Origin of the sequence: Streptomyces sp. YGL11-2, from assembly GCF_050054615.1 — a bacterium.
Taxonomy (GTDB): Bacteria; Actinomycetota; Actinomycetes; order Streptomycetales; family Streptomycetaceae; genus Streptomyces.
Map to the genome: position 1 here is coordinate 78,659 of NZ_JBNHIN010000025.1, position 42,800 is coordinate 121,458.

Consider the following 42,800-nt stretch of genomic DNA (forward strand, 5'->3'; position numbering starts at 1 on the left):
CGCTGTCCTGTGCGCATCCCGCGGAGCGGGTCAGTCGTGCCAGGCGCCGAGGTCGTCCAGCAGCGGCTGGAGCTCGGCGAAGAGGGCCGGTGAGGCGGCGAGCGTCAGCTCGTGGGAGGCGGCCTTGCCGGGGCGGCCCCCGGTCAGCGCGCCGGCCTCGGTGGCGATCAGCACCCCGGCCGCCAGGTCCCAGGGGTTCAGCCCGCGCTCGTAGTAGGCGTCGAGCCGGCCGCAGGCCACGTCGCACAGGTCGATCGCGGCCGAGCCGCCGCGCCGGATGTCGCGGACCTGCGGGATCAGGGTGCGGGCGACCTCGGCCTGGGCGGCGCGGCGCTCGGTGAGATAGCCGAAGCCCGTACCGACGAGGGCCTGGGAGAGCGGCGGGGCGGGCCGGTGGCGGATCGGCTCGCCGTTGCGGAGGGCTCCGCGGCCCCGGACGGCCTGGTAGGTCTCCTGGCGCATCGGGGCGGCGACGACCCCGACAATCGCCTCGCCGTCCTGCTCCGCCGCGATCGACACGGCCCAAGAGGGCAGCCCGTAAAGGTAGTTGACGGTGCCGTCCACGGGGTCGATGACCCAGCGGACACCGCTGGTGCCCTCGACGCCGGCGCCCTCCTCCCCCAGGAAGCCGTCATCGGGGCGCCGCTCCCCGATGAAGTCGGTGATCAGCTTCTCGGAGGCGAGGTCCATCTCCGTGACGACGTCGATGGGGCTGGTCTTGGTGGCGGCCACGCCGAGGTCGGCGGGGCGGCTGTCGCGCAGCAGGGTGCCGGCGCGGCGGGCGGCTTCCAGGGCCAGTTCGAGGAGTTCGTCGTGGAGGGGGTCGGGGTGCTGCGCGTCGGGCACGATGCTCCTTGCTCGGGTGAGCGGGGTCGGGGGCGTACGGGGCCTGGGCGGCGGGGTTACACGGGGGCCTGGGCGACGGGACCGTCCCAGTCGGCGCCGGCGGCGGCCGGGCGAGGGGTGCGCGCGGGGCAGCAGCCGATGGGGCACAGGTCGTGTCCGGCGCCGAGCGCGCCCAGGGCGCAGCGCTCCGGGGTGCCGCCCCGTTCGGTGGCCGCGCGCTCCAGGAGGAGGTCGCGGACGGCCGCGGCGAATCGCGTGTCGGCGCCGACGGTGGCCGAGCGGGCGACCGGCAGTCCCAGTTCGGCGGCCTTGGCGGTGGCCTCGGTGTCGAGGTCGTACCTGACCTCCATGTGGTCCGAGACGAAGCCGATGGGCGCCATGACGACGGCCGGGACGCCGGCGCCGTGCAGCTCCTCCAGGTGGTCGCAGATGTCGGGTTCCAGCCACGGGATGTGCGGGGCGCCGCTGCGCGACTGGTAGACGAGCCGCCAGGGATGGGCGACGCCGGTCTCGTCCCGTACGGCGTCGGCGATCACCTGCGCGACGTCCAGGTGCTGGGCTACGTAGGCGCCGCCCTCGCCGCCCTCGGTGTGCTCGGCGGGCGTACCGGAGGTGTCTGCGGCTGCGGTGGGGATGGAGTGCGTGGTGAACGCGATGTGGGCGCCGGCCCGGGCGTCCTCGGGGAGTTCGGCCAGGGAGGCCAGCACCCCGTCGACCATCGGGCGGATGAAGCCGGGGTGGTTGAAGTAGTGCCGCAGCTTGTCGACCCGGGGTACCGGCAGGCCCTCGGCCTGGAGGGCGGCGAGCGCGTCGGCCAGGTTCTCGCGGTACTGCCGGCAGCCGGAGTACGAGGCGTAGGCGCTGGTGGCCAGGACGGCGATGCGGCGGTGGCCGTCGGTGACCATGGTGCGCAGGGTGTCGGTCAGGTAGGGCGCCCAGTTGCGGTTGCCCCAGTAGACGGGCAGGTCGAGGCCGTGTTCGGCGAAGTCCTTGCGCAGCGCGTCGAGGAGTTCCCGGTTCTGGGCGTTGATGGGGCTGACGCCGCCGAACAGGAAGTAGTGCCGGCCCACCTCCTTGAGGCGCTCGCGGGGGATGCCGCGGCCGCGGGTGACGTTCTCCAGGAAGGGCACGACGTCGTCGGGGCCTTCGGGTCCTCCGAAGGACAACAGCAGGAGGGCGTCATAGGGGCGGGGATCGCGCTGTTCGGGCATGCCTCCGATCCTCCCACCCCGGCCCCGGATACGCGGGGCCAGGCCCCCGGTGCGGCCGGCCGGAACGCGGCGTAAAACGGGAGGCGCCGGGCGCCTCTTCGCCCGTAAGCTGTATCGGCCACAGACATTCCTTACCGAGTTTCGGTCCTCACCCGGCGGAGCACCCCCATTGCCCAGTCCCTACCGCGCCATCTTCGGCCGCCCCGGCACCAGGTCCTTCTCGGCCGCCGGGCTGCTGGGCCGCATGACGCTGTCGATGACGGGCATCGGCGTCGTCACGATGGTGTCCCAGCTGACCGGCCGCTACGGCCTGGCGGGGGCGCTGTCCGCGACGATCGCGCTGTCGGCGGCCCTGATCGGCCCGCAGATCTCCCGGCTGGTCGACCGGCACGGCCAGCGGCGGGTACTGCGTCCGGCCACCCTGGTGTCGCTCGCCGCGATCGCCGGACTCCTACTGAGCGCTCAGCAGCGCTGGGCGGACTGGACGCTGTTCTGCTTCGCTGCCTGCGCGGGCTGTGTGCCGAGCGTCGGGTCGATGGTCCGGGCCCGCTGGGCGGAGCTGTACCGGGGCTCCCCGCGCGAGCTGCACACCGCGTATTCGTGGGAGTCGATCGTCGACGAGATGTGCTTCATCCTCGGCCCGATCCTGTCCATCGGCCTGTCCACGGCCTGGTTCCCGGAGGCCGGGCCGTTGCTGGCCGCGGTGTTCCTGGCCGCGGGGGTCTTCTGGCTGACCGCGCAGCGTACGACGGAGCCGGTGCCGCATCCGCGCGAGCAGCAGGCCAAGGGGTCGGCACTGCGCTCTCGGGGACTGCGGGTGCTGGTGGGGACGTTCGTCGCGACCGGCGCGATCTTCGGGGCGATCGATGTGGTGACCGTCGCGTTCGCCCAGGAGCAGGGCCACAAGGCCGCGGCGAGCCTGGTGCTCGCGGTGTACGCCCTCGGGTCGTGCGTGGCCGGTGCGGTGTTCGGGCTGCTGCACCTCTCCGGACATCCTGCCCGCCGGTGGCTGGTGGGCGTCGCGGCGATGGCGGTGAGCATGGCGCCGCTCCAGGCGGTGGCGTCGCTGACGGGATCGCTGACGCTGCTGGCCGCCGCGCTGTTCCTGGCGGGGCTGTCGATCGCGCCGACGATGGTGACCACCATGGCGCTGGTCGAGGAGCATGTGCCGCGGGCGCAGCTGACCGAGGGCATGACGTGGACGAGCACCGGCCTGGCGGTGGGGGTCGCGCTCGGCTCCTCGGCAGCCGGCTGGGTGGTGGACGCCGCCGGCGCCGACCACGCCTATCTGGTGCCGCTGACCGCGGGCGTACTCGCCGCCCTGGTCGCGCTCGCCGGCTACCGCTGGCTCCGCCCGCGGTCCGCGCCGGCTCACTCCACCCCGGCGGCCAGGGGCATCCCGTCCCCGGCGAAGGCTCCGGCCGACGAGCGGCACGACCCGTCGAGGACGAACTGAAGCATCGAGGAAGCCGCCCCCGGTCGAACCGGCCCCCGAGCGCAAGCCGCGTCGGTGCTCCTCTCTGCACCATCGGAAAACCCGACGCTCCTCTCTGCACCATCGGCGAAACCGACGCTCCCCTCTGCACCATCGGCGAAGCCGACGTACCCCTCTGCTCCACAAGCCCCCGTGTCACCCCCGCGGCTCGCCTTCAGGTGGTGGGCGCTCCTGCACCCGTTCGGTCACCGGGCGGGCGGTCCCGCCAACGTCCCGGCCAACACCCCTAGTTACCGGCGGTACGACATGTCCGAAAGCCGGGCGATTAGGGCCGATTCCTTGGCGATGTGATTCCCGTCACCCGGCCTGGATGTCGTGTCGGTGACTGACATCATGCGCTCACACCAACGGCGGTCGTACGCGGCCGGCCCGCGCGGAGGGGAGGGGACGTCACCATGGCGGTCACCGATGTCATCAGCGGCTCGGGAGGACGCGGCCCGGGAGGGCCCTGGCGCAACTGGGCGGGCAACGTCACCGCCCGCCCCGCCCGAATCGCGGCCCCGGCGAGCACCGAGGAGCTGGTCGCTGCGGTGCGCGCCGCCGCCGCGGAGGGGCTGACGGTCAAGGCGGTCGGCGCCGGGCACTCCTTCACCCCGGCCGCGGCCACCGACGGGCTGCTGATCCGCCCGGAGCGGCTCACCGGCATCCGCAGGATCGACCGCGAGGCCGGGACGGTGACCGTCGCCGCCGGCACCCCGCTCAAACACCTCAACCGGGCACTGGCCGCGCACGGACTGTCGCTGACCAACATGGGCGACATCATGGAGCAGACCGTCTCCGGGGCCACCAGCACCGGCACCCATGGCACCGGCCGCGACTCCGCCTCGATCGCGGCCCAGATCACCGCTCTGGAACTGGTCACCGCGGACGGCTCGGTCCTCGGCTGCTCCGCCGACGAGAACGCGGACGTCTTCGCCGCGGCGCGGCTGGGCCTGGGCGCGCTGGGCGTCGTCAGCGAGCTGACCTTCGCCGTGGAGCCGGAGTTCCTGCTGACCGCCCGCGAGGAGCCGATGCCGTTCGACGAGGTGACCGGCCGCTTCGCCGAACTGGTCGCCGAGAACGAGCACTTCGAGTTCTACTGGTTCCCGCACACCGGCAACTGCAACACCAAGCGCAACAACCGCAGCCAGGGCCCGGCGGCGCCACCCGGGAGGGTGAGCGGCTGGATCGAGGACGAGTTGCTGTCCAACGGGGTGTTCCAGGTCGCCTGCGCCGTAGGGAGGGCGGTGCCGGCCGCCATACCGGGGATCGCCAAGGTCTCCAGCCGTGCGCTGTCGGCGCGTACGTACACCGACATCCCGTACAAGGTGTTCACCTCGCCACGGCGGGTGCGCTTCGTGGAGATGGAGTACGCGCTGCCCAGGGAGGCCGCGGTCGAGGCGCTGGGACAGCTCAAGGCGATGGTGGAGCGGTCGGACCTCAGGATCAGCTTCCCCGTGGAGGTCCGGACCGCGCCGGCCGACGACATCGCCCTGTCCACCGCCGCGGGCCGGGACACCGTGTACATCGCGGTGCACATGTATCGCGGGACGCCGCACCAGGCGTACTTCGCCGCCGCCGAGCGGATCATGACGGCGCACGACGGGCGCCCGCACTGGGGCAAGCTGCACACCCGCGACGCCGGGTACCTCGCCGAGGTCTATCCGCGGTTCGGGGAGTTCACCGCGCTCCGCGACCGGCTGGACCCCGAGCGCCGCTTCACCAACGGGTATCTGCGCCAGGTCCTGGGCGACTGAGCGGTGCGGCGCCCGGCGCCCCGTGACGGCCTCGGCCCGGCGCCCCTGGATGGGGCACCGGGCCGGGCCGGAGGGCGATCCACCGGGTGAGGCGGTCCACCCCTCAGGAGGGGCGATCCTTTGTCCGTCAGGGGGTCGTCGGATCGGGCGACTGCTGGGTGTCGGGGTTCTTCTGGCTCTGCTGGTGCCCCGGGGTCGCGCCGCCGTTGGAGCCGTCGCCGCTGCCGCCGTCGGTGCCGGTGGAGTGACTCGGGGACGGGTTCGGGGACGAGGACGTGCCCGGGCTCGGAGAGCCGGAGCCGCCGTCGGAGGGCGTCGGCGACGGGGACTGCGTACCGCGGTCCGTCCCGCTGCCGGAGCCGGTGTCGCCGGACCGGCTGGGGCCCGGTGACGGCGTCCCGCCGCTGCCGTCCCTGCCGCTCCCGGAGGAGTGGCGTGGGGTCGGCGCCGGAGTGCTGGGCCGCTGCGGGACGAACCCGGTGATGTTGCTGATTGTGGTGCCCTGCTTGCCGCTCGCCGTCTCACCGGTGAACAGTTCGGTGGCGGTGACGGCGCCCATCGCCAGCACGAACACGACGAGCGCGCCGAGCGCGGGCCGCTTCCAGCCGCGCAGCCGGGTGCCGTACGTCGCGGTGTTCTCCTCGTCGACAGCCACCGGGGAGCCGGGCTCGCCGGCCTGAGGAAGTACGGCCGTCGCCGCGGCCTCCTGGGAAGCGGCCTGACGCAGGGCCATGGTCCGCTCGTCGAGACGCGCGACGAGCTGCGTCCTGTCGGTGCCGTCGGCGGCCTGCGCTTGGCCGGCGCCCTTCCCCGGGCGCAGCGCGCACGTGGCGTCGCGGTCGACGGTGCGCAGCAGGCGCGTGGGGTCGTCAGCCGGGTGGGCGCCGGCGGGATCGCGGCGGCGCGCCTGCTCGGCGCGCGGGATGAGTTGCGTACGGGCCGCGGCGGGGTCGGGCTTCCGGGCCGCTACGGAAGTGACGGTGTCCTCCGCGCCCTGCTTGTCGAAGGTGGGCAGCACTCGTGTGGGGCCGGCGGGTTCCGCCTGCCCGGTGGTGGATCGGGGTCGAGTGGTGGAGAAGCGGCGTGGCTTCGGCCGTGTGGTGACGGCCGCTTCCTTGATCTGCTCGCCGGTGCGCCGGAACAGGTGCTGGAATATGGAGCCGCCGGTCGTGGCGACGACACTGACGACACCTGCGCCGATGATGGTTCCGTAAACACCGAGCTGACCCGCGAGGTACGCGGCGGCGGCCGCGGCGAGAGCGCTACCGGAGACCTGGGCGAGGCTCAGGTCTATCCGCTTCTCTTTCTTCTTCGTGTCGGTTTCGGTTTTTTCGTCCATCTCCTACCTTTGATCGCCCCTTCGATCCATCTTGCATGGAGAAGTGACCGAGTGGCGGAGTCAATAGTTCCGAATCTGGGGAATCTGTGAAACTCGACACCTTCACTGCAGGTAGAGAGGTCGACAAGGCGACTCAACTCCGTTGCCTCGCGAGAACTTCGGCGGCGCGGCGGTCCACCTCGGTGGCCCGAATGGAGTACTGTGGCGAGCCCTGGCCCCGGTTCCCGTCCGGCTGCCCGGACCCGCGGGAGGGGCCCTGAAGGTGGCACCCCTCCTTGGGGCGCCGCCGCTCGGCACGGGTGATCGATGACAGGGCAAGCGGCATGGTCACTGAGCGTTGCGAACTGGTAACCGTGTCATAACGGCGTTTCTGGGCCAAGCCTCGACACGCCGGGCAACTCGGCAATGTTGTGGCAGGCTGCACCCGGGCAGGCCACACTCGACTAGCGGAAGCAGCGACGCACGTGACGTCGGCAGGCACCACCCGGGAGGTCCCCATGCCCGAACTGCGTGTCGTGGCCGTCTCCAACGACGGCACACGGCTGGTGCTCAAAGCTGCGGACAGCACCGAGTACACGCTTCCGATCGATGAGCGGCTGCGCGCCGCCGTCCGCAACGACCGCGCACGCCTGGGCCAGATCGAGATCGAGGTCGAGAGCCACCTGCGCCCGCGGGACATCCAGGCGCGGATACGAGCAGGTGCCTCCGCGGAGGAGGTCGCCCAACTCGCCGGCATTCCCGTCGACCGGGTGCGCCGCTTCGAGGGGCCGGTGCTCGCTGAGCGGGCATTCATGGCCGAGCGGGCACGCAAGACCCCGGTCCGGCGGCCAGGCGAGAACACCGGCCCGCAGCTCGGCGAGGCGGTCGCGGAGCGACTGCTGCTGCGCGGCGCCGACAAGGACAGCGCCCAGTGGGACTCCTGGCGCCGCGACGACGGCACCTGGGAGGTGCTGCTGGTCTACCGGGTCGCCGCCGAACCGCGCTCGGCGACGTGGACGTACGACCCGCCGCGACGGCTCGTCCAGGCTGTGGACGACGAGGCGCGGGCGCTGATCGGCGAGAGCGACGACACCCCCGAGCCGAGCTTCCCGTTCGTGCCCCGGATCGCGCGGCTGCCGCGCGACCGCCCGCTGGACCGCGCCCTGGACCGCCAGATGCCCGATCGCGGCGACCGCACCGCGCCGTCCGGCGGCGAGGAGCGGGACGAGTCGCGGGGTGGCGAGGAGGCCAACGGCGAGCGGGAGCGGGATTCGCTGACCAGCCTGCTGGAGGCGGTGCCGAGCTTCCGCGGCGACATGGTCGTTCCGGAGACCGCCAAGGCGCCGCAGCACGAGGAGCCTTCGGAGGCGGAGGTCGAGGAGCCGCCCGCCCCGGCGGCGAGCGCGGGCGCGGGTTCCGCGTACGCCGATGTGCTCATGCCGCGGGCGGTGGCCGGCCACCGCGACCGGCTCACCGGGACGACGGACCGGCAGGCCGAGGCGGACGGCGTGCGCCCCGGGCGCCGGGCCGCGGTGCCCAGTTGGGACGAGATCGTCTTCGGTACCCGGCGCAAGAAACCCGAGTAGCGCAGGGGCGTGCCGGCCGCGCCGCACTCCTGACGAGACACCCGTCCGCCCGCTCCCTGCTTCCAGGGGGCGGGCGGACGCCGTCGTGCGGGGCCCGTCGCGGGCCTCGATGGGGGCTCAGCCGGGCTGCGGGCCGGTGGCGATGGGCCGGGACGGGTCGGCGGACCATTCACTCCAGGAACCGACGTACAGCGCGGCGGGGATGCCGGCGACCGCGAGGGCGAGCACCTGGTGGGCCGCGGAGACTCCGGAGCCGCAGTAGACGCCGACCTCGGCGTCCGCGGTGGCGCCCAATGCGGCGAACCGCTCGGCCAGTTCGGCGGCGCCACGGAAGACCGTGCTGCCGTCGGCGACGTTCTCGGTCGTCGGGGCCGACACCGCACCCGGGATGTGGCCGGCGACCCGATCGATGGGCTCGACCTCGCCCCGGTAGCGCTCGCCGGCCCGTGCGTCCAGGAGCACGCCGCGGTGGGCCAGTGCGGCCGCGTCGTCCGCCGTCAGCAGCGGCATCGCCCCTGGAGCGGGGGTGAAGTCACCGACCGGCGGAGTCACTTTGTCGACACTCATGGCGCCACCGGACGCCTGCCAGGCGGCAAGCCCGCCGTCGAGAACTCGCACGTCCGGGTGACCCGCCCAGCGCAGCAGCCACCACGCACGGGCGGCGGCCCACCCCTGGCCGCCGTCGTAGACGACCACCGGACGGCCGGCGGTGACGCCCGCGGCCCGCATGGCGGCGGCGAAGACGGCGAGGTCGGGGAGCGGGTGCCGGCCTGCCGCACCAGGCGGCCCGGCCAGTTCGCCTTCGAGGTCGACATAGACCGCGTCGGGCAGGTGACCGGCCTCGTACGTGGGGCGTCCGGGCGGGCCGCCCATCTGGTAGCGCACGTCGAGAAGCAGCGGAGCCGCGGGACCCGCCAACTCGCTCGCGAGTTCGGTAGCGGCGATGATGGCATTCATGGGACTCATCCTTGCGTAGCGACGGCTACGTACAGAAGGCGGGTGCCCACCCTCCGTATGGCGGAGTTATGCGGCGGCGTAACGCCGCCGAAACGGACGAGAAACATCAAAACGGGCATTCTCCCTCGCGAACGCGCCGTGGACGGCGCGGCCGGGGCGCACAGCAGGTCACAGGGTGCGAGCATCTGCTCGGGACCCGCGCCCGTACCGCAATGGCCAGCACCTGATGCTCCGAGGAGAGAGTGACGATGACGACCGAGGCAGCAGCCCGGCGGATGCCCGGCGCGCCCTGCTGGGTGAGCCTCCTGGCACACAGCCTGTCCGCGACGCAGGAGTTCTACGGCGCGCTCTTCGGCTGGGAGTTCCGCCCGGGACCGCAGCATTTCGGTCCGTACGCCCGCGCCTTCCTCGACGGCCTGGAAGTGGCCGGCGTCGGCGAGCTGGCGGCCGACCGGAACCTCCCGGTCGCCTGGACCACCTATCTGGCCAGCGACGACGCGGACGCCACCGCCGAGCAGATCCGCTGCTGCGGCGGCACGGTCGGCGTCGGGCCGCTGGACGCGGACGACGCGGGGCGGATGGCGATCGGCTCCGACCCGCAGGGGGCGATCTTCGGTATCTGGCAGGGCAGGTCGATGCCGGGCACCGCGGTCAGCGGGGAGCCGGGCACCCCGGTATGGAACGAACTGGTCACCCAGGAGACGGACTCCGTCGGGCCCTTCTACGAGCATGTCTTCGGCTTCGAGGCGGAAGCCGTGGTCTCGGCCGACTTCGACTACCTGACGCTGCACATCAAGGGGAAGCCGGTGGCGGGCATCCACGGTGTCGGCAACGCCCTGCCGCGTGACCGGGGGCCGCACTGGATGACCTACTTCGCGGTGTCGGACACCGATGCCGCGGCCCGCAGGGTCACCGAGTTGGGTGGGCGTGTACTGCGTCCGGCACGGGACTCGGCGCACGGCCGGCTGGCTACGGTGGCGGACAGCGAGGGCGCGGTCTTCACGATCATCCAGCAGCACTGAGCGGGGCCGGCGGCGGCGCCGCGTCGCCACCCCGCAACGGCCTGCCCTACGGGGCGGTGCCTAGGTGTATTGGCTCGCGACGTCGACCGGCAGGACGTCCGGCGAGAGCGCCGCCGCACGGGCGGTCGCCGAGGTCTGCCGGCGGCGGTGGTGGCGCCGGCACAACACCTCGTAGCCGACCTCCGGCTGCGGCCGCTCCGCACCGTCGTCGGCGGCGTCCCCAACCACGTCACCGACCACGACCTGCGCGCCTTCCACGACCATCCGGCCGTCGACGGTACGGGCGTTGTGTGTGGCGCGGGCGCCGCACCAGCACAGCGCCTCGACCTGCAGGACCTCTATCCGGTCGGCGAGTTCGACCAGCCGCTGGGAGCCGGGGAAGAGCTTGCTGCGGAAGTCGGTGGTGATGCCGAAGGCGAAGACGTCCAGTGCCAGGTCGTCGACGACGCGGGCGAGTTGGTCGACCTGTTCGGAGGTGAGGAACTGCGCCTCGTCGGCGATGACGTAGTCGACCCGGCCGCCGGAGCTGAGGTGGCCGACGACATGGGCGTAGAAGTCTATGTCCGGCGCCGCCTCGACGGCCTCGGTGGCGAGGCCGAGACGGGAAGAAAGCTTTCCGCGACCCGCCCGGTAGTTGCGGCTGTAGATCATGCCCTGCAGACCGCGGGCCGAGCGGTTGTGCTCGATCTGCAGCGCCAGTGTCTTCTTACTCGGGTATCCGCCATGTCTGGGTGGGCTCTCCGTGGAAACCGACAACTCCACCGCGATCCCTACGGTGCTGATGTGTGCGGCGCAAGAACGGCCTGCGGATCATCTCGGCCGAGCTCGGCACCTCCGCCGGACTCGTGGTGACGGCGCGGGAGTTGTTGGGGGCAGCGTCACCGCTCCGTGAGGTCGAACCGCAGCCTCAGCCGGGTACCAGGGCGGCGTCGTTCAGCGGATCTGTCCGGTTTGATCGCAAGATGCCGAGGGTTGCCAGCGGTCAGGTGGCGTCGCGTGCATGGCGACGGAGTCTGACAGCGATGCCGGTGTATCCGGTGAGCCGGAGGGAAGCCGTCGATGTACTCGAAGAGCGCCACGTTCACGTCGGTCCCGGTGGCGAAGACGCGGCCGCGGATGCACTCGGTCTTGATCAGCATCCACAGGTTCTCCGCAAGGGCGTTGTCGCATGAGTCGCCCACCGATCCCATCGGTGCTGCAATTCCGGCTCTCACCAACCGAGTTGTGTGCTTGATCGACGTGGGTTGGGTTGACATCCGTGGTCCGTGTGATGGATGAGCTGTCCGGGCTCGACCTCCCGGCTGGCCAGGGCATTACTCCAGCGAGGACAGGACCAGGTCGGCATCCGCGTGTGGCCGCGGTCTCCCAGGCCACCACCCGGCGGGAGAAGGCGTCGCGGATCGCCGACAGCCACAGCGGCCCCTCACCGGTGGGGATCATAGTGAGGTCGGTGCCCCACAGCCGGTTCGGCGCCGGTGCGGTGAAGTCCCTGCCCACCAGGTCCGGGGCCAGGGTGGCTTTCGGATCCCGGCGTGTGAAGCCCTTGCGCCGCGGGCTGATCCCAGCGAGACGTCCTGGCGCATCCGGCGCTCGACCCGCTTACGGCCGACGTGGACACCCTCGCGTTTGAGCACGGCGTGGACGCGCGGTGAGCCGTAGATCCCGCCGGAGTCGGCATGGATCTGCCGGATCTGCTCGGTCAGCTCCACGTCCTGGCGACGGCGAGCGCACGGCTCCCGCTCAGCGCGGCGCCAGCGGTAGCAGGTGGACGAGGCGATGTGCAGTTCCCGGAGTACGGGCTCGACCCTCAGATACGGGTGCTCGTCGAGGAGCTCGGTCACCTGGGCCGGATCGGGTCGAGCTGAGCGGCGAAAAAGTACCTGTGCCTCCGCTGTGCGGCGCCACCGTGGCGGGATGAGAATCCCGGGGCGTGCGGGCGGCTGTGGGGCGTGAGGTTCACCCTTCGAGGGGGTTGTTCGATGTGCCGTCGGTTCTGGACGCTGGTGGTGTGGCGTCCGGGCAGACGTCGGTTCGGCTTGGTCGCGGGGGAGCCCGGAAAAGTATGACGGTGAGGCTTGAGGGATCGTTGCCTGCTGCTTCGAGCGCGAATCTCAGACTCTTTGTCAGGTAGGCCCCTTCCGGACGGCACGCCGGTGCTTTGCCGGTCGGAGGAGGCCAACGATGCAGGTGATCTATGAGCGGTGCGCCGGGCTTGATGTGCAGCGGGACACGGTGGTGGCCACCGTGCGCACCGGGACGGCGGCGAGGTTCGCGAAGTACGGAGACCCGGGCGTACAAGATCCACGCGCTCTCTACAAGTCGTGGGGACGAGGACATCGGCCCAGAGCCAGCCGTCACCGGCCTCGCCGGTCCTCACCGTGATGATCTGTGCCACCGCCGCACCCTCATCTCCATTTGACGCGAGACGGTTCACACACTCGGACCGGGCACGTGAGTGCTTGGGCTACTCAGCAAGTGGCGTCGGGTGCCAATGGCGGGTAGTCCCGCGTCATGACCCATGTGGTCGGCGGGGAGCGCGTAACCGGCGTCAAGGACCAGCCGGGCCCCATCCGGCGTATCTGACAACCCGGCAACCAGCGTGGCCATCAGGCGCCTTCAAGCGGATGTCAAGACGTTCCGACGGCCGGTCGCGCCGTCACCCCGCGGGCGGCTCTGCATTGTTGACGGAGACGATCAGATACGGGTCGATCCGTAGCCAGAACGCACCACGGTCCCGTTGGACCGCTCCGTCGAATCCCATCCCGCTCAGCCGCTCCCATGCCGCCCGGACGTCGCTGACCGCGACGCGGAGTTGGGCTCCCGGAACGTCCGCGGCTCGTTCCTTACGGTACGACTGCCTGATGACCAGGTTCTCGTAAGAGGCCCAGTCATTGCCGCAGCGGAACGTGGTCAGCCCCAGGGCTGTGAGGGCTTCGTTCACGCGGACGATGTCGCTGACGGGCAAGTACGCGCCCTGCAGCCGGGCTTGCACAGTTTGCCGGTTCTCGACGTCCGCAGGAGCTTCTGCGCGAGGCACAGCGTGGACATCTCCCGTTTCCACGCGCCGCACCCCACGGACAAGGAAAAGGTCCTGGCCGTCCGCAGTGGTCAGACGAATGCGCTGTGCCGACCAGTTGCCGGCCATCAGCGTGCCTCGACTCACGACGCGTGCCTCTCGGCGCTCCGGGAGCAGAAGGCCGGCTCCGATGTCGGCGCCGTCGAGTCCTTCGAGGAACCGCGACCGTGCCTGAGCGGCCTCGTCCGGGGAGGGCGGAGTCAGCGGCTCGGGGACCGGCCGGAGCAGGTTCTCGGCCAGCGCGTTTAGCAGAGGCGCGTCCTGGACGGACCGGCCGTACGAACCGAGCCATTCCTGCCCCAGACCCGCGCCGAGCAAAGCGGCGGTCATCGATGCCAACGTGTCTGTGTCCGCGCCCTCTTGGCGTGCTGGAACGCCGACGCCGCGCTCGGGGCTGGATGCGGACCGCGCCGCAAGGTACATGGCGGCAACCGCGCACAGGGTCCCCGAGCCGCGAGTCTTCGTCCGCGTCAGACCATGCGACTCCAGAAAAGCGGAGGGAGCGCTGAGCGCGCCGCTCTCCAGCGAGGCGCGTGCGCTGTTGAGGAGTTCCTCCACTTCCTGCACAGTGTCGTCCCAAGCGCGTTCGTAGCCATCCGGGAACGCCTGGGACGCGGCGTCCAGCCAGCGCCGATCCAAGCCCTGCCACACCGGTTCCTGCCAGTCCTTCAGCCCGTCCAGCGCCGCTTCGACGAGCCAGCCGTAGGTGAGCGGCGCGGGCTGTCGCAGGCTGACCCACAGGGCGTAGGCGTGCACCAATGCTCCCAGGAGGGCGCGAGGATGCCCGTGCGTCGTCGCCGCGTCGTGAACCACGTCGTGTGCCAGGTCACCGAAGGTGCCCTCGTGATGGGCGATGACATGCGGCGCGATGCGCATGGCCGCACCATTGGCTCCGGCGCCGAAGTACTTATCCTGATCGCCGACCCGATTGCCCCAGGCCGCGCCCTGCTTCTCCCAGGCTCGGCAGGCGCGCTTGACACCGGCCCCGGCTCCACGTTCGTAGTCGAGAAGGAAGGGCCACTCCACTCGTTGCAGCCAGGGGAGCCACTGGTCTCCCGCGGTAAGACGAGCACGGGCCACGGCAATCAGCATCTGGGTGTCGTCACTGTACTCGCCGGGCCCGATGTCCTCGACGATCGGACGGAAACGGCTTCCAGCCATACGCCGCCAGGCGAAGAACCGTCCGGAGACCTGGCTCAGGGGCGGCAGTGAGTGCGTCCGGTCCCGCCGCTCGTAGGGCCAGCCCATGGCATCCCCGACGGCAGCCCCGACGAGCATGCCGCGGGCCCTGTCGGTCCATGGGTGAAGCTCAGCGTTCACGTGTTCACTCTGCCAGAGTCGCTCGTGGGATGTACGGGGTCTCCAGTGGCCGTATGCCGGAGCGTACGGAGTTGCTCAGGGCGTACTTGTCGAAGAGCACAGGCGCGACGACCAGGGGCGGCAGCAGGGCCGCCATGTCGAACTGCGTGAGCCTGAAGTGCTCCAGGTCCGCCTGCTGCTCATCCCGGACAATGACCGAGCGTACGGCGGTCAGCGGGATGGTGCCGGGTATCTGTATCTCGGCCTGGTCGTCCGTAGGCCACCACGTCGGATGCGCGCGTTCCCGCTTCCGTGTGGCATTGCCGGTCACGGTCGGCGCGAACAGGGCGTCGAAGGCATCGGCGCCGGGCAGGGCACCGGCGCTCTCGTCCCGTGCCGAGTTGTACGGACAGAACCGCGTGCCCGGCGTGGTAAGCAGTTCGACGTCCAGCGTGAACACCACCCAGTCCCGGAAGTGCGGGTCCCGGCCCGCAGCCTGGGACTGGTACCACGCGTTCGGGTACTCGACGCTCAGAAAGCTTCGGTCCGGTGCCCCGTCCAGGCGCTGGGTGTCAGCCGGCCGATAGGCGTCCGCCGCCTCCCGCAGGCTGGCCACCGACCGTATCTCACGGCTGTCGAGGATGTGCGACAGGTTGGCCGACTTGGTGCAGTGGCACAGTCGTGTGACACCGCGGGCCCTGGCGCGGGCGATGATGTCGCTCACGAGGCCACCCGGACGTACAGGTCCGACATTTCATTCGGCAGCAGATCGGTGAGTTTGCCGGAGTGCAGAATGACGAGTTCCGTACGGGCCCGTGTGACCGCCACGTACAGCTGCCGCCCTTCGCGTGCCTTCGCCTCGTCTGGGCCGTGGGCCGCCACCTCGCTCGGTTTCGGCAGTTCATCGGCGTCGCAGAACGGGAGGATCACCGAGTCGAACTCAAAGCCCTTCGCCGCGGAGTACGTCCCGTAGAACACCCCGGGCTGGTCCGTCCAGCGTGGGAGATCACGGTGCAGCCGTTCGACGGGGACATGGCCGCCAGCGAGGAGGGGCTTGAGCTCGGCTTCGTGTTCCCGTGTGCGCATCAGGATGGCGACCTGGCGATCGGCTCCCAGTGCCAGGGCCGTACGCGCGGCCTCGGCAAGTTGCCGCTCCTTGCTCGGGCTCTCCAGGATAGTGGGCTTCGGGCCGTCAGCCGCCGGGCGGGTCGGCGGGATGAGGTCAACCTCGTCCTTGAAGTACGGCATCTCGGAGATGACCTGGGCGAGTTGGGCAATCTGGCGGCTGTTGCGGTAGTTGTGGGCGAACTCCGCGATGCCTCTCGGCACATGAAGCCCCAGGGAGCGCCAGGACATCCGGCTTCCGTAGATCTGCTGCGCGTAGTCCCCGAAGAACGTCAGTGAACCATCCCCGGGGATGGCTGCCGCGAGGCTGCGGATCATCTCGGGTGTGAAGTCCTGGCCCTCGTCGACGACCACATGCCGGTAGTGCCGCTCGGTCGGGTCGTCCTTGAGGAGTGCCAGGGTGGACGACGCCATATTGTCGAAGTCGTAATCGTACCCGGACTCGGCGCGCAGCTGCTCGTAGCGCTGGTAGATCGTGAAGACGACTTCACGGTCGGACTGCTGGAGCGGCTTCCCCCGGCCGACTCGTCGAGTGCGGCCTTCCACATACGTCTGCCGATCGACGCCGTGCCCGACCAACCAGTGCAGCTCGTCCAGGAAGAACTCAAGCGGGCGCTTGACCAGCGCCCGGGCGGGAAGTCGCTCGCGGGCCTCCTCCAGTGCCTGGTCGACCAGTTTCTCCTTGAGCTTGTATATGCGCACCGACACCTTGGTGCGGTGCGCGAGGTAGCCGCGGGCGAAGGTGTGGTAAGTCTCGATCTGCAGGTTCGGAGGTGCCGTCCCCATGCCCTTGAGGTAGGTAACGAGCGCCTTGTTGAAGGTAACCAGCAGGGTGCGGCCTCCGATGCCCGGAGCCGTGGCCAGATAGTGAGCCCGGTGGACCGCCATCGTCGTCTTGCCGCTGCCCGCCGTGCCGAGAACGACGCAGTGACCGCGTTCATTCAGGGAGACGACGTCCCTCTGGTGACCCTTCGGTTCAGGTAACGAAAGCCCCATCGCGCCAGTATGACGCGTCCATGGTCACTCGGCATAGGGAGTCAGCAACTTGGCCGCCAGGGGCGTGCACGCCGTTGCCACAGCACTTCCACCACCCGCCGAGGATCGTGAACCGCATCCAGAACAAAAGCACCTGGGAAGCGGCGTCGACCAGCGAGGACTAACGAGATCCGTTTTTTCCGCGGGCCAGCGCACGTGCGTCCATGAAATCCCAAGTCACGACTCCGTCACCTCGGATGGCTGCACGACTAGCAGAACACGGCTTTCCGCCACCGGCGTAAGAGGAGCCTGAGCAATCCCTGGAGCGCGCCAGCCCATTCCGCAGGCAGCGGGGGCTGCCCAGTTGTTCTCAGGGCCCCGCACCGGAGTTCGACAGGATGACCGAGAGGCAGTTCGTCCAGCGAGAGGAGCTGGGAGCCCATGCTTCAGTGCGAGCGAACAGGCTGTTTCCACCCCACGGCCGGAGGAGTGACGCCTGCCAATCCGTCCGCCAAGCCGACCTGCTGGACACCGCCTGCCTCCAGCAGGAACACCCACCCAGTATCGCCCGCGACAACACACTGTTCCTCGCCGCACGGCACATGGGAATGGAGAAGGGCTCGCGTCGGGTCCTCGGCACCCTGGTCGCCGAATCTCTCCTCGACGCCTACCACGACCGCAGGGGCGCGGGAGCGACCGCCCCTGCCCCCGGGACGACGCGCACGGGGCCACAGGTGCCCGGCGCCCTGGTGTCCCGGGAAGAACTGCGGCGTAGCGACTACTCACTCAACCCTCTTGACCATGTCGAACTCCGGAGCGACGGCGGGGACGACTTCGAGCACGAGCTCGTGTCCGCCTGGGAGCAGCTGAGCGACGCCAAGGAGCACCCACGGAACGTACAGGACGCCACGCCCGGCTGCCGTCCGTCGGGGACCACGGACCACTGCTCCGGAGGAACCAGCCGGCCTGCACAGCCAGCCTCAACTCGCTATGCGAGATCCAGGCCGGACCGTCCTATTCCAAGTTCGGCACGAAGCAGCGCAGCACCAACAGCCCGGTTCCCGTGGTCTTCCCACGGCATCTGAAGAGCCGGCGCATCAGCGACGAGGCAGACGAGCGGATGACGGAGGAAACGGCCCGTCGGCTGAGGAACTTCGAGCTGCGGGACAAGGACATCGTGTGTGTCCGCTCCGGCGCGATGGTTCCGCCAGCGCTAGTGCAGCAGCATCAGGTCGGCGGGCTGACGAGCCCCAATGTCATCCGGCTCCGATGCTCGCGGGGCAGGAGGAGCGGGTGCTGCCGGAATACCTGTTCCACTACCTGTGCTTGGACGAGTCCGCTGAACGGCCTTGACGAGCTGGACCGCGCGCATCTGGCCGTCGCCGCCTCAGTGCGGCACACCCACATCGCCCTGACCGGTGCGCTACAGGGCCCGTCTGCCGAATTCGCCCCTGGCACCTTCCCCCGCCACCGATTCGAGAAGGAACCACGGCGGCCAAGGTGACGAGTACGTCGGCTATGGCGGCGGCCATGGGGGCGGCGGTGACGACTGCGTCGAAGTCGTCGTCATCTGCCTATGCCAGATATCCCGCATAGGCTCTGGCGAGGCGGCGGAGGAGGAGGGCGATGTGACCGTCAGTCCCTCCCTCCCCTCCGCCTCGCCCATGGCCTGAAGCCTGTTGCCGAATTCGATTCCTGAAGGGCGCGTCGCATCGAGCCTATGCGCGGCGACGGGTCAGGGATTTCCCTTCCGTACGGCGGAGATACTCACGAGTAGGCCGACCGACTCCGGTTATCCGGCGGGCTGAGAGGCGATTCCCCGCTCGCCTCGCCGCGTAAGAAATCACCGTATTTTTCCATGAATTGATCGTCCAGGCCTCGCGTCCGCTGGCGTCTCGCCGTCGGGGCCGAACATCAGGTCTGGACCTTTACCCCCGCGCATGCCGCCGGGCCGCTTCTGCCCGATCGGGGGGGCATTTCGACATCCCCCCTCGCAGCGGCGGTGGCCTTCTCGCGAGTCCGTGCGAATTCGTTGCGGAATAGTCAAATCCCCTTGATGCGGGCTGAATCGCCACGTGGCCGAAACCCGAGTTTTCGCCAAGCTCACCGCCCGGGTCTCACTGCCGTCGTCGATGCGCCCGGTTGCCCCCGGGGGTGGTTCCCCACCTCGGGGACGTCGGGGGATGCGGGGGCCGCGACGGGCGGTCGGGAAGTAGGGGCAACCGTACAGAAGGCGAGCGCGTGTCGGATCTGAGGGAGGTCCAGCCAATCTGCCTGGTGGTTCGTCAATTACTGGGCAGTACAAGTGGCATGGCGCGATTCAGTCCATCCGAAGCCTCGCCCGAAGCGTCACTCTGCGACCATCGGCGCCAACGAAATTCAGGCCATACGGATTGCCGTGGGGGGCGTGGCCATGGGGCTGCTCGGCGACGAGCTGGCGTTTGCGCGGGCTCTGACAGCCCAGGAAAACGAGGGCGTGATGGCCCTCGGACGCCGGAAGCGCTACGCGGCCGATGCCCAACTCCTGGCGGAGGGTGATCGGTCCAGTCACGTCGTGATCGTCCTTCAGGGGTGGGTCACCGTCTCCGTGGCCACGGACCGTGGTGCCACCCGGCTGATCCTCGGCCTGCGCGGCCCCGGTGAACTGCTCGGTGAGATGGCCGCGCTGGACAGCCACCCCCGCAGCGCCACCGTGCGCGCCCTGGGGCCGATCGAGGCGCAGGTCATTTCAGGAGACGCGTTCCGCCGATTCCTCGCGCTGCACCCACGGGTCAGCAGCCTGGTGATCCGCCAGCTCACCTTCCGGCTCCGCAGCGCCGACCAGGAACGGTCCGCACTCGCCTCGCTCACCGTATTGCAACGCCTGGCCGCCCGGCTCACGGAGCTGTCCCGCGCCGAGCCCGCTGGGCCCTACACCCCTTCCGTACCGGGCCGTTCGCATGCGGGCACCGTTGTCCACCTGGCCCAGGACGAGCTGGCCGCCACGGTCGGAGCCACCCGCGAAGCCGTCGCCAAGGCCCTGCGGCTGCTGCGTGCCCAGAAGTTCGTGCGCACGGGCAACCGGATGGTGGAGATCCTCGATCCTGCACTGCTCGCCCTCCTGGCGGACGGTCATCACGAGTAATTCCACGCCCGGTCGTGTGTAAACGGCTACAGACGGCCTTGGCCCCGGGCCCGAAGCTTGGGGGAACGGCAACCGAACAGGACAAGGGGCACGGGGTGGACGACGACGCCATGGATGTCGGCGAAGCACGCTACGAGTTGGTGATCAGCGTCGACGCCCGTAGTTCCGGAACGTACGACGACGTGGACAAGCCGCGGATGCGAGCCCGGATCTACCGGGTCCTGGAAGCGGCGTTCACCCATGCCAAGGTAGCGCGGGACGCGGTCCACATGGAGGACCGCGGCGACGGTGTGCTGCTATCGGTGGCCGGGCGGATCGCGGTGACCCGGCTGCTCGGCCTGTGGCTGGTCGAGGTGCACGAGAACCTGCGGGACGAAAACCGCGCGCTGCGCGTACCTCTGGGTCTGCGCGTGGGCATGCATGTCGGCCCGGTCCGGCACGACGACCGGGGGATCAGCGGACGCGCGGTCGACCTCGCCTGCCGGCTGGCGGACTCTCCCGTCGCCCGGCGGCTGCTGGACGCCGAGCGGGCCGACCTCGTGCTGGTGGCCTCGGAGTCGCTGTACGAGGACGTGGTCAGCAGCGGCGGCAAGTTCGTCGAGCCCGCGCGCTACTCCGCGGCCCGCCTGTCGCTCAAGGAGGGCGAGGTCACCGCCTGGTTCCACCTCCCCGGCCGGCCCGCTCCGGCGATTCCCGACGACGCGGGCTCCGGCACGGGCACGGGCGATCCGCCGCCGGCCGCTCATGCGCGGATGCCCGAGAAGCCCGAGCAGGGCGACGTCCGGGCCGCCGACGCAGACGACGCGGACGACGCCGCGGACGCCGGAGCGGACGACGATGACCGGTTCGGTGCCTCCGGCGCCCGGTACACCGTTCACGGCGACCTGTCCCAGCACAGCGACAACGTCTACCAGCAGTCCGTGCACATCGGGCGGATCACCGGCGCCGAGCGACGGAAGGGCTGAGCGACATGCCCGACGAATATCAGGCGGACGGTTTCCCCGAACCCGCACCCGGGAGCGCGGCCGTCGGCCGGTCTCCCGAGGCCGGCAACGCCGACAACCAGGCCAGGGGCGGGGAGAGGGACGACAGGGCGCCCGGGGAAGTCGGCGCGGCAGACGGCGACGGGGACGCCGCCCGCGACGAGGCCGCGGAGAAGGAGCGGGAGCGTGCCGCGGAGCGGTTCAGGGAGCACATCCGCGATCCGCTCGCCGAGGAGCAGAGCGAGGACGGGCCCACCGATCTCGCCGCCGCGTCGCGGGCCCGCCGCTCCACCCGGATGCTGTTCGACACCGGCCGGGACCTGAACAGCTTCGACCGTTCGTACATCCGGAGCGCCCATATCGGCGACATCCATCTGCGGATGGATGCCCGCCAGTCCGCCGCGGGGATGCGCAGCGGGCCGGTGCCCGACGAGGAGCTGCGCAGGCTCCGCCGGGTCCATGTGGAGCCGGAGGGGTACCTGGCGCTGCGCAACGCGCTCCGTGCCCGCCGACTGCTGGTCCTCGGTGCCGCGCCCGGCACCGGACGCACCAGCACCGCGCTCGCACTCCTCGACGAGGTCACCGCCCTCGCGGCGGGCTGCGCAGACGCGGAGCCGCCGGCTCGGCCACGGGTGCTGCGCGTCGATCCGGACGGCGGCGTACGGGGGTTGACCGCATCGCTTGGCGGCGCACCGGGCGGCGAGGACACCGAAGGGCGGCCCGCCACCGGGTATCTGCTCGAACTCGCCCTCACCCAGCCCGGTTCGCCGCCGCCGGACGTGATGGACCTGGACGCGCTGGCCTCGGCTCTCGACGGGTGCCAGGCGTTCGCGGTGATCGTCGTCCCGGTCGGATCGGCGGCGAACCCGCTGCTGGCCGGGCGGTACGGAATGCTGTGCCGGCCCGTGCCCACACAGGAGTTGCTCACCACCCGGCTGCGGGAGCGGCTGGAGGACCATGTCGCCGAGGCCGACGCGCCGGACGACGGACACCGGGCAGCGGACCTGCTGAGCCAGGCGGAGGAGCTGGCCGGCCGGGAGGACGTCAGGGACGCGGTCGGCCTGAAGGACCTGCGCCCCGCCGAGGCCGAGCTGCTCGCGTCGCTGCTGGCCGGGCATCTGCTGGAGGACGTCTCCTACGAGGAGTTGCTGGCCGGCTGCCGCAGCCTCGCCGCGGCTCAGGCCCAGGAGTGGTTCGCCGGCGTGGACAGGATGCCGGCCGTGCCCCCGGCCGAGGGGAGCGCGGTGGCGCGGCCGGGCACGGCGGCCCTGTTCCACCCGGTGGCGTTCCGTATCGCGCTCGCCGTACTGGGCGGGGCCTCGCACAGTGCCGTGGCCGCTGCCGCCCATCTGCTGACCTGGGAACTGTCCGTACAGAGCGATCCGGACAGCACCCCCGCCCGCCCGCTGTTCTGCGACGATCCGGAATCCGACGTGGCGCTCTCGCGCGGCGAACTCGTCGACGGCCGGGTCGAGGTGGCCGGCACCGAGGTGGACGCCCAGCTGATCTGGTACCGGGGGTCCGCTCTGCCCGCCGCGGTGCTGTCCGAGATCTGGGACCGGCACTTCCCGGTACGGGCACCGGTCGTCCGCTGGCTGCGGCTGCTGGCGGACGATCCCCGCCCCCAGGTGTGGATGCGGGCCGCGGTGGCCGCCGGTGAACTGTGCGTACGGGACTTCGACCACGGTTACGCGGAGCTGATCCGGCCCCTCGCCGAGGCGGCCACCGCACGCCGGAGGATCTTCGCGGCCACCACGATCGACCAGGCGGCCGGCCATGCCTCGCACCGGAAGGCGGTTCAGCACCTGGTCGACGAGTGGAGCCGGCGCGGGACCAAGTCCCTCCGCTGGACCGCGGCGATGGCGCTGGGCTACGGGAACGCAGCGGCCACGACGGACGACAGTCTGGACGCCCTGGCCCGGATCGGAGTGCGCGACGACGAGGAGCAGCTGGCGGTCGCCTCGCTCAACGTCGTACGGCTGCTGGCGCTCCGGGACAGCGCTACGGTACTGCGGCGGCTGGCCGGCTGGACCCACCACCCGCGCGAGGCGTACCAGGACATCGGTCTGGTGACCACCGTCCGGTTCGCCGTTTCCCGCGTGGCCGAGGTGGTGGACGACGAGCCCGGCTCCCCGCTGGGGGACCGCGGGGATTGGCCGCTGGCGCTCGCGCTGGCCGCCACCCGTCCCGAACTCGTCGGCCCGATGGCCGATTTGCTGTGGACCGCGCTCAACACCCCGCGGTCGCAGGAGGTGGCCATGGACGCGCTGGAGACCTTGCTGCGCTCCGCCGAACGCGGGGATGGCACGGAGTGGACTCGGCCGGGCCTGGCGGCGCTGCTGCCCGCGCTGACGGCCGAGGAGCACGACCGGCGGCGACTGGACTGGCTGCTGCGCCGCTTGATGAACGATCCGGAGAATCCGCTCCCCGACGCGCAGGCGCGCTCCTTGTGGTGGCTCGCCGTCCCGCTGCGGGACCGGACGGGCAAGGAGGAGAGGCATGGCTGAGGACATGGCGAACGGGGGCGCTGACGCGGGTCCGGGGCCCGCGGGTCCGTTCCTGCGGGAGTACACGCCCACGGGTGTTTTCAGGCAGGCGAGCGCCCGAACGGCCTCGGTGCTCTTCTACCGGAACGGCGGCCACAGCGTGGTCACCGTCTCCGGTGCCGAGCACCATGACAAGCGGGCGCTGGCCCGGCCGTACACCGTCTGCGAGATCGCGCTCGGCACCTTCGAGACGACGCTCCAGATGGAGCTGCCGGCCGCGGGCGGCACCGCGTTCTTCAGGGCCGAGGTGGACATCCACTGGACCGTGGGCGATCCGTATCTGGCCGCGACCCAGGTCGTGACCGATGTCGCCCAGCGGCTCACCGCCCCGGTGCTGGAGCGGCTGCGCGAGGTCTCCTCGGAGTATCGGGTGGCCGAGGCCGAGCAGGCCGACCGCGCCATCACCCGCAACTGCGCCAGCGGGCGCTGGGACGACCTCGGGTCCGAACTCGGCCTGCGGATAAGGCTGTACGTCCGGCTGCGGGTGGACGATCGGACTATCCAGCACATGGACGGCATCCGGGACGCACATGCCTCAGCCGAGCTGACCCGGGTGCACCAGGACAAGTTCCGGGCCATGCTCCAGGGCGGGGAGCTGGACCAGCTCAGCTACATGCTGGCGGCCGAGCCCGAGGCGGCCAAGGACTTCCTGGAGAAGATCCGCCAGGAGGGCAGGCAGGACGAGAAGGAACGCGTCGAGCGGCTCTTCGGCCTGGTCGGCAGTGGCCAGGTCCACTCCAATGACGTGGAGACCCAGGCACTGGAACTCCTCAATCGCGGCCGCCACCGCATCCGGGGGCCCATCGGCTCGCTGCCGGCCCGCCGGGACACCCCGGAACTGGAACCGCCCGCGGCCGAGCCGTTCACCCCGGACTGGGTGGCGGACGAACCGCCCTCCGGGGCGGGGCGCCGGCCCTCGCTGCAGAAGGACGAGGACACCGAGCCGGAGCCGCCGCGCCGCCGGAGCCGCAACCGGGACGACGGATGGTCCTGGGTGGAGGAGGACCGGTGACCGCCGACGGCGAGGTACGGACCTCCCCGGACCCGGTCGTGCCGGTGCCGGACGGGGGTCGGCACCGCCACGACCGGGCCGGGGAACGCATCGCCGAACACCTGCTGAACTCGGTCCGGGAGGACCTCGGCCGGGCCGACTCTAAGGCGGCCGTGCTGCTCTCCGCGGCGCTGGCGTTGCCCGCGTTCCTGATCGGGGGGAACGGCGTTCCCGACTGGCACGGGCCCGCCGACCTCACGCTGGTCGCCGCGGGCGTCCTCTGGGCGGTCGCGGTGGCCGCGCTGGTCCGGGCGCTCATGCCGCGTACCGGCACGCTCCGCGCCCAGCACGGCGTGACGTACTTCAGCGACCTGCTGACCCGGGACGTCGGGCGGCTCTCCGCCGAGATCACTGAGGCGGGGCGAGACCCGGCCGGGTGGCTGCTCGTACAGGCCGTGGACGTCAGCGCGATCCTGGCCGCCAAATACCGGGCCATCCGCTGGGGAGTGGGCGCGCTGAGCCCCGCCGCGGCACTGGCACTGACCTGGAGTCTGACCGCACGCTGACCGCGACCGCCCCGCGCCGCCGCCGGGCGGCGCGGAGCCATCACGCACACGAAGCAGAGACGAAGCAAGGGGACGGCCGTGGGAACAGGCAGGGCAAGTCGGCGGACGAGAAGGGGTCAGGCGCGACGCGGTGCGGTCCGTGTGCTGTGCGGCGCCGCGGTACTGGTGTCCCTGCTGGCGCCCCCCGGCCGTGATCCGGTGCCGGCGGCGGACGCCCAGCCGGCCTTCGGGTCGGTCGACTACGCGGTCGCCGTGGACGAGTCCGCGAGCCTCGCGCCCGAGGACATGGCGGCCGAGAAGGACGCCGCCGCACGGATCGCGCTGGGCGACGTCTCCCCGTCCTCCCATGTCACGGTCTTCGGATTCGCCGACGCCGAGTCCGGCGACCAGCGCGCGGTGGACCCGGTGTGCCCGCGGACCGCGCTGGACGCGGCGGGGCGCGAGGCGATCGGCGGATGCGTCGGCAAGCTGCGCAGCCGCAAGAAGAGCGAGGGCGCCGGCACCGACTTCCCGAGCGCGATACGCCAGGGAGTGCACGAGCTCACCACCGGCTCCGAACCGTCGGTGCCCCGGGTGCTGTTCCTTCTCACCGACGGGATGCTGGACGTCACCGACAGTCCCCAGTACGGCGACCCCGCGCATCGCCAGGCCGAGGGCGAACGGCAGTTGGAGCTGGCGCTCAAGGAGGCCGCCGACCAGCACGTCCAGATTTGGCCGCTGGGCTTCGGCCCCGAACCGGACAAGGCGCAGCTCGACCGGATGGCCGCCGGCGGATACCAGAAGGGCTGCGTCGAACTACCCTCCGCCCTCCCGAAGGCCGACAAGGTCTCCGGGGCGAAGGACGTCGGCCCGATGCTGGAGCGGATCTTCGCCGCCGCGCACTGCCTGCGGTACGCGCAGGGCACCAGCGAACGGCCGCCCGCCACCCTGGAGATCGGTATCTCGCCGCTGGCGACCGTGGGCAGCATCGTGGTCGACAAGAGCGACCCCGAGGTGACGGTCACCTACCTCGACCCGAGCGGCCATCAGGTCCCCACCTCGGGGACGTACCGGAAGTCACGGTTCGAGCTGGCGGGCGCCGGACACGCCGTCGAGGCACTGAAGATCACCGACCCGGTGCCCGGCGTCTGGAAGGTGAAGGTCGAAGCCCCCGAAGGGCACCGCTCCCTGCCGGTCGGCGTCAGCGTGCTGTGGCACGGCGAGCTGCGCGGCGCCATCACCATGGACCCGCCGTCGCCGCAGGCCGGGCAGAAGGCCACGGTGACCATGCGGTTGCAGACCCGCGAGGGCTACGAGATCAAGGACCCGCGCGACTACGCCGGGTTGCAGGTCCGCGGCGAGCTGACGGGCGACGGTTTCGCCCCGCTGCCGGTGCACCTCGCCGACGACGGAAAGGGGCCCGACCGCGAGGCGGGCGACGGCTCCTTCACCGGAACCGTGCAGATCCCCAGGAGCGCCAACGGGGCGCTGAAGGTGAGCGGCACACTGACGGCCTCGGGGCTGACCGCCGACACCCGCAGCGAGAGCGGCCAGATCGCACCCGGTGAACTGCCCATCACCACCGCGCTCACCCTGCCCGCCGCGGACACCCACCCCGGCTCCACGGTCACCGGCACCCTGGCCGTCCACAACACCAGCGGCACCCCGCACACCCTGCGGCTGTCCGTCACCGACCTCCAGCCCGGGCTGCTCTCGGTCGCCCCGGCCGAGATCGAGGTGAAGCCCGGCGAGTCCGGGACCCGGAAGGTGACCGTCGAGATCGGTCCCGAAGGCGCCTTCGGGGGCCGCCTCCACTCTGACGGGCTGCGCCTCGGCGGCACCGTCACGGTCGTCGACGCCACCGACGGCAACCGGGCGCTGGTGCGGTCCCCGCTCTCGGTGCGGCTGACGCCGGAACCCGGTATCTGGGACAAGTACTGGTGGGCGTTCGTCTCCACCGCCGTACTGCTCGCGCTGGCCGTCGCGGCCGCCGTCGCCCTGCTGCGGCAACGCCGCATGCGCAGGGACCCGTTCGGCCTGGTGCTGCAACTGGTCTCCGAGGAAGGCGACATCCTCAACGACCACCCGGCCGGGCACGGGCACAAGCAGTGGTACGAGTTCGCTGTCGTCGAACCCCACCGCAGCCCGCGCATTGAACGGCGCAGCCACGGCCCGTACGCCGTCCAGCGCAGCCCCGAGGGCGGCGCGGTGCTGCGCACGCGCGGCGGCGGACGGACCCGGCTGCCCGCGCACGGCAGCGTCCCGCTGACCGACACGCTGAGCCTCTCCCTCGGCGAGGAGACCCACACCGCGAAGGCCCGCAGAACACGGCCTTCCCGGACCCGGACCGCCACGGCCACCACCCCCGCGACCGCTGAGGGCGGGAGCGCGAGCGCCTATGACTCGTACCGGTGAGGCGCAGGGCGGACCCGTGCGCCGCCGGCTCGCCGCCGCACATCGCACCGCGGCCGCCGTGCCGCGGGCAGTCCACAGACGTATCGAGGACGAACCGGCCGCCGATACGGCCGCAACGGGAGGAAACCCATGAAGATCTTCCAGCCGATGCTCTTCGTCGGTCTGGGCGGCACCGGCGGCCTGGTCGGTGCCGAACTGGAACGCAGGCTGCGCGCCGAGCTGTGCGGCCCGGACGGCGTCGCGCTCACCGGCCGCCTCGGCGGCCACGCCCCCTACCAGCTTCCCGACTGCCTCCAGTTCGTGTACGCGGACTACAGCGAGTCCGACCTCCAGCGGCTGCCGCAGTTCAACGTGGACCCGTCGCTGCGGGCCGCGTACGCCCGTACCTCCCGGGCCACCCACAACCTCCTGCCGAACTTCGACAGTTCACCGGAAGTGACCAAGATGCTCCGGGCGAGCCTGCGCGAAGAGGTCGCCGACTGGCTGCCGCCGCGCATCGACGAGCCGAAGGTCACCCCGCTCCACAACGGCGCCGGCCAGCTGCCCACCGTCGGGCGCGCCGCCCTCTTCGCCACTCTCCGGCACAGCCTCGCCCCGGTCCTGGAGCCGCTGCTCCAGGCGATCGACGCGATCGCCAAGGCAGCAGGTGAACTCAGCGAGTTGGGCGGCGGCAAGGTCAACGGTTGCGATGTGTTCGTCGCCTTCTCGGTGGCTGGAGGCACCGGCGCCGGGATCTTCCTGGACTATCTGCACCTGATCAACCACGCCTTCCGGATGCGCCGCTTCGACGGGGTCAAGATCTACCCGCTGGTCGTGATGCCCTCCTCGTTCCCGTCTGCCAGCGGCGGAGGGCGGGAGGCGGATCTCAACGCGGCTCGCGCCCTGGTCGACCTGTTCCGGTTGGTGGACGGGCAAAACGCGCCGACGGAGGGCGCGGAGATCGGCGACCTGGACCACGACTCCGGGGTCGGCATCCGCTACCCGGGCACGACACCGATCCGGCTGCGGACCGGCATTCTGCCCACGGCGTTCCTGTTCAGCCCGACCGCGGGCATCCGCCAGGACGACCTGCGCCGCTCCATCGTCTCCCTGGTGATGTCGCTGATCGGCACCGAACTGGGCGACGGCCGCTCCCGGGGCCGGATGACGGCGGCCGACGACGACTACCAGACGTTCGCCGCGAGCTTCATCAACCGGGGCCTGCACCGCAGCGCCCTGTCCCCCACCGGCATCGGCCGGCAGGGCGTCTCCACCAGCCTGGTGGCCTCCATGACCGCCCCGATGGACCAGCTGGCCGACCTGGTCGCCGGCCGGCTGCTGCGGGAGGCCGTCACGGATCTCGTAGAGCGGCCGCGTACCACGCTGCGGGACACCGCGGTGCCGATGATCCGGCAGTTGTTCGCCGACTCCCAGCTCGAAGAGCTGTGGGAACGCAAGCAGTTGCCCGTACCAGAGCCCGAACCGCTGCCGCGCGGCAGCAGGGCCATCGAGCTGGCGTTGGGCGAACGGATCGCGGACATGCAGCGATTGCTGTCCGACCTCCAGTCCATCGCGGACCGCCAGGCCGCCTCGATGGCCGACCGATTCGCCCCGCGCCCGGCCATCGACAAGCTCCTCCAGACCGTCGACCCCTTCCTCGCCGAACGCGTCGTGCGAGGCGTCCCGGACAGCGACGAACCGATCGCCCGGCTCGGCTTCCTGGGCATGCTCAACAGCCGCGCCATCGCCCCCCAGCGCCCTCCGGGCGTGACCGAGCAGCCGCCCAAGATCCCGCGGGTCAGGGGACGGTTGGCCGGCATGTCGCCGGCCCGCTGGGGCGACGACGACGTACAAGCAGCACTCCAGGCGCAGAACACCTGGTACCAGTGGCGCTGCCGGATCGTGTGGCACGAGGCGTGGCGCGAGCAGCAGCAGCGCTGGCAGTCCCCGGCGGACGCGGCCGGGACCGACCTCGGACGCCTGGTGAACGCCTTCCTCACGCACTCCGAGCGGGAACGCAAGGTCTCCGCGCAGAAGGGCCTCGACCTGTACGAGGACCGCACCGGGATCTCGTATCTGCTGCCGCCGCAGCGCACCCTCAACCACTTCTACGAGGACCTGGTGACCCGGCTGATCCGCGGTGAGGGGCTGCGCGAGCACGACGACGAGGCCGCACTCCTGCTCAAGATGACCAACGGGGACACCTGGCGCAAAGCCCACTCGCTCAGCCGCCGCAACCCCGACAGCGCGGTGGCGGCTGTCAAGGCCCAGCTGGAGGGCCGCATCACGCGGCTGTTCGCGGAGAGCGGCGAACATCTGGAGGAGCGCCCGCTGCTGCCGCCCATGAGCACCCTTCTGGCCGCCGCGGCGGGCGACACGGACGCCGCCGACCAGGTCAGCAAGGAGGCACTCGACCTGTTCGGCCGCAAACTGGCCGGCCTGCTGCCGGTGGGCTTCACCCCGGAGGGCACCGGACCACTGCGGGTGCTCGTCACGCACCCGCGCGTACAGGCCGTGGAGGAGGTGCAGGAGTTCCTCGGCAAGGCGCTGCGGCTGCCCTCCGACGCCAAGAACTCCGTGGAGTACCGGGGAGTGGAGAGCGACTCGATCACCGTGGTCCTCTTCCGCAGCGAGATGAGCCTCACCCAGGTGCCCGAGGCCCGCAAGGTGCTGCGACAGTGGGCCAGGGCCAAGGACTCCGAGCAGGCCCAGGACGTGCTGAGGTGGCGTCAGCGGCTCGGATTCCGGGACAGCTGGATGGTCAGCAGCGCGGAGGACCGCCGCGCCATCCTGCACCGACTGCTGTGCTGTATGTGGAACGGCCAGGTGGACGTGCTGGACGGCGACCCCGCCTCGCCGGGCCGGGTCCGGCTGCGGCTGTTCCCCGAGACGGGCGACCATGTGCCCGGCGTCCGGCTGCGGTTGGGGGACTTCCCCGGCGGGGTGTCAAGCTGGGCGGAGCTGCTGCGCTCGTACGAACGCTGGATCGTCCTCGACGACGAGCGGACCGTCGAGGACTACTGCGAAAACCTGATGGCGGCCCAGCCGCTGGGGCTCGCCAGGAATGGCAGCGAACCGCATCCGCTCTTCGTCGAGCTGGTCGAGAAGACCGCCCCGCGCCAACTGGAGCTGCTGAGGGAGCGCCGGGAGCGCGGCGGCGAGCAGGTCGAGGGATGGGTGCGGCCGCTGTGGGAGTTCTGGGCGGAGACACTGCCGGCCGCACTGGACGTCGAGTTCGGGGACCAGCGCGCCGTCCAGCCGACGCTGCGCACGCTGCTGGAGCACGTCCGCGGCGGCACACCGAAGCCGCGTCCCCGCAAGGAGATTCCGGAACCCCGGCGTTCCGTGGCCGATGACGACGACTGGGGCACCGCCCCGCGCGCCTCCGCCGACGCCTACCCGGGCGGCGGCACCGACGAGCGCGCGCGGTCCGCCCCGGCGGACGACTACGCCGGCGCGTACGACGACCGGATCGGTGACCGCAACACCGAAGGCAGTAGGGAGAGTTGGGGGGAGAGGGGCGGTGCGGACGGCCGGTGGGAAGGGCAGCCGCGTACCTCCGGCGGCTACGACTACGACGCCGCGTACGACGACCAGCCCCCGCGTTCCTCCGGGGACCGCGTCAACGGGCACTCCGGCGGGGCCGACCGGCCTTCGGTGCCGTGGGACGAACCCGACGATCCCCGTCCGTACGGGGCCGCCGACGAAAGCGGCCGGGACCACGCGCGCCGCAACCCCTGGGACGGAGACGCGGAGTGATCACACCCGAGGACATCGGCGCGGTCGTCCACCTCGACCTGCGCACCGGGGCGGCGGAACTCGGCACCGCCCCCGCTTTGCGGTCCGCGGTCGCCCGCCAGCTCGGCCGGGCCGGACTGCCGGAACCCGATCACCCGCTCTTCCTGGTCGTCGACACCCCGGCCGGGCTGACCGGCCATCAGCGGCAGTACGAACTGCTCACCGCCTACCGAGCCGTGGGCGAGATCAGGGTCCTGGTCCTGCTGGTCGGCGGCGCGCCCGCTTCGTCCGCCGATGAGGACGAGGTGTTCCCGCCGGACCGGCGGCTGGTGCGGCCCGCGGTGCTGCGCGCCCCCGGCACCAGCCTGCTGTGGGCGGGCGATCTGCGCTCCGCCCGCACGGCGCTGGAGCAGCCCGCGCCCGACGACCCGGAGGCACTGGCGGTCCTGGTGGATGTGCTGTCGGTCCCGGACGTCTTCCTGAGGGTGCTCGACGACATCGGATCGCTGCCCGACGCGATCGCCGCGCCCGGGATGCGGCTGCTGGAGCAGGACCTGCCGCCGGAGGTCCGCGACCGGGCCTGGCGCGACGCGCTCACCCGGTTCGCGGGCGAGGACGCCGAACTCGCCCCGGATCTGCCGGTGGCCGCCTGGTCCGCGGCCGATCTGCCGGAGACGCTGCGGGGGTTGGTGGCGGGCCGGGGCGGCCGCGACCAGCGGCACCGGGAGCCGGGCGGGATGGCTGACGGTGCGTACCGCGCGTGCGCGGATGTCCTGGACGGCGCCGAGGACGCGCTGGCCAGGCTGCGGGCCCTCCCCGGGCTGCTGAGAGGCTCGTGCAGGGAGGCGTTCGAGGCCGACCTGGACCAGGCGCGCCAGGCGCTCGGCGACTACCGGGACCTCGTCGGCACGGCTCTGCACAGCGGCGGCGCCGGTACGGCACCGTCCGCCGCCGAGGCGGCGGCCCGGCTCGCGGCCCTCGGCCTACGGGTGCCCTCGGCCGAGGGCGTGGGCGAGCGGATCGGCGAGGGCCTGCGGGAGTTCGCCGGGAAGCTGCTGGGGCGGGGGCTGGCCCTGCGCGCGGTGGCTCAGCGCTTCACCGGGCTAGCCGGGCGGGTGGAGCCAGTGCCCGGTTCCGCACTGCTGCCGAAGCTCGCCGACCTCTCCGACACTCGAACCGGCTCGCGCGGGGGCACCCCCATTGCCGAAGCGGTGGCCCGGCGTTCCGGGTCGCGGGGTGACCCGCTGCCGAGCCCCGTGGCGGGTCTCCCGGCGTTGGCCGCAGCGGGGCTGCTCGGTGCGCTGTGGCAGGGCCCCTTCGTGGCGCTGGCGCTCGTTGTCCCACTGGTGTTCCTCGGCATGACGCTGCTCGGCGCATCCCGTCTGCGGGGTGCCGAGCGCCCGGTCCGCTGCGCTATGGGACCCCGGATCGCGGCCGCCGGCGGCGCGGTAGCCGGGGTGGTGGTGGCGTACGCGGCCGAGCCCCCGCTCTGGCTGAGCGCCGCCGGTCTGCTGGCGGGCCTCGGCGCCGCGGTGGAGACGGCCCGCCGGCTCTGGCGTGCGGCGGCCGACTCCTGGGCCGCGAGCCACGGGACCGCCGCGCTGCGCCGGGCCCTGGAGGGGCTGGATGCGCTGCTGGCCGAGGCGGTCCGCGAGCACTGGGCCGCCGAGGAGCGCATGTACTGCGCCGACGCGGCTCGGTCCGTCGCCGGCATGCTGCGGGCGACGGCGGCCGCCGCGGACGCCGAGGCGCTGCCCGAGCCTGAGCGGCCCGCGGCCGCCGGTGCGTCCGGCACCGAGCCGCCCGCCGCGGACGACTGGCTGTCCAGCGCCTCGGCCCTGGAGGCGGACGCCTCCGCCGCGGACGACGACACGGACAGCGACTGGGCGAGCGTGTACGCCTGGGACGACACGCCTTCCGCGGACGAGCCCGTCGAGCCCGTCGGGGAGAAACCCTCCGCCCCACCCGCAGACCCGTGGGAGGACCGCACAGCCGGGGCGCCGCGCTGGCTGGACCGCGAGAGCGGCGAGGGCGGACCGGAGCTGGTCGCCACCCTGGTCGGCGATCTGACGGACGCCGCCCTGGTCGCCATGGAGTTTTACTGGGGAGCCGTCGAACGCGGCCAGGCCGGTGCCCTCGCCATCCGGCGCACCGAGAAGCGGGTCGGCGACCTGCTGTCGACGGCCCGCCGCCACCTCCGGCACAACGGGGTGCTGGCCCCGCCTCCGTTCGCCGCCGGACACCGCACCCGCGCCACCTCGGCGAACCTGCTGGGGACCGACCCGCACCGGGTGGCCGAACTGGTCGGCGCAAACGCCGACCGGCGCGCCGTGGTGCAGCTGACCTCACCGGAGCAGAGCATGCTGCTCAGCCGCGACCCGGCGGCGGCGCTATGGATCAGGTTCGCCCCGGACGCGGTGCGCGGCGAGGTCGAGAAGACCTGGCGGACGAGCGGTTCGGCCCAGCCGCACGAGGCGCTGTGGACCTCGTCGGGACGGCACGCGGGTCTGATCCGGCTCACCCCGCTGCGGATGGGCGTCGTGGACACCGTCCGGCCCCGTCAGAGCCCCGGGGCCGACCCGGGGGACCCGGACGAACGAAGGGACGGCGACCACTGGTGACCGGCACCTCGCACTCCAACCTGGTGGAGCCGGGTAGTTCGCAGCGGACCACCCTCGCCTTCACCGTCCCCTCAGGGCGACGCCGCACCGCCCCGGTCCGCTTCGGACGCACCTCCCGCCGCGATCCGCAGCTGCCCCAGCGGATCCGCAACGGCCTCCTCGACGACGAGGGACAGCAGTGCGTCCAGGTGCGGCTGACCGCCGCCGACGCGGCGAACCCGGCGGCGCGCGCACTGCTGGACGCGGAGGCGGGCACCGCCCTGCGTCTGCACCAGGTGCTCGACGACACGGAGTACGCGGCGCTCTTCCCGCGGATCATCGGCTACGAACTGGACGCCGCCGAGCCGTTCCTGCTGTACGCCGCGCCACGCGGCACCGCCGCCGCGCGCACCCATGTGATGTCCGCGACCGACCAGCGGGTCCTCGCCCGTGATCTGCTGCTGGCGCTGTGCCTGCTCGACGGTCAGGGCCTGGTGCTGCGCGGGATCTCGCCGACCACCGTGCTCTGGGACGGCACCTCGGTCCAGCTCTGGGGGCTGGAGGGGGCGGCCCGCGCCGGACGTCCGAGGACCCGGTGGGGCAGGGCGCCCTACTGCTCGCCCGAACAGCGCCGGGGCGAGGGACGCATCGACCCCCGGGACGCGGTGTGGAGCGCGGCCCAGGTGCTCTACCAGCTGGTGACCGGCCGGCCCGGTCCCACCGACCGGGCGCCCGCCGATCTCGCCGAGCACCGGGTGCTCGCCGAGACGCTGCGCGGCGCCTTCGCCCCGCTGGCAGCCGACCGGCCTGCTCCCGAGCGACTGCTCGACCTCCTGGCCCCGGGCGCCGCCCGTCGCATCGCGCCGAGCGTGCCTGCCGACAAGACGCGCCCGCACCACGCGGCGTTCGACCACGCGCTCCACCTCAAGCGGCTGGCACCCGCCCCCGAACCTCACGACGGGTCCTGGGCGGCGCCCCGGCGGAGCAACGGAGAAGTCCTGTGCCCTTACTGCCTGGAGACCATCCAGCTCGACCTCGGGTCGCTGTTCGTCACCGACAGCAGGATGCAGTACCAGCCGCTGGACGTCTCCGGCGTCGGCAACCCTCTGCGGCGCGAGGACATCATGCGCGGCGCCGTCCAGAAGTGCACGGCGGACCCGGACTTCCCCGAGCACTTCATCCCGGTGCCCTACCTCACCCACGGCCGGCCGCTGACCGTCGCGATGGTCGGCCAGTCCTCCACCGGCAAGAGCCATCTACTGACCCAGATGATCGCCGAGATCACCGACGGCGCCCTGGAGCCGTTCGGACTGAAGTGGCAGTCCGTCAACCCGGAGCAGCACGCGCGGTTCGTACGGGAACGGGTGCAGCCGCTGCGCAACGGCAAGGTCCTCGGCCACACCGGCGCCCTCGGCCTGGACGGCTTCGCCCGATTCGTGGAGTCCCTCCTGATCACCGACGCCCGCGGGCGGGTGCGTCCGGTCGCCTTCTTCGACCTGGGCGGCGAGGACCTCGTACGGACCGACGCCGCGCTCCGCTTCCTGCTCGGAGTCGACGCCATGGTCTTCGTCGTGGACCCGGCATTGGCTCTCCCGCTGCCGCATCTGGACCACGCCAGGGAACGCTGGGGTCTTGAGGTGAACCGGGACGGCGATCTCGCCTTCGGCACCGTCCTGGACCGGCTGCCCAAGAACGGCCCGTATCTGGACGTGGCGGCTGCGATGGTGCTCGGCAAGGCCGATCTCCTGCGGTTCCAGCCGCCCGTCGACCGGTGGCTGGGCGAGGCGGCGCCCACCTCGCTCGACCCGGCGCTGATGCGCGAGGAGAGCCGGGACGTCTACGGGCTCCTGCGCCACCATGCCGGCCAGGCGTGGCTGCGCCCGTTCGACGCGATCCGCCGGTGCACCCTGCACGTCGCGTCGGCCACCGGCGGTCAGGAGGACAACGGCCGCTATCCGGCCGGGGCGGGGCCCCGGCGGGTGCTGGAGCCGCTCCTGTCGCTGCTGGCGATGCACGGGCTGATCGAAGTGCCGGGCGGTGCGGAGGCGTTCGCCGTGGGAGGGCCGCCCGCGAGGGAAGAGGTGCCGTCGCCGGAGGCCAGGGGAACTGTGGGAGAGGAAGAACGGTGAACGACTTCCAGGACCGGAGACCGGCTCACCGGGCACCGTCCGGCACGGCCGGGCAGGGTAGCGGCAATACCGCGGGCTCGGTGCACCAGGTGGTCTTCCGGTGGGACGGCAACCAGGGCCGCCAGGGCACAGGCATGAAGGCCGTCGCCCACTCCTGCTCGGCCGAGCGCGCCGAGGAACTGGGCAGGGAACTGGGACCGTTGCTGTGGGTGTCCGGCGCGCGGGCCCCGCGGCACAGCGTCGTACGCACCCTGTCCCGCGACGGTGAGGTCATGCTCGTCCAGCGCTGGCCCACCACCGACCGGGGCGGCCGGCCCAGCACAGTCAGCCATGTCCTGGTCGGCGAGCCGCAGACCCTGAAGACCCGTCAGTGCCTCGGGCTCGCGCACGGCGGGTGGGGTAAACGGGAGTCCGCCGAGCAGGCCACCGGGCGGCAGCGCGTGGTGAAGTGCGCCGAACTCGACGCGCTGGCGTGCGAACGACTCCCGGGAATGCGGGAGTTGCTGCCGACAGTCCAGCACGCGCTGATCCTGGTCACCGCGGAGTGGCTGCGCGATCCGACGCAGCGGGTGTCCTTGCTCACGGGCGAGGAGGAGCTGCCTGGCTGGCCCGACCAGGACGCCGCACCGCTGGTGTATCTCGGACTGTTCATGCTCTTCGGCCCCTGGCTGGGCGAGGAGTGGACGTTCGCCACGTACGACACGGTCGACACCCACCCTCTGCGGCTGATGAGCGTCCCGCGCTGGGAGCCCGACACCGGCGGTTCCGGTCCACTGGCCCGGGTAATGGGCCGCTCACCAGCCCAACCCCGGTTCGAGCACCGGGCGGCGGCCCGGCTCGTGGAATACCTCCTGGAACACCCGTCGAACCGCCCCGGGGTGCCGCAACTGGTCGACGGGCTCAGCGGCGGCGCGGCGCTGGACTGGCCGCGGCGGCACGCCCTGCTCAAGGACATCCTGGACGCCGACCGCCTGACCGCCCCGCCCCGCCTCCCGGACCGCGCTCCGGCCGCCCCGCCCTCGGACCCCCAGCCGGATCCCACCCCTCTCACCCCGACGCCCGCACCAGCCCCCCCGTCCGTATCCATACCCTCACCCTCACCCTCACCCTCGACAGCACCTCCGCACCCCGGCCGCCCGCCCGCCCCCCGTCCCACGGCACCCTCCACCGACTATCCGGCAGCCGACACCGAACTTCCCACACTCCACGAGGACTTGGAGGACTTGCATCTGCCCCGCGGCAGGAACGCCGTGCAGCGCGGCAGACTGGCGGACCGCCTGCGCACCCTGCCTGACGATCTGCTCCTGCACGAGCTGCGCTCCGGCGGGCGGCCGCCGGAGTCCGTGGAACTGCTGCTGAACGAGCTCGGGGACGGCGACCGCGTCCGGCAGCGCGGGACGGCGATGCGGCACGCGCTGTGCGCGGAGGTGCTCCGCAACGACCTGTACCTCACGCCGAATGGGCAGGGCGCGGAACCCGCATCGCGGACGGCCCTGGTCAGCCGGGCGGCCGACCTCTTCACCTGGGCCGTCGCCCCCCTCGCCCGCGACGAACGCTATCTGCGCGATCTACAGGAACTCCTGCATCGCATGTGCCGGGACCGCCACCCTGCCGCGGGCAACTGGCTCCGGGAGACCATCATCGCGCCCAGGAACGGGCGGGCCCCCGACCTGCCGCCGATCCTGTGGCAGCAGATCCTGCGGGACATGATCGGCCAGAGCCCCGCGCAGTCCGCCGCTCTCCACGCACCCCCCGCTGCCCCCGCGTACACCACATTCCCCGCCCCCTCCGCTCTCGACCCGGAACCACGCGCCTCCACATCCCGGCTCTCCGAGCTGGCGAACAGCCCGGGCTGCGTGGTGGGGACCGGCGTCGGCGTGATCGTCCTGCTCCTCCTCGCGCTCGTGCTGATCTTCATGTGAACCTGCCCGCAGATCACGGGACTTCCCGATCCCAGAGCCGGTCCCGGACCGTCGTACGGCCCGGGACCGGCGGGGCGTAGCGGGCGGGGGTTGGGGAGCCGAGGACCAATGCTGGACCCTGGCCGGAATCGCTGAGGGCCAACCCACTGAGGAGCAGCACCATGCGCTGCGCCATCGGGCAAGAAACGGCCCACGAGAGGCCGGCCCGTTCATACCTTCCGTCAGGTCCGACGCCCCCTCCAACTGGATGTGGCAGATGAGCCCAACCCCTTTCTTGGAATGCGTACGCAAGACCACGACAGCCGCCAACAGCCACGTCCTGGTCACGACTCACTGAGCCAACCGAGAGCGCCGGCCGTCCACGGGCACTGGCAGATCACCTGCTACGCCGCGCCGGTCGGCCCCGTTCTTCCACCTCGGTTTTCGCATTGTGGCTCGTTGGGGGGGCACACCGAGCACTGCGCGAAATCGCCAACCGTACGTCGGGGTGTCACGCGGGTTCCGGGAGCCAGACGACCGATGTCCTTCGCCGCCCCCGTCGCCGCGGCCACCGCCCGCGCGTTGGGCATGGCCCTGCTGCGCCGGGTGATCCCCACAGCAGGCGAGAGCCCTGGTGGACGCCGGGTGGCTGACAACCCGGTCCGGCAGAAGTGGCAGCAGTGAGGCTGCGCTGGCACTCTTCCGCCGCGCGGCCGACTCCCACGGCGAGTACCGTCTCGACGCCCAAGTGGGCATCGTCGACCAACTCCACGCACTGGGCCGAGCACAGGAAGCCGAACAGACTCCAGACAGAACTCCGCGCCCGCCTCGATACCGAGTCCACCGGGCCGTCGCGACTGCGGTCATCGACGACATGGTCGAGGTCCTCACCGAAGCCGGGCAGTACGAGCGGGCCCTTGAGCGGTGCCAGGCGAGCCTGGACGCCCTCGCCTCGGACGACGACAGTCCGCGGGCAACCGAGTACCGGCACGGCCTCCTCATCCACCGCAGCTTCCTGCGGGGCGAGTTGGGGATCGAGCTGAACGAGGACGACCTCGCCGCCGAGGCGGAGGCGGACGCATCCTTCGCACAGTTCCGGGACGGACTGCTTGAGGCACTGTCGCAGAACCCAGCAGTGGACGTCCCCCAGGGCTGGGAGGCGTTGGACGGGATCGTGCTGCGATGGGTCCGCGAGGACTTCGCCGCTGTCCGGGCCTGCTGGCCGGAGTCGACCACCTCGTACGGAGACGACTACGACACCTACGCCGCGCGCCTACAGCGCGACGCCCGCGCCTACAGCGTAGCCGGCGCCGCCCACGTACGGATCGTCAGCGCCACGCCCGCCGAGTTCGAGGAATACGCCAGCCAGCAGAGGCGGGAGCCGGGCGCCGTGGAGACCCGGCGTGCCTACGGCGAGTGGTACGCCAAGACGGCGCGCCCCGAGCGTGCCCTGCTGTGGCCACCCGCGCGCAACGGCCCCTGCTGGTGCGAGTCGGAACGCAAGTACAAGAAATGTTGCGGCACGCCCGCGAAGAACTGAAGGGCCCAGCCGCACCCGCAGCCGGGCTTGATCACCGTATGCCCAGATCCGGCCTTCCGCCTGGGACACGTCCGACCGCGTGCCTGCAAGAGGTCGTACGTGGCCTCTACAGCGACCAGAGCGCCAGAGAACCGCCGTCGCCCGTTCCCCGCCGAGACTCGAACCTGCGGCCAAGGCCACCCTCCCGAGCCCACGGCCCAGAACCACCCGCTCCCCCATGGCCAGTACGGCCGACAAGCAAGTCGACGTGCTTCTCGCCGGCCGGAGGTCAAGTGGCGGTGACCGGCAGCACGTCCGGCGACAGCGCCGCTCCCCGCGCCGCGGCGCTCGTCATCCGCCTGCAGTGATGACGTCGGCAGAGCACCTCGTACCCGACCTCCGCCGCCGACTGAGCCACGTCGCCCACGACAACCTGCTCCCCCTCGACGACCATCTCTCCACCCACGGTGCGCGCATTGTGCGTGGCCCGAGCACCACACCAGCACATCGCCTCGACCTGCAAAGTCTCCAAGCGATCGGCAAGCTCGATCAGACGCTGGGAACCAGGAAAGAGCCTCGTCCGGAAGTCGGTGGTAATGCCGAACGCGAAGACATCCAGCTCCAAGTCATCCACGATCCGAGCCAGTTGGTCAATCTGCCCGGACAGCAGGAACTGGGCCTCGTCCACAATCACGTAGTCGACCCGGCCACCCCGAGACAACTGCTCCACCACATATCCGTACAGATCCAACCCCGGCCCGGCCTCCACCGCGTCGGTCACCAGCCCCAGACGCGACGACAGCTTGCCCTCACCCGCACGGTCATCACGCGTAAAGATCAACCCCTGCAAACCACGCGACGCTCGATTATGTTCGATTTGTAGCGCCAAAGTCCTTTTACTAAACCATTCGCCATCTATCCCGCAGGCCCAGACAATCACGGATCCCACGTACATCCCACAAGGCACCTGCCGACGCGCCCACCCTCACACCGTGCCGTTCTGCCCCAGCTCCGTCGACGCCGACGCCGGTCGATCAGAGGCTGGTCAGCAGCGTCCCGGGGCCGACGGACGCAGCGCGATGCGGAGTCGGCCGTCCTGGCGCTGGACCGTCGCGGCCCGCCGATGCCGGGTTCGTTCTCACCGTCGACGGTGCCTGGAGCGCCGTGTGACCGGCGCCAGGAGGCCGACCACGGCCTCACGCCGCACCCCGGCCCAAAAACACCAGCGCCCCCTCCCGCGGACTGGGCACCAGCAAGGACGCCTCCCGCGGCGCCGGCGGCAAGGCCAGCGAGGCCCGCAAGGCGGCCCTGGTGCGTCGCGGCGGCTGAGAGCCGCTGCCCTGACAATCTAATACTTCCGACCACGGAATGGAGAACCTCCAGCCCGGCCCGAAACCCTCCTGTGCGTACCCCTACGCGATGAACGCCCTCGTGGTGTGCCCTGGCCGAGAGGTGATACCCGCCGAAGCCGGAGCCAAGATGATCTTGCTTGCGCCCCGCACTGCGCTCGGCATGACAAGCTGTGCTTCCCATTGCCCGAACCCAGGAGGTCGCCGTGACCGCAGAGTCTGCATCCAAAGAAGGTTCGGAGCCGTCCGACCCCGAGACGTCCGCTCTGGTGCCCGACAGCGACGGCCACTACGACCTCAAACGCAAATTCCGGGAAGCGCTGGAGCGCAAGCGCGGTGTGCAGGCGGACGCCGCTGACCTTGCTGCGAACGTCGATGCGTCGAAGGTCCGTGGAGCGCACGGCCCGGCTGCGAGCCAGCGGTCGTTCCGGCGCAAGAGCGGCGGCTGAGTCAATCACTTCCGCGATCTGTCCGCCCTACAACACGCCTTGGGCGCCACGGACTCCCGCCCTGTGTCGAGGCACGGGAGGTGCGCATACCCGGTTGCCGGTTGTCGGTTGCCGGTGAGGTCGTAGCCGGCGGTCTCCGCCTATGGAAACGGGCCCAGCTGCGGTTGGCGCGGGTCGATAACGTCGCCGCGGTGGACTTGGTCTTGTCCGTGCCGCTCAGTTTGCGACCCAGGATCAGGCCGTCGTAAGCGAGTTCGGTTCCGTCGGTGAGAGTCGCCGTGCGCGCGGCCGGGGGCGCGGCGGCTGCGGGCACGCCGAGCCGCAGGTCCAGGTCAGGTTTGTCCAGGTCGGCGGGCTGCCGTAGCGTGACGCGCTCGGCCAGCCAGGCACCGGTCCCATGCCACGCGCAGGTCGCTTCTAGGGTGGCGGGCGTCGGACCGGCAGCTGTCAACGGCCTGTAGTCACCATGGCCGCCGTCAACGGCGCGGCAGGCAGGTTCGAGGCTCAAGAGGGGGCAAACGGCAGGACGTCCGGCGAGAGCGCGACGGCACGCGCAGCAGCGCTCGTCATGCGGCGGCGGTGATGACGTCGACACAACACCTCGTAGCCGACTTCCGCGGTGGGGCGATTCACGTCACCGACGAGGCCGGAAGGTGGTGGCGCCGTCGTATGGCCGCTCCCGGGGTCGACGTTGGACCGGGGCGTTGTACCGGAATCAGTGGCTTCTGTCCGGTCAGCTCCAGGTCTGCGCGCCGGTGCGTGACGCGCTTGCCGACTGGCCAATAACCTCTATCGCTCAGCCAGTTGACGAGGTCTCGCGCCGTGGGGATCTCGAAGCCGAGCAGGCTCTCGCCGTCCCGTTCTTGGAGGATCTCCGTGGCACCAGGAAGCGGCACGCCTCCTCGCCCGTATACCGCGCCCATTCCTCCACGAGGGCACGCAGTCTCGGCATCCGTGTGTGGACAGCGCCAATAGCTCCCTCGCGGACTTGGGCGAGCGGGCGCAGGGGGGGGCGGCTGGGCGGGGTCGGCAGATGCGCGGCTGCCCATCGGTCGGTGTGGGAAGCGAGAATCTCGGGGGCGAGATCCCAGTGCTCCGTGTGCCATTCGGGGTCGGGTACGAGGCCCGGCAGCTCGCGCAGACGTACGTAGCCGGCGAGTGCGCCGCCGGAGCGGAACACATGGGGGGCGTACGCGTCCCTGACCCGCGCTTGGAGCGCCGGTCGTTCCTTCTCCAGCCATGCGTCGAACTGGCGGTGTGCCTGGCTCGGTTGTCGATCACGGGGAGGCCGAGGGTGCGCCATGCCCGGTTTGCGGTGGCCAATGGGACGTCAAGCCGCGAGCTGGCGCATGTGGTCATCGTCGTCGAGCAGTCCCAGGAGCGTGTCGGCGCGGTCGGGGTCGGAGGGAGATGCCGGCCTCGATCCACCGCAGCACGGGCGTGACGGCGAGCCAGCCCTCGGAAGCGGCCCGGTGATGGCGGTAGAGGGTGACCGTACTGCGCCGAAGGCCAGCCAAGTGCTCACCTGCCGGGGGACTGCGCAGCCGGCCCGACACGTCGTCGAGATCGAAGGCGTCCCGAACGGTGACACCGCAAGCGTCGATCCTCGGGTGAACGGCGCCCGCGGCCTGGTAGTCCTCCCAAGGGGGCCCCGGAGTGATCCGTCCGTCAGCGGGCTCGCTCATTGCGGCGTTGAGTTCCTGCTCCAGGAGAGTCTGCGTGCCCCTGTCCTTGACCGGCGTGATGTGCTCGACGAATTCCAGTGCAGGGTCAGGGAACTCATCGCGGCACAGGCGAACGGGCCCGGAACGCAGAAAGGCCCCGCACCATACGGTGCGGGGCCTCCCCACAAAGATTGTTCGGCGGCGTCCTACTCTCCCACAGGG

General features: G+C 71.4%; 30 protein-coding genes and 1 pseudogene. 18 read left to right on the forward strand and 13 right to left on the reverse strand.

Translation table 11 applies throughout. The features are described 5' to 3' along the window. Window positions 1-30 precede the first annotated feature (30 nt). Together ACO1BR_RS26195 and ACO1BR_RS26200 are read right to left on the reverse strand one after the other, a co-directional pair. On the reverse strand, window positions 31-846 hold the full coding sequence (locus ACO1BR_RS26195; protein WP_426797554.1) for an inositol monophosphatase family protein: 816 nt from the start codon (window positions 844-846) through the stop codon (window positions 31-33). A gap of 56 nt (window positions 847-902) precedes the next feature. Continuing rightward, entirely contained in the window at window positions 903-2,057 is a 1,155-nt protein-coding gene (locus tag ACO1BR_RS26200; RefSeq protein WP_426797555.1) for a ferrochelatase, read from the reverse strand. Window positions 2,058-2,226: 169 nt separating this feature from the next. Between ACO1BR_RS26200 and ACO1BR_RS26205 the strand changes: the two genes are divergently transcribed. Further along, complete coding sequence (locus ACO1BR_RS26205; protein WP_426797556.1) at window positions 2,227-3,513, forward strand: MFS transporter; 1,287 nt, start codon at window positions 2,227-2,229, stop codon at window positions 3,511-3,513. A 434-nt stretch (window positions 3,514-3,947) separates the two neighbouring features. After that, window positions 3,948-5,288 carry a D-arabinono-1,4-lactone oxidase gene (locus ACO1BR_RS26210; RefSeq protein WP_426797557.1) on the forward strand — a complete coding sequence of 447 codons (1,341 nt, stop codon included), beginning with the start codon at window positions 3,948-3,950 and terminating at the stop codon, window positions 5,286-5,288. Between the two features lie 127 nt (window positions 5,289-5,415). Here the strand turns inward: ACO1BR_RS26210 and ACO1BR_RS26215 are convergent, their stop codons facing one another. Further along, window positions 5,416-6,627, reverse strand: coding sequence for a hypothetical protein (locus tag ACO1BR_RS26215; protein ID WP_426797558.1), 1,212 nt, complete (start codon window positions 6,625-6,627; stop codon window positions 5,416-5,418). A 497-nt stretch (window positions 6,628-7,124) separates the two neighbouring features. On the opposite strand from ACO1BR_RS26215, the gene sepH reads away from it, so the two are divergent. Continuing rightward, on the forward strand, window positions 7,125-8,192 hold the full coding sequence (sepH, locus tag ACO1BR_RS26220) for a septation protein SepH (RefSeq protein WP_426797559.1): 1,068 nt from the start codon (window positions 7,125-7,127) through the stop codon (window positions 8,190-8,192). A 117-nt stretch (window positions 8,193-8,309) separates the two neighbouring features. On the opposite strand, the gene ACO1BR_RS26225 is transcribed toward sepH, so the two are convergent. Beyond that, on the reverse strand, window positions 8,310-9,149 hold the full coding sequence (locus ACO1BR_RS26225; protein WP_426797560.1) for a sulfurtransferase: 840 nt from the start codon (window positions 9,147-9,149) through the stop codon (window positions 8,310-8,312). Window positions 9,150-9,397: 248 nt separating this feature from the next. Here ACO1BR_RS26225 and ACO1BR_RS26230 point away from each other — a divergent pair, with 248 nt between their 5' ends. After that, entirely contained in the window at window positions 9,398-10,171 is a 774-nt protein-coding gene (locus ACO1BR_RS26230) for a VOC family protein (protein ID WP_159507657.1), read from the forward strand. Window positions 10,172-10,231: 60 nt separating this feature from the next. Here ACO1BR_RS26230 and ACO1BR_RS26235 read toward each other — a convergent pair whose 3' ends face one another. The 3 genes from ACO1BR_RS26235 to ACO1BR_RS26245 all read right to left on the reverse strand — a co-directional run bounded on the left by ACO1BR_RS26235 (window position 10,232) and on the right by ACO1BR_RS26245 (window position 11,880). Beyond that, window positions 10,232-10,927 carry a thymidine kinase gene (locus ACO1BR_RS26235; RefSeq protein WP_426797561.1) on the reverse strand — a complete coding sequence of 232 codons (696 nt, stop codon included), beginning with the start codon at window positions 10,925-10,927 and terminating at the stop codon, window positions 10,232-10,234. A 122-nt stretch (window positions 10,928-11,049) separates the two neighbouring features. Beyond that, the gene (locus ACO1BR_RS26240; protein ID WP_426797562.1) at window positions 11,050-11,427 is read right to left on the reverse strand and encodes an IS3 family transposase; all 378 of its coding nucleotides are present in this window, start codon (window positions 11,425-11,427) and stop codon (window positions 11,050-11,052) included. 180 nt (window positions 11,428-11,607) lie between these two features. Further along, a complete protein-coding gene (locus ACO1BR_RS26245; RefSeq protein WP_426797580.1) occupies window positions 11,608-11,880 on the reverse strand; it encodes an IS3 family transposase in 273 nt (90 codons plus the stop codon). Between ACO1BR_RS26245 and ACO1BR_RS26250 the strand changes: the two genes are divergently transcribed. Further along, the gene (locus tag ACO1BR_RS26250) at window positions 11,848-12,036 is read left to right on the forward strand and encodes a hypothetical protein (RefSeq protein WP_426797583.1); all 189 of its coding nucleotides are present in this window, start codon (window positions 11,848-11,850) and stop codon (window positions 12,034-12,036) included. The two genes, ACO1BR_RS26245 and ACO1BR_RS26250, sit on opposite strands and share 33 nt — an antisense overlap. Before the next feature lie 791 nt (window positions 12,037-12,827). Here ACO1BR_RS26250 and ACO1BR_RS26255 read toward each other — a convergent pair. From ACO1BR_RS26255 to ACO1BR_RS26265, 3 genes are read right to left on the reverse strand one after another with little or no spacing between them, the layout of a single operon-like run. Further along, window positions 12,828-14,525 carry an ADP-ribosylglycohydrolase family protein gene (locus ACO1BR_RS26255; RefSeq protein ID WP_426797563.1) on the reverse strand — a complete coding sequence of 566 codons (1,698 nt, stop codon included), beginning with the start codon at window positions 14,523-14,525 and terminating at the stop codon, window positions 12,828-12,830. A 46-nt stretch (window positions 14,526-14,571) separates the two neighbouring features. Then, window positions 14,572-15,270 carry a DarT ssDNA thymidine ADP-ribosyltransferase family protein gene (locus ACO1BR_RS26260; RefSeq protein WP_426797564.1) on the reverse strand — a complete coding sequence of 233 codons (699 nt, stop codon included), beginning with the start codon at window positions 15,268-15,270 and terminating at the stop codon, window positions 14,572-14,574. Then, window positions 15,267-16,667, reverse strand: coding sequence for a UvrD-helicase domain-containing protein (locus tag ACO1BR_RS26265; RefSeq protein WP_426797565.1), 1,401 nt, complete (start codon window positions 16,665-16,667; stop codon window positions 15,267-15,269). The genes ACO1BR_RS26260 and ACO1BR_RS26265 overlap by 4 nt, the downstream gene beginning before the upstream one ends. A gap of 2,392 nt (window positions 16,668-19,059) precedes the next feature. Between ACO1BR_RS26265 and ACO1BR_RS26270 the strand changes: the two genes are divergently transcribed. The 12 genes from ACO1BR_RS26270 to ACO1BR_RS26325 all read left to right on the forward strand — a co-directional run bounded on the left by ACO1BR_RS26270 (window position 19,060) and on the right by ACO1BR_RS26325 (window position 39,137). Then, complete coding sequence (locus ACO1BR_RS26270; protein ID WP_426797581.1) at window positions 19,060-19,770, forward strand: Crp/Fnr family transcriptional regulator; 711 nt, start codon at window positions 19,060-19,062, stop codon at window positions 19,768-19,770. Between the two features lie 95 nt (window positions 19,771-19,865). Beyond that, a complete protein-coding gene (locus tag ACO1BR_RS26275; RefSeq protein ID WP_426797566.1) occupies window positions 19,866-20,735 on the forward strand; it encodes a hypothetical protein in 870 nt (289 codons plus the stop codon). A 5-nt stretch (window positions 20,736-20,740) separates the two neighbouring features. Continuing rightward, a complete protein-coding gene (locus ACO1BR_RS26280) occupies window positions 20,741-23,260 on the forward strand; it encodes a hypothetical protein (protein ID WP_426797567.1) in 2,520 nt (839 codons plus the stop codon). Beyond that, entirely contained in the window at window positions 23,253-24,311 is a 1,059-nt protein-coding gene (locus ACO1BR_RS26285) for a hypothetical protein (protein ID WP_426797568.1), read from the forward strand. Before ACO1BR_RS26280 ends, ACO1BR_RS26285 begins: the two co-directional genes overlap by 8 nt. Then, window positions 24,308-24,856, forward strand: a complete 549-nt coding sequence (locus tag ACO1BR_RS26290; protein ID WP_426797569.1) for a Pycsar system effector family protein — start codon at window positions 24,308-24,310, stop codon at window positions 24,854-24,856. The genes ACO1BR_RS26285 and ACO1BR_RS26290 overlap by 4 nt, the downstream gene beginning before the upstream one ends. Window positions 24,857-24,997: 141 nt before the next feature. After that, window positions 24,998-27,250, forward strand: a complete 2,253-nt coding sequence (locus ACO1BR_RS26295; protein WP_426797570.1) for a choice-of-anchor X domain-containing protein — start codon at window positions 24,998-25,000, stop codon at window positions 27,248-27,250. Between the two features lie 129 nt (window positions 27,251-27,379). Continuing rightward, complete coding sequence (locus ACO1BR_RS26300) at window positions 27,380-30,988, forward strand: tubulin-like doman-containing protein (RefSeq protein WP_426797571.1); 3,609 nt, start codon at window positions 27,380-27,382, stop codon at window positions 30,986-30,988. After that, window positions 30,985-33,588 (forward strand): hypothetical protein, encoded by a 2,604-nt coding sequence (locus tag ACO1BR_RS26305; RefSeq protein WP_426797572.1) that lies wholly within the window; start codon window positions 30,985-30,987, stop codon window positions 33,586-33,588. Before ACO1BR_RS26300 ends, ACO1BR_RS26305 begins: the two co-directional genes overlap by 4 nt. Continuing rightward, the gene (locus ACO1BR_RS26310) at window positions 33,585-35,696 is read left to right on the forward strand and encodes a hypothetical protein (RefSeq protein ID WP_426797573.1); all 2,112 of its coding nucleotides are present in this window, start codon (window positions 33,585-33,587) and stop codon (window positions 35,694-35,696) included. Before ACO1BR_RS26305 ends, ACO1BR_RS26310 begins: the two co-directional genes overlap by 4 nt. Continuing rightward, on the forward strand, window positions 35,693-37,618 hold the full coding sequence (locus ACO1BR_RS26315; protein WP_426797574.1) for a hypothetical protein: 1,926 nt from the start codon (window positions 35,693-35,695) through the stop codon (window positions 37,616-37,618). The genes ACO1BR_RS26310 and ACO1BR_RS26315 overlap by 4 nt, the downstream gene beginning before the upstream one ends. Before the next feature lie 519 nt (window positions 37,619-38,137). Continuing rightward, complete coding sequence (locus tag ACO1BR_RS26320; protein WP_426797575.1) at window positions 38,138-38,281, forward strand: hypothetical protein; 144 nt, start codon at window positions 38,138-38,140, stop codon at window positions 38,279-38,281. 190 nt (window positions 38,282-38,471) lie between these two features. Then, complete coding sequence (locus tag ACO1BR_RS26325) at window positions 38,472-39,137, forward strand: SEC-C domain-containing protein (RefSeq protein ID WP_426797576.1); 666 nt, start codon at window positions 38,472-38,474, stop codon at window positions 39,135-39,137. Window positions 39,138-39,405: 268 nt separating this feature from the next. On the opposite strand, the gene ACO1BR_RS26330 is transcribed toward ACO1BR_RS26325, so the two are convergent. Next, entirely contained in the window at window positions 39,406-40,071 is a 666-nt protein-coding gene (locus ACO1BR_RS26330; RefSeq protein ID WP_426797577.1) for a thymidine kinase, read from the reverse strand. Window positions 40,072-40,671: 600 nt separating this feature from the next. Here ACO1BR_RS26330 and ACO1BR_RS26335 point away from each other — a divergent pair. Next, window positions 40,672-40,914, forward strand: a complete 243-nt coding sequence (locus ACO1BR_RS26335; protein WP_426797578.1) for a DUF5302 domain-containing protein — start codon at window positions 40,672-40,674, stop codon at window positions 40,912-40,914. A 504-nt stretch (window positions 40,915-41,418) separates the two neighbouring features. Here ACO1BR_RS26335 and ACO1BR_RS26340 read toward each other — a convergent pair. Then, window positions 41,419-41,559 (reverse strand): annotated as a pseudogene (locus ACO1BR_RS26340) (thymidine kinase); the annotation flags it as partial. Window positions 41,560-42,269: 710 nt separating this feature from the next. After that, entirely contained in the window at window positions 42,270-42,764 is a 495-nt protein-coding gene (locus ACO1BR_RS26345; protein WP_426797582.1) for a TIGR04141 family sporadically distributed protein, read from the reverse strand. Window positions 42,765-42,800 lie beyond the last annotated feature (36 nt).

Excerpts from the sequence above, each read along its gene's own strand:
- ACO1BR_RS26200 (WP_426797555.1), bottom strand. The coding sequence starts at position 2,057 with ATGCCCGAACAGCGCGATCCCCGCCCCTATGACGCCCTCCTGCTGTTG.
- ACO1BR_RS26210 (WP_426797557.1), top strand. The coding sequence starts at position 3,948 with ATGGCGGTCACCGATGTCATCAGCGGCTCGGGAGGACGCGGCCCGGGA.
- ACO1BR_RS26215 (WP_426797558.1), bottom strand. The coding sequence starts at position 6,627 with ATGGACGAAAAAACCGAAACCGACACGAAGAAGAAAGAGAAGCGGATA.
- sepH (WP_426797559.1), top strand. The coding sequence starts at position 7,125 with ATGCCCGAACTGCGTGTCGTGGCCGTCTCCAACGACGGCACACGGCTG.
- ACO1BR_RS26225 (WP_426797560.1), bottom strand. The coding sequence starts at position 9,149 with ATGAATGCCATCATCGCCGCTACCGAACTCGCGAGCGAGTTGGCGGGT.
- ACO1BR_RS26230 (WP_159507657.1), top strand. The coding sequence starts at position 9,398 with ATGACGACCGAGGCAGCAGCCCGGCGGATGCCCGGCGCGCCCTGCTGG.
- ACO1BR_RS26240 (WP_426797562.1), bottom strand. The coding sequence starts at position 11,427 with ATGTCAACCCAACCCACGTCGATCAAGCACACAACTCGGTTGGTGAGA.
- ACO1BR_RS26250 (WP_426797583.1), top strand. The coding sequence starts at position 11,848 with ATGGATCTGCCGGATCTGCTCGGTCAGCTCCACGTCCTGGCGACGGCG.
- ACO1BR_RS26255 (WP_426797563.1), bottom strand. The coding sequence starts at position 14,525 with ATGCTCGTCGGGGCTGCCGTCGGGGATGCCATGGGCTGGCCCTACGAG.
- ACO1BR_RS26265 (WP_426797565.1), bottom strand. The coding sequence starts at position 16,667 with ATGGGGCTTTCGTTACCTGAACCGAAGGGTCACCAGAGGGACGTCGTC.
- ACO1BR_RS26270 (WP_426797581.1), top strand. The coding sequence starts at position 19,060 with ATGGGGCTGCTCGGCGACGAGCTGGCGTTTGCGCGGGCTCTGACAGCC.
- ACO1BR_RS26280 (WP_426797567.1), top strand. The coding sequence starts at position 20,741 with ATGCCCGACGAATATCAGGCGGACGGTTTCCCCGAACCCGCACCCGGG.
- ACO1BR_RS26285 (WP_426797568.1), top strand. The coding sequence starts at position 23,253 with ATGGCTGAGGACATGGCGAACGGGGGCGCTGACGCGGGTCCGGGGCCC.
- ACO1BR_RS26300 (WP_426797571.1), top strand. The coding sequence starts at position 27,380 with ATGAAGATCTTCCAGCCGATGCTCTTCGTCGGTCTGGGCGGCACCGGC.
- ACO1BR_RS26320 (WP_426797575.1), top strand. The coding sequence starts at position 38,138 with ATGTCCTTCGCCGCCCCCGTCGCCGCGGCCACCGCCCGCGCGTTGGGC.
- ACO1BR_RS26325 (WP_426797576.1), top strand. The coding sequence starts at position 38,472 with ATGGTCGAGGTCCTCACCGAAGCCGGGCAGTACGAGCGGGCCCTTGAG.
- ACO1BR_RS26330 (WP_426797577.1), bottom strand. The coding sequence starts at position 40,071 with ATGTACGTGGGATCCGTGATTGTCTGGGCCTGCGGGATAGATGGCGAA.